Origin of the sequence: Lentzea aerocolonigenes (assembly GCF_000974445.1) — a bacterium.
In the GTDB taxonomy this organism is placed as follows: Bacteria; Actinomycetota; Actinomycetes; order Mycobacteriales; family Pseudonocardiaceae; genus Lentzea; species Lentzea aerocolonigenes.
On record NZ_BBOJ01000004.1, the window covers coordinates 451,035 to 498,017 of the forward strand.

Here is a 46,983-nt window from a genome sequence, read left to right on the forward strand (position 1 = left end):
TCACCGCGTTCCCGGACATGCACATCCGCACGACCAACCAGGTCTGTGCCGACGACCAGATGGCCTGCGAGCTCGAGTTCACCGGCACCAACACCGGCACGCTCGCGATGGGCGGGATGGAGATCCCCGCGACCGGCAAGGCCGTGACCAGCCGCGGGACCTACTTCATGAAGTGCGAGAACGGCAAGATCACCGAGTTCCACACCCACCCGGACGCCGCGGGCATGATGATGCAGCTCGGCTTGATGGGTGCCTCTGCCTAGAGCTGTTTCCGGAGCTCTCCGGAGGCGTCCGCGAGGAACACCGGAGCTGACGACGTGAGGTCGCGCACGGCGGCCAGCGACTCCGCGTCCGCATCGGAAGCCTCGGTGACGACGACCGCCGCCTCCAGGCCCTCAGCGCCGCTCGACACCGCGGCGGCGACGGCGGCCTGGAGCGCGGTGAGCTTCAGCGACGGCAACGCGACGGTGGACGCGTTGTACGTGCGCCCGTCGAGGTCGCGCACGGCCGCGCCCTCCGCGGCACCGTTGCGCGCGCGGACCGACCGCGCGAGCGTCACGAGCTTGGCGTCCTCGGGGTTCAGATCAGTCATCCTCTTCGCTCTCCTTCTGCACAGGGCGCACGAGCACGGTCGTCACGCGGATGCGGCCCCGTTCGTCCTTGCCGCCCTCCGCACGCATGCGCAGGCCCGCGATCTCGGCCTCGGTGCCGGGCAGCGGCACGCGCCCGAGCCGTTGCGCGAGCAGGCCGCCGACGGTCTCGACCTCGTGGTCGTCGAGCTCGGTGCCGAACAGCGCGTCGAGGTCGTCGACCGGCAACCGCGCGCTGACCCGCACCGCACCGTCCTCCAGGTGCTCGACGGGCGGGCGGTCGTCGGTGTCGGACTCGTCGGTGATCTCGCCGACGATCTCCTCGAGGATGTCCTCGATGGTCAGCAGGCCCGCGGTGCCGCCGTACTCGTCGACGACGATCGCCATGTGCTTGCGCGACACCTGCATCTCGCGCAGGAGGTCCGCGATCGGCTTCGAGTCCGGGATGAAGCTCGTCGGACGCATCAGCTCGGAGACGCTCTTCGGGTCCTCGCCCTCGGCGAGCGTGGCCCGCATGAGGTCCTTGAGGTTCACCACGCCGAGCACGTCGTCGACGCTCTCGCCGATCACCGGGACGCGGGTGTAGCCGGTGCGCAACGACAGCGCGAGCGCCTGCCGCAGCGACTTGGCCTGCTCGATCCACACGATCTCGGTGCGCGGCACCATGATCTCGCGCGCGATCGTGTCGCCCAGCTCGAACACCGAGTGGATCATCTCGCGCTCGCCCTCGTCGACGACGCCGCGTTCCTGCGCCATGTCGACCAGCTCGCGCAGCTCCACCTCGGAGCTGAACGGACCCTCGCGGAAGCCCTTGCCGGGCGTGATCGCGTTACCGATGAGGATCAGGAGCTTGCTGAGCGGCCCGAGGACGCGGCCGAGCTGCCGCACGATGCCCGCGGCCAGCAGGCTCACGCCGTACGGGTGCTGACGGCCGATGGTGCGCGGTCCGACGCCGACGAGCACGTACGACACGACGAGCATGCTCAGGCACGAGTACAGGACGGCGAGCCAGTCCTGGTCCACGTACTGCAGGTACACGCCCGTGACGAGCACCGTCGCCGACAGCTCGCAGAACAGGCGCAGCAGCAGCAACAGGTTGACGTGCCGCGGACGGTCGTTGAGGACCTGCAGCAGCTGCCCGGTGCCCCAACGCCCCTGCCGTTGCAGCGCCTCGACCCGTGCGCGTGACACGGTGCCGAGAGCGGCGTCCACACACGCGAAGACGCCGGCAGCGAGCACGAGCAGAACGGCCAGCACGATCACACTGGCTGGGTTCTCGCTCATGTGCGTCAGTCTTCTTCGGGATGCTGGGCAGGCTTCTGCTCGTCCAGGCCGACGGCGCCGAGCACCTTGTCGTCCGTGCTGCGCTGGAGCGCGGCCCGTTCGGCCTCGTCGCGCGCGTTGCGGAAGTCCGAGAGGATGCGGTTCTGCAGCGTGAACATCTCACGCTCCTCAGCGGGCTCGGCGTGGTCGTACCCGAGCAGGTGCAGCACGCCGTGCACGGTCAGCAGGTGCAGCTCGTCCAGCAGGCCGTGGCCCGCCTTCTTGGCCTGGTCCTTGGCGAACGCCGGGCACAGCACGATGTCCCCGAGCAGCGCGGGACCGAGCCCGGCGGCGTCGGGCCGGCGCGCCGAGTCCAGCTCGTCCATGGGGAAGGCCATGACGTCCGTGGGACCCGGCAGGTCCATCCAGCGCTCGTGCAGGTCGGCCATCACGTCCAGCTCGACGAGCAGGACGGACAGCTCGGCCAGCGGGCTCACACCCATGCGGTCCAGCGCGAAGCGGGCGGCGGAGACGATGGAACCCTCGTCGACTCCGACACCCGACTCGTTGGCGATCTCGATGCTCACGGCGCCTATCGTCCCCGGCGCTGGTTCCCCCGGCGTGCACCGGGTCCAGGGTGTCGCCCGTTCTGGTCGATGACCTCCTGCTCGACCTGCCACTTCTCGTAGGCGTCGACGATGTCGCCGACCAGGCGGTGGCGCACCACGTCCTGGCTGGTCAGCACCGAGAAGTGCACGTCGTCGACACCTTCGAGGATGTCCTTGACGACCTTCAGACCGCTGCGCTGGCCGCCGGGGAGGTCGACCTGGGTGATGTCACCGGTCACGACGATCTTGGAGCCGAAGCCCAGGCGGGTGAGGAACATCTTCATCTGCTCAGGCGTGGTGTTCTGCGCCTCGTCGAGGATGATGAACGCGTCGTTGAGCGTGTTGTGCGTGAGCAGGTAGTCCTCGGTGACGTACAGGGAGTCCTGCGCCGCCACCTGGATGCACACCGTCTCCGTCCGGCCCGCGGGCTCGATGCTGTCGATGAACCGCATCGGACGCCCGCCGCCGCCGGCCGCGTGGTACTTCTCCCGCTTGCGCCTGAGCCGGAACGGCTCGACGCCTTCGGGCAGCCTGATGTCGAGGATGAAGGCGTCGTGGCGGTAGCCGACCTCACGCCCCTTCGCCAGGCCCGGCTTGCGTCCCTCGGCAGGACGGCAGCGCCAGTAGGCGACGCCACCGAGCGAACGGACCAGCCCGACGACGTCGTCCCGCAAGCGTTCCGATGTCGTCGTGTACTGGATGCGGCAGGTGCGGCCGACCTGCGTGACCGGGCCGCCGTCCGTGTCGAGCAGACCCTGCAGCACGGCCAGGCGCACCGCCTCGCTGTTGTGCAGGTACAGCTCGGGCACGAACTTGGTGTGCGACCGCGTGCCGTGCAGACCCAGTTCCCGCATGACCCTGGTCACCGGGTTCTCGAGAGTCACCAGGTCCCCAGGCGCCTTCACGCGGTTCAGCGTGTAGTCGACACGGTTCTTCTTCATCACCGCGATCGGCTCGAGAGCGACCTGGAGAGCGAAGGCGAGAGCCGGGTCCGCAGTGGAGAACGACGGGGTCGTGCTGCCAGTGACACACCCGTCGCCGAGCAGGAGGCCCAGCGCGTACGGGTCCATCGGCACTTCGCGTTCCGGGAGGCACACCGGCGCGCTGAGGAGTGGAAGCTCGTAGCGACGTGCGTGAGCGGCACGAAGCTTGCCGATCATCTCCTTGGTCTCCAGCACGCGCCACGGCTTGTTCCGGCGCCGGTCCGATGCCGTGCGCACGGTCCAGAGGTGCTCTCCGCAGGCCAGAGTCGAGGAACCGTCCTGCGCGGTGACGCGGTAGACGTCCTTCTCGCCCTGCGGGTACACGCCGAGCACCGGGGTCGGCTCGCCGTTGGAACCGATGACGAGGTCACCGACCTGCAGCGATCCGATCGGCCGGTAGCCGTCCGGGGTGAGCACGGGGGTGAAGATCGGCTGAGCGCGGCCACGCATGTAAGCCAGTGGCGCGACCTCGATCGTCCCCGCCTGCGTCAGGCGCGGGATCGACTCCGGGTCGACCATGTCGTGCAGCGCGTCGTAGAGCGGGCGCAGGTACGGGTCGATCTTCTCGTAGAGCGTGCCGGGCAGGTAGCCGAGCCGCTCGCCCGCCTCGACGGCCGGGCGGGTGAGGATGATGCGGTTGACCTGCTTGGCCTGCAGTGCCTGAACGGCCTTGGCCATGGCGAGGTAGGTCTTGCCGGTGCCGGCGGGGCCGATGCCGAACACGACGGTGTTCTTGTCGATCGCGTCCACGTAGTGCTTCTGGTTCAGCGTCTTCGGCCGGATCGTGCGGCCGCGGCGGCTGATGATGTCCAGGCTGAGCACCTCGGCGGGCGACTCGTCGGTGTTCGAGCTCAGCATCGCTACCGTGCGGCGGACGGTGTTCTGGTCGACGGCCTGGCCGCGGGCGGCGAGGGTGACGAGCTCGGAGAAGACGCGTTCCGCGAAAGCCACGTCGGCGGGGTCGCCGGACAAGGTGATCTCGTTCCCGCGCACGTGGACGTCGGCGTCGAGCAGTTCCTCGGCGAGCCGGAGGTTCTCGTCGCGCGACCCCAGCAGGCTGAGCACCGCACCATCGGGCACGGCGAACCGGGACTGACCTTCCTTGTTGCTCTGCTGTGTTTCTTCGGCCACGTGGCCCCGGCCTGCTTCCTGTCGCTCGGATCTGGTGCCGTCGATGCTAGTCCGGCCGAAAATGAGTGGCTACCGGATTGCTCACGGTGTGTGCTCACGAACTGTGGAGATCCGCAGGCTTGGTGTCGACGACATACCCGAGTGCATGAAGCTCATCACGGACCGGAACTGGACGTGGCCTCCTGAGCAGTGGGAGCTCCTGCTTTCACTCGGTCCCGGCCTCGGCGCCTTCGACAACGGCACGATCCTGGGCACGGCGCTGTCGACGCCGTATCCCGAGGCGCAGGCGATCAGCGGCGTGCTGGTCGGCACCTGGGCCGAACGCCGAGGTGTCGCGACTGCGCTGATATCCAATATATTGGATATCAGAGAGTCGGCCGTCTCCGTGCTGTACGCGACGCCCATGGGCGAGTCGATGTACGCGAAGCTCGGCTTTCACCCGGTCGGGGCGACCAGTGAGTTCCACGGCGTGTTCACCGGAACACCCGCCAGCGTGACTCGTCCGGTCACCGCGGCCGACCTGCCCGCGATCCGGGCGCTGGACCACGAGGTCAGCGGCTATTCACGTGACGGGTTCTGGGACTTCGCGCCGTCCCAGTACTCGTTGCACACGGCGGAGTTCGAAGGCGGGCTCGGCCTGATCGGCACGCGCGAGCTCGCGAACGGTCCCGCGGTGGGCCCGATCATCGCACCCACCGCGGCCAACGCGTGCGCGATGATCTCCGACGTGGTCGCCGGACGGGGGCCGTTCCGCGTCGACACCGTCGACGCCGACGTCGCCGCCTTCCTGAAGGACAACGGGTTCGAGACGCGCTACGGCTGCGCGGTGATGGTGCACGGCGCGAAGACGTTGCCGGGTGATCGGTCGCGCTACTTCGCGCCCGCGTCGCTCGCGCTGGGATGAGATCTCATGTGATTTCTGGGGGAAACGTGGAACTGCGACGACTGACGTTCGACGACCTGCCCGCGTGCTCCGACCTGGCCGAGAGCCGGTCGTGGCCGCGCGAGGAGAAGAAGTGGGAGTTCCTGCTCGCGCACGGCGAGGGCTGGGGACTGTTCGACGAGCAAGGGCTCGTGGGCACGACGATCGTGACGCGCTACCCCGAGCTGGCCTCGGTCAGCATGGTGCTGGTGGCCGAACGCGCCGAACGCCGGGGCCACGCCCGTCGGCTCGTATCCCATGTACTGGATACGGGTGTGTCGACGTTGTTCGCCACGGAGATGGGCCGCCCGTTGTACGAGCAGCTGGGGTTCCGGGCCGTCGGCTTCACCGACATCCACGCCGGCAGGTTCACGGGTCCGGCATCCGATATATCGGATATCGCGACGGCTGCGGATCTCGACGACCTCGTCGCGCTCGACACCAAGGTCACCGGCATCACGCGGCCGTACCTGTGGGAGTCGTTGCTCGCGATGGGAACCGTGCGGATCTCCGACCACGGCGTCGCGGGCTCGTGGCAGGTCCGTGACGAACGGATGCTCATCGGCCCGGTCATCGCGGACACGCCCGCCGACGCGTGCGCGCTCATCGCCGACTGCGCGGCGGGCAACCCGAGCGTCCGGGTGGACGTGCACGACCCGGAACTGGTCGCGTTCGTCCGCGAGCACGGACTGGAGTCGTGGGGCCGGCCCACCTGGATGGTGCGCAACGCCGAGAAGCTGCCGGGCGACCGCACCCGTTACCGCGCTCCGCTGTTGCAGGCGCTGGGTTAGAGGCGCCGGCCGCCCAGCAGGTGCAGGTGAGCGTGGAAGACCTCCTGCCCGCTGTCCGGCCCGGTGTTGAACAGCAGCCGGTATCCGCTCTCCGAGACGTTCTCGGCCTCGGCGATCTCCCTCGCGGCGGCGAAGAGGTCGCCGAGCTGGGCGCCGTCGAGGTCGACGGCGTTGGGCACGTGCTCGCGCGGAATGACCAGCACGTGCACCGGCGCCTTGGGGTGGATGTCGCGGAACGCGAGGGTCGTCTTGGTCTCGTGCACGACCGTCGCGGGAATCTCACCGTCGACGATCTGGCAGAACAAACAGGACATGCCCCAAGCTAAGCGAAAAGCGCGTCCAGCTGCTCGTCGACGGCCTCGACCATGTCGTCGGCCGTGAGCTCGTCGGGCCCGAGCCCGTGGTGGATGTTGAGCCCGTCGACCAGCACGATGAGCCGCCGCGCCGCCTTCATCGGCACGACGCCCTCCCGCAGTTCCCCCGCCTCTTGCGCGGCAGCGAGAATGCGCGCCACCTCGCCGTACAGCTGACGCGTGCCGTAGCGCTCCAGCTCGTGCAACGACGGTTCGACCATCGCCCGCGGCAGGAAAGACAGCAGCACCGCGGCCTCGATCCGGCGTTCGTCGTCCAGCGCCAGCATCTCGTGCGCGATGGCCTTCACCAGTTCCCGGTTGCCGACCGGGGTGCCGATCTTCTCCAGTCGTGCGAGGAACCGCCGGTACGCGAGCTCCATCGCGAAGCCCAGCAACGCGTCCTGCGTGGGGAAGTAGTGGCGCAACGACCCGCTCGACCACCCGGACTCGGCCGCCACCGCGCGCACGGACGCGTGGTCGATCCCGTCGCGCTGCACGATGCGCCACACCGCTTCGGCGAGCTCGCGACGACGTTCCTCGTGGTCGACAACCTTCGGCACCGGCCCTTTCTAGCAGCCGCGCGCAAGCCGTCCGACAGCCGCGCGACACCTCTCCCACGACTCGGTGCCCGGCGTGATCACGTCCATGTGCCCGCCGCCTTCCACCACGACGAGTTCGGCCTGCGGCTCCACGGCGCAGAACTCGGTGCTCTGCTCGACCGGCACGTCCTCGTCCCGGTCCCCGTGCACGCAGATCACCGGCTTGCCGATCGGCACCAGGGCAGCAGGCGAGGCCTCCGCGAACTGCTCTTCGGTGCACAGCTCCAGCGCCCGGTGCGTGATGTGCTTCGTGAAGTCCAGCACCGCCGCCTGCGCCACGGCTCCCACCACGCGCGCACTGTGCTTGGCCGCCCACACTGCGAGGTGACCGCCGGCGCTGTGTCCCAGCGTCACCACGGGACCGATGTCGACGGCGTCGATGGCCGCGAGGACGTCTTCGCCTGTCTGCGGCCACCCGCCACCGCCGGTAACGCGCCGGTACTCGATGTTCCACACGGCGAATCCGTCAGCCACCAGCACATCCGCGAGTGGCCGGCCCAACTCGAGTCCGTACCGCTGGTGCCAAAAACCACCGTGAATGACAACAACAGCACCCTGAGTAGCCCCAGAGGGAAGGTAAAGCTCTCCGAACTGACTGGGGTGATCACCGTAAGCAATCCGCTGCACACGCAGAACCTACGTCACACAAAGAAACACCAGCACAACTAGAAGCAAGGAGAGAGCAGAGGAGGAGGAAGACATAGGCACACCCACGTCAGCCGACAACTCGAATAGGGCCTGCCGATGCCGAAGGCGAGGCGGCCGGGGGTCCGGGGCTTGCCCCCGGCGTGGGGTGTGGGGGCTCGGCCCCCACAAGACACCCCCTTTTGGGCACCGGCGAAGGCGCGCCAGCGCCGAAGACGGGTGCCCAAACCAAAAGGGGCGCCTCGCGGTCCGAAGCCTGGGGGTCGCTTCGCCGCGAGGCGCCGACGCCGGACCGAGGGGGGAGGTGTCCGGCGAGTCCTTTGGTCAGAAGAGCCTAATCGTCTACTCCGTTTACGGCTAGACCAATTGAGCCCCTCTGTAGCAAGGGTAACCCCAACTGCCTGGGATTCGCTACAACTTGCGTCAAGCCAATCCATCCGCCGTTCATCTTCCGAGTGACTGGGGTCACCACCGGGTGGTGAGTACCCCCAGCGCACCAAGAGCAACCGCGGCGGCGGTAGATGCACGCAGAACGGTTGGGCCCAATCGGACGATCCGGGCACCCGAAGATCGCAGAGCGTCGAGTTCGTCCGGCGAGATTCCGCCTTCTGGACCGACGACGAGCAGCACGTCCCCGGCAGTCGGCAGCTCGACGTCCGCGAGGCGTTCCGTCGCGCTTTCGTGCAACACGAGCGTCAGCGCCGACGACGACACGCGCTGGGCGAGCTGAGCGGTCGAGACCGGTTCGTCGACGAACGGCACGCGCGAGCGCCGGGCCTGCTTCGCCGCCTCGCGCACCGTGGATCGCCAGCGCCCCAACGCTTTCGCGCCGCGCGGGCCGTCCTCCCACTTGGTGATGCACCGGGCGGCGCGCCACGGCACCACGCCGTCCACACCGGCCTCGGTGGCGAGCTCGACCGCGAGCTCGCCGCGGTCGCCCTTCACCAGCGCCTGGGCGAGCACCACGCGGGGCGTCTGCTCGGGCTCCACCCAGCGTTCGACCGCCCGCAGCGACAGGGCGTCGCGTTCCACCGCCACGACGGCACAGCGCACCTGGGCGCCGGAACCGTCGGACAGCACGAGCTCCTCGCCCACGCGCAGCCGCTTCACCGTCGCGGCGTGGCGGCCTTCCGGTCCGTCCAGCACGAACTCCTCGCCCGGCGGCAACGCCGGGACGAGGAAGACCGGCAGGGTCACCGGTTGCCGCGCGAGGCGCGCAGACGTGAGAACAGTCCGCCGCCGCCCTTGCCGTTGTGGGACAACGAGGGCTCGCTCTCACCGCGCATCTCGGCCAGGTCGCGCAGCAACGCGGACTGGGCGGCGTCGAGCTTGGTGGGCACGACGACCTCGAGGTGCACGTGCAGGTCGCCGCGGCCGTCGACACGGCCGGTGGAGCGCAGCTTCGGCATGCCGCGGCCCGTCAGCACGAGCTGCGTGTTCGGCTGCGTGCCGGGGTCGATCTGCAGCTCTTCCTCGCCGTCGAGCGTCTTCAACGGCAGGGTCGCGCCCAGCGCGGCCGTGGTCATCGGGATCTGCACCACGCAGTGCAGGTCGGCGCCGTCGCGTTCGAAGATCTCGTGCGGGTGCTCCTCGACCTCGACGTAGAGGTCGCCGGCGGGGCCACCGCCGGGACCGACCTCGCCCTGGCCCGCGAGACGCACGCGCATGCCCTCGGCGACACCGGCGGGGATGTTCACGGAGATCGTGCGGCGCGACCGCGTGCGGCCGTCACCGGCGCACTGCTGGCACGGGTCGGGGATGACCTCGCCGAAGCCGCGGCACACCGGGCACGGGCGGGACGTCACGACCTGGCCCAGGAACGAGCGCTGCACGGACTGGACCTCGCCGCGGCCGTGGCACGTGTCGCACTGGACGGGCTTGGAGTTGTTCTGGGTGCCGGCGCCGTGGCAGCGGTCGCACAGGATCGCCGTGTCGACGGTCAGCTCACGGGTCGCACCCGCTGCGCACTCCTCCAGCGTCATGTCGAGCCGGATCAACGCGTCGGAGCCCGGCTGCACGCGGCTGCGCGGACCACGCCCGCCACCGGACGTGGCGCCGAAGAAGGCGTCCATGATGTCGCCGAGACCGAAGCCCGCGAACGGGTCACCGCCCGCGCGGCCACCGCCGCCGGAGTCGAGCGGGTCGCCGCCCAGGTCGACGACGCGGCGCTTCTCGGGGTTCGACAACACCTCGTAGGCGGCCGTCACCTCCTTGAAGCGGGCCTCCTCGTTGGGATTGACGTCCGGGTGCAGCTGCCTGGCGAGCTTGCGATAGGCGCGCTTGATCTCATCCTGTGTCGCGTTCTGCGCAACACCGAGGATGCCGTAGTAATCCCTGGCCACCTTGTTCGCTTTCGTGTTCATCTTTCAGAGCAAAAGTTCCTGGTTTCAACGACCGGTCAGGATCTCACCGACGTAGTTGGCGACCGCGCGGACGGCCGCCATGGTTCCGGGGTAGTCCATGCGCGTCGGTCCGACGACCCCGAGGCCCCCGAGCAGATTGTCACGGCTGCCGTAGCCGATCGACACCACGGACGTGCTGCGCATCTCAGCGGCCTCGTTCTCCTCACCGATGCGCACCAGCACGCGACCGGGGTCGCGGGAGGCGGCGAGCAGCTTGAGCACGACGACCTGTTCCTCCAACGCCTCCAGCACCTGCCGCAGCGAGCCCGGGAAGTCGGCGACGTTGCGCGTGAGGTTCGCGGTGCCGCCGAGCACGAGCCGTTCCTCGGGGTGCTCGACGAGCGTCTCGATGAGCACGGTAGCGACTCGAAGCATCGGATCGCGCAGGTTCGACGGAACCTCCTCCGGCAGCTCGGCGACCTTGGCCGAGGCGTCGGCCAGGCGCTGACCCGCCATCGCCTGGTTCAGCACGCCGCGCAGCTGGGCCGTGTGCTCCTCGCTGATCACGTCACCGAGCTCGACGATCCGCTGGTCGACGCGACCGGTGTCGGTGATCAGCACGAGCATCAGCCGCGACGGCGTGATCGGCAGCACCTCGAGGTGCCGCACGGCCGCGCGGGACAGGGTCGGCACCTGGATCACCGCGACCTGCCTGGTGAGCTGCGCGAGCAACCGCACACTGCGGCGCATCACGTCGTCGAGGTCGAGCGCCCCGTCGAGGAAGCTCCGGATGGCCCGTTTCTCGGCCTGCGAGAGCGGCTTGATCTCGCTGAGCTTGTCGACGAAGAGCCGGTAGCCCTTGTCCGTAGGCACGCGACCGGCGCTGGTGTGGGGCTGGGCGATGTAGCCCTCGTCCTCCAGAGCCGCCATGTCGTTGCGCACGGTCGCACTCGACACACCGAGGTTGTGCCGCTCGACCAGCGCCTTCGACCCGACGGGCTCCTGGTTGGACACGTAGTCGGCAACGATGGCGCGCAAGACCTCGAACCGACGCTCATCGGCGTTCACCGCTGCTCACCTCCGTGTCCGCTACTCCCGAGTTTACCCAGCCGGTTTCGTGCCCGGTGCCCGCTCCAGCAGGATGCGAGCCGCTGGTCAGCCGTTCGGCCCCGCGTTTTTGTCGGTGGAGGTCGCTAGGGTCCAAACGTGGACAACGTGAGGTGGCTCCGGCCACCCGGCGACGGGCCGTCACCGGAGCAGAAACCGTGCCTGGTGCACAGCGATGACGAGTGGTGGGAGGGCACGCTGGTCTGGGAGCCGGTGAGACGCCCGGACGGCCTGTGGTGGGCCACCGTCACGTACCGCAAGAACGGTGAGGTCGTCACCGAGGAGCGCAGCCAGCACGACGTGCGCGCCCGCTGATCACGGCAACAGCCGCCGCACCACCGCGTCCGCGAGCAACCGTCCCCGATCCGTGAGCACACAGCGGTCGTCCAACGGCTCCAGCAAGCCGTCGGCGACCGCCCGCTTCGCCTCCTCGCGCCCCGCCTCGTCCAGCACGTCCAGAGGCAGCCCCTCGGCGAGGCGCAGCTCCAGCAGCACGCGTTCCACCCGCCGGTCCTCCTCCGACAGCACCTCACGCCCAGCGGCCGGCGAGTGACCTTCCGCCAGCAGCGAGGAGTAGCGCGCCGGGTGCTTCACGTTCCAGAACCGCACGCCGCCGACGTGGCTGTGCGCGCCGGGCCCGAAGCCCCACCAGTCCGCGCCCTTCCAGTACAAAACGTTGTGCCGGCACTGCGCTTCAACTGACGTCGCCCAGTTCGACACCTCGTACCAGGAGAAACCGGCACCGGACAACGCCGAGTCGACCATCTCGTAGGACGACGCGAGCACGTCGTCGTCCGGCATCGGCAGGTCGCCGCGGCGGATGCGCCGGGCCAGGCCCGTGCCGTCCTCCACGATCAACGCGTAGGCGGACACGTGGTCGACGCCCGCTTCGAGCACGGCGTCCAGGGAGGCGGCCAGGTCCGAAGGGCGCTCCCCAGGGGTGCCGTAGATCAGGTCCAAGTTCACGTGCTCGAAGCCTGCCGCGCGGGCCTCGCGGGCGGCGTCCACCGGGCGGCCGGGCGTGTGCTTGCGGTCCAGCACAGCAAGAACGTGCCGGGCTGCAGATTGCATACCGAGCGACACCCTGGTGTAGCCGGCATCCCGTATACCGGCGAAGAACTCCGGGGACGTCGACTCCGGGTTCGACTCCGTCGTCACCTCGGCGCCGGGGGCTAGGCCGAACGACTGATATATCGCATCCAGTACATCAGTCAGGCCCGCGGCGCCCAGCAACGACGGCGTACCGCCTCCGACGAACACCGTGGAGGCGGGAACAGGGGTTCCGAGGACGGAGGCGGCCAGGTCCAGTTCGCGGCGCAGGCCCTCCAGCCACGACTCGGGCGACGCCGACGAACCCAGCTCACCGGGCGTGTAGGTGTTGAAGTCGCAGTAGCCGCACCTCGTCGCGCAGAACGGCACGTGCACGTAGATGCCGAACGGGCGGGATCCGAGGCCGGACAACGAAGAAGCGGGAAGCGAACCGTCGGCGGGCGCGGGCTCGCCTTCGGGCAGAGCGGAGGGCATGACGCTCAGTGTCCACCACGAGCCCCGAACGGCGGTGCCCAGCCAGGACGCATCTCTGTCTGTGACAGAAGTACTACGCTGCGAAACCGGCCAAGATTGTCAACTTCCCCAGCAAAATCCCAGCATGCGGTTGACGGTGGACCATGGCATGGACGGCAGGCACACTGAGGTCATGCCTTCGACTGGAGTCCGCCTCGTGGCCCGCCGCCACGTTGACTTCCGTCGTGTCTCCAGCGCGATGTGCCGTTGCACGGCATGACCTCGCGCTGATTTGTTCCCGTCGGCGCTTGGTGCGCTGACGAGACCCCCACCACAAGCACCTCTGGGCTCGCACGCGCACGAAGCGCCTCGAAAACCCGGAGGATGGCGATGGTCCCGCCGCAGACGTCACCGCGCGCCAAGCAGCGTCGCGGCGAGGGACAGTGGGCGCTCGGCTACCGAGAGCCGCTGAACCCCAACGAGCGGAGCAAGAAGGACGACAACCCGCTCAACGTCCGCGCCCGCATCGAGGGCATCTACGCCCACCGCGGTTTCGACTCGATCGACCCCGCCGACCTGCGCGGACGGTTCCGCTGGTACGGCCTGTACACGCAGCGCAAGCCCGGGATCGACGGCGGCCGCACGGCCACGCTCGAGCCCGAAGAGCTCGACGACGAGTACTTCATGATGCGCGTCCGCAGTGACGGCGGTGCGCTGTCCACGCAGCAGCTGAAGGTTCTCGGCGAGATTTCGCAGACCTACGCGCGCGACACCGCCGACATCACCGACCGCCAGAACATCCAGTACCACTGGATCCGGATCGAGGACGTTCCCACGATCTGGCAGAAGCTCGAAGCGGTCAGCCTCACGACGATGGAGGCGTGTGGCGACAGCCCGCGCGTCATCCTCGGCTCGCCGGTCGCGGGCATCGCCCAGGACGAGGTGATCAACGGGCAGCCGGCGATCGACACCATCCTCGAGCGCTACATCGGTGACCCGCGGTTCTCGAACCTGCCGCGCAAGTTCAAGACCGCCATCTCCGGCCTGCAGGACGTCGCGCACGAGATCCACGACGTCGCGTTCGTCGGCGTGAACCACCCCGAGCACGGCCCCGGCTTCGACCTCTGGGTCGGCGGCGGCCTGTCGACGAACCCCATGCTGGGCAAGCGACTCGGCGCCTGGGTGCCGCTGGACGAGGTGCCGGACGTGTGGGAAGCCGTCATCAGCGTCTTCCGCGACTACGGCTACCGCCGCCTGCGTCACCGCGCGCGCATCAAGTTCCTCGTCGCCGACTGGGGCCCGGAGAAGTTCCGCCAGGTGATGGAGGACGAGTACCTCAAGCGCAAGATGATCGACGGCCCGGCGCCGGAGGTCCTCGACCAGCAGCTCGACCACATCGGCGTGAACAAGCAGAAGGACGGCCTGTTCTACGTCGGTGCCGCGCCGGTCGCGGGCCGCGTGTCCGGCTCGATCCTGGTCGAGGTCGCGAAGATCGCCGAGCAGGCCGGGTCGCAGCGCGTCCGGTTCACGCCGCAGCAGAAGATCATCGTGCTGGACGTGCCGGAGGCCGAGGTCTCCACGCTGAAGAGCAACCTCGCCAAGCTGGGTCTGCAGGTCGAGCCGTCGCCGTGGCGCCGCGGGATCATGGCCTGCACCGGCATCGAGTTCTGCAAGCTCGCCATCGTCGAGACCAAGGCCCGCGCCAACGAGCTCGTCACGCAGCTCGAAGCCAACCTCAAGGACATCGTCGACGGCGTCACCGCGCCGATCACCGTGCACATCAACGGCTGCCCCAACTCCTGCGCCCGCATCCAGACCGCGGACATCGGGCTCAAGGGCCAGATCGTCACGGACGAGGAGGGCAACCAGGTCGAAGGCTTCCAGGTGCACCTCGGCGGCGGTCTCGGCCTCGACGCCGGGTTCGGCCGGAAGCTGCGCGGCCACAAGGTCACCGCGGCCGAGCTGCCCGAGTACGTCGAACGGGTCGTGCGGAACTTCGTCGCCCAGCGCGAGACCGACGAGCGCTTCGCCCAGTGGGTCGCCAGGGCGGAAGAGGGTTCGCTGCGATGAGCGAACGCGCGACGCCGTTCTACTGCCCCTACTGCGGCGACGAGGACCTCCGGCCGCAGGAGGAACCCAGCTACGCGTGGCTGTGCACCGGGTGCCGCCGCGTCTTCAAGGTCTCGTTCGTCGGGCTCAACCTGCCGCAGGAGGTGAAGAAGTGAGCGATCTCAAGGAAGACCTCAAGATCGTCGCCGAAGCCGCGCAAGAGGAGCTGGCGAACGCTTCCGCGATCGAGGCGCTGGAGTGGACCGCGCGGACGTTCGGTGACAACTACATCGTCGCCTCGAACATGCAGGACGCCGTGCTGATCGACCTCGCCGCGAAGGTGAAGCCGAACTTCGACGTGCTGTTCCTGCAGACCGGCTACCACTTCCCGGAGACCATCGGGGTGCGGGACGCGGTCGGGGTGGTCTACCCGGACGTGCGGATCGTGAACGCCGAGGCCGAGCAGTCGGTCGAGGACCAGGAACGCGAGTTCGGCCTGCTGTACCAGTCGGATCCGGCGAAGTGCTGCAACCTGCGCAAGGTCGTGCCGCTGCGCCGGGAGCTCGCGAAGTACGACGCGTGGGTCACCGGTGTGCGCCGCGTGGACGCGCCCACCCGCGCGAACACGCCGATCGTGCAGTGGGACGACCGCAACGGCCTGGTGAAGATCAACCCGATCGCGCCGTGGAGCGATGACGAGTTCAACGCCTACATCCGCGAGAAGGGCATCCTCGAGAACCTGTTGGTGCAGGAGGGATATCCCTCCATCGGCTGCCTGCCGTGCACGTCGAAGCCGCTGCCGGGGCAGGACGCCCGCAGCGGCCGTTGGGCGGGCCAGGCCAAGACGGAATGTGGGTTGCACGGATGACGCTCGCGCTGGACACCCTGGGACGCCTCGAATCGGAGGCGATCCACATCTTCCGCGAGGTCGCGGGCGAGTTCGACCGGCCGGTGATCCTCTTCTCCGGCGGCAAGGACTCGACGCTGCTGCTGCACCTCGCGATCAAGGCGTTCTACCCGGCGCCGGTGCCGTTCCCGCTGCTGCACGTCGACACCGGGCACAACTTCGACGAGGTCATCGAGTTCCGCGACCGCGTTGTCGCGCAGCACGGGCTGCGCCTGGAGGTCGCCAAGGTCCAGGACTGGATCGACGACGGCCGCCTCGAAGAACGCCCCGACGGCACGCGCAACCCGTTGCAGACCGTGCCGCTGCTGGACTCCATCACCCAGCACAAGTTCGACGCGGTCTTCGGCGGCGGACGCCGGGACGAGGAACGCGCCCGCGCCAAGGAGCGGATCTTCAGCCTGCGCACGGCGTTCGGCCAGTGGGACCCGAAGCGCCAGCGCCCCGAGCTGTGGAACCTCTACAACGGCCGGCACCGCGCCGGTGAGCACGTCCGCGTGTTCCCGCTGTCCAACTGGACCGAGCTCGACGTGTGGAACTACATCGAGCGCGAGGGCATCGAGCTGCCGGACATCTACTACTCGCACGAGCGCGAGGTGTTCCTGCGCGACGGCATGTGGCTCGCCGAAGGTCCGTGGGGCAAGGCGCGTGAAGGCGAAACGTTGCAGCGCAAGGTGGTTCGCTACCGCACGGTCGGCGACGGCTCCTGCACGGGCGCCGTCGAGTCCGACGCCGCCGACATCCACGCGGTGATCGCCGAGGTCGCCGCGTCACGACTGACCGAGCGCGGCGCCACGCGTGCCGACGACCGGCTGTCCGAGGCCGCCATGGAAGACCGCAAGCGGGAGGGTTACTTCTAAATGAGCGACCTGTTGAGGCTGGCCACCGCGGGCAGCGTGGACGACGGAAAGTCCACGCTCGTCGGCAGGCTGCTCTACGACACCAAGTCCGTGCTCGCGGACACGCTCGACGCCGTGCACCGCGCGAGCGCCGACCGGGGTCTCGCGACGCCGGACCTGTCGCTGCTGGTCGACGGCCTGCGCTCGGAACGCGAGCAGGGCATCACGATCGACGTGGCGTACCGGTACTTCGCGACGCCCAAGCGCAGCTTCGTCCTCGCGGACACCCCCGGCCACGTGCAGTACACCCGCAACACCGTCACCGGTGCCTCCACCGCGCAGCTCGCGGTCCTGCTCGTCGACGCGCGCAAGGGCGTCATCGAGCAGACCCGCCGCCACGCCGCGGTTCTCGCGCTGCTCGGGGTGCCGAGGCTCGTCCTCGCGGTCAACAAGATCGACCTCGTGGACTACGACGAGGTGACGTTCTCCCGCATCGCCAAGGAGTTCACGGCTCACGCCACCGCACTCGGCTACACCGAGGACGCGGTGGTCGAGATCCCGGTGTCCGCGCTGGCCGGCGACAACGTCGTGGAGAAGTCCGCGAACACGCCGTGGTACTCCGGCCCGACCCTGCTGGAGCACCTCGAGAACGTGCCGGTCGAGCCGGACCCGCACGACGCGCCGTTCCGGTTCCCCGTGCAGTACGTGATCCGCCCGCGCACGGCCGAGCACCTCGACTACCGCGGTTACGCCGGTCTGGTCGCGGCGGGCACGGTCAAGCCGGGTGACGAGATCGTCGTGCTGCCCTCGGGCCGCCGCTCGACCGTGACGAAGATCGACACGGCGGACGGCGAACTGCCGGAGGCGGCGGCGGGTCAGTCCGTCACGCTGTTGCTGGCCGACGACATCGACATCTCGCGCGGCGACCTGATCTCGGTGGCGGGCAACGAGCCCAAGGTCACCGACGAGCTGGACGCCACGCTCTGCTGGCTCGCGGAGAAGCCACTGCGCGCCGGCGCCCGAGTTCTCGTCAAGCACGGCACGCGCACCGTGCAGGCGATGGTCACCGAGCTGCGCGACCGCTTCGACGAGCAGACGCTGTCCAGTGTGGACAGTCCGGCGTCGTTGGAGCTCAACGAGATCGGTCGCGTGGCCCTGCGCCTCGCAGAGGAAGTACCGCTGGACGACTACAGCTTCAGCAGGCGAACCGGGTCGTTCCTGGTGATCGACGCGAGCGATGGTTCCACGCTCGCGGCTGGGCTGGTCGGAGCTCCGCTGCCGCTGCTCGAGGACGGCGTGGAGAGCTGTACCGGGGGTAGCGCCGCTACCCCGGACGACCACGCCCTCGTCTCCCCCGGTCCCTGAAAGGCCACACAGCCGTGAACCTCAAGCCCGCCGTTGCCATCGCACTCATCGCACTGACAGCTCTCTCCGGTTGCAGCCGCCGCGCCACCGAAGACGCTCCTGCCGCCCAGTCGAAGGGTGCCGCGACCGAGGTCCGCCTCGGGTACTTCCCGAACGTGACCCACGCCGCCGCGCTGATCGGCGTCGAGAAGGGCTTGTTCGCCAAGGAGCTCGGCAACACCAAGCTCACGACGCAGACGTTCAACGCGGGCCCCGACGAGGTGAACGCGCTGCTGGGCGAGTCGCTCGACATCGCCTACATCGGTTCCGGACCGGCCATCAACGCCTACTCGAAGTCCAAGGGCGAAGCCGTCAAGCTCATCGCCGGTGCCACGTCCGGTGGCGCGCAGCTGGTCGTGAAGCCCGAGATCAACTCGGTCGAGGACCTCAAGGGCAAGACGGTCGCCACCCCGCAGCTGGCGAACACGCAGGACGTGGCGCTGAAGAAGTACCTGGCGGAGAAGAACCTGACCGGCCAGGTCACCGTCCAGAACGTGGAGAACGCGCAGTCGCTCGACCTGTTCAAGAAGGGCGACATCCAGGGCGCGTGGGCTCCGGAGCCGTGGTCGTCACGCCTGGTGGCCGAGGCAGGCGCGAAGGTGCTGCTGGACGAGAAGACCCTGTGGGAGGGCGGGCAGTTCCCGACCACGGTGGTGATCGTGCGGACGAAGTTCCTGCAGGAGCACCCGGAGACGGTCGAGGCCGTGCTCAAGGGCCACGTCGCGGCGATCGACTGGGCGAAGGCGAACAAGGACGAGGCCAAGACCACCGTCAACGCGGCGCTCGAGAAGCTCACGTCGAAGAAGCTCGGTGACAAGATCCTCGCCTCCGCGTGGGACCACATCGAGCTCACGACCGACGCGCAGGCCAAGACCTTCCCGCAGCTCGCGAAGGACGCGGTGACCGCGGGTGTGGCCAAGGAGGCCGCGAACGTCGCCGGGTACGCCGACTTCACGTTGCTGAACAAGGTTCTTCTGGCACAGGGCAAGCCGCAGGTGCAAGCAGCCGGTCTGGACAAGAAGTAACTCTTCGAGGGGACACACGGACATGACCGCCACGCTCGAGACCACTGTTCTGTCTACTGTGGATACTGCCGTTGAACTGGCCGGCGTCCGCAAGGTGTTCGGCCACGGCAGCTCGGCCGTGGTGGCCCTCGACGGGGTTGACCTGAAGGTCAAGCCCGGCGAGTTCGTGTGCCTGCTCGGCGCTTCGGGCTGCGGCAAGAGCACGCTGCTGAACATCGTCGCCGGACTGGACGGCGCGACGTCGGGCTCGTTGCAGCTCAACACGTCCCGTCCGGCCGTGATGTTCCAGGAGCCCGCGCTCATGCCGTGGCTCACCGCCGCCCGCAACGTCGAGCTGGCGTTGCGCTTCGCGGGCGTCGGCCGGTTGGCGCGCAAGCGTCGTGCGCTGGAGCTGCTGGAACTGGTGCGGCTCGGCGACGTCGCGGACAAGCGTCCGCACGAGCTTTCCGGTGGTATGCGTCAGCGCGTGGCTCTGGCCCGTGCGCTGGCGTCCACCACCGTGTCCGCCGACGGCGCTCCCGCTCTGCTGCTGATGGACGAGCCGTTCGCGGCGTTGGACGCCATCACGCGTGACGTGCTGCAGAGCGAACTCCTGCGCGTGTGGGAGACCACGAACACCGCGATCATCTTCGTGACGCACGACGTGCGCGAGGCCGTCCGTCTCGGCCAGCGCGTCGTGCTGCTGTCCTCGCGCCCCGGCCGTGTCGTGCGCGAGTGGGACGTCACCGACTCTTCGGACACGGTTCTCGACGAGATCAACACCCACCTGCGAGAGGTCATCAGTGGCCACGCCTCCTGACACGCTCGACAAGGTCGGCGCCGGCCTCGACGCGCTCGATGTGCCGGTGGAGGCGCACAAGCCGCCGTTGTGGCGCCGGTTCCTGAAGACGGGCGTGCCGCCGATCATCGCGTTCGCCCTGCTCCTGGGTGTGTGGCAAGCGTTGTGGGCGTCGGCTCTGCTGCCGGAGTTCCAGCTGCCCGCCCCGGTCAACGTGTGGAACGAGCTCGTGCGCAGCATCGGCACGGGCGAGGCGTTCAGCATCCTGTGGACCTCGTTGCACCGCGCGGTGTTCGGGTTCATCGCGGCGGTGCTGATTGCGACGCCGCTGGGTCTGCTGGTCGCCAAGGTGCGGGTGGTGCGCGCGGCGATCGGGTCGTTGCTGACGGGTCTGCAGTCACTTCCTTCGGTGGCCTGGGTTCCGGCGGCGATCCTGTGGTTCGGCGTGACGCCGTCGACGATCTACTTCGTCGTGCTCATGGGCTCGGTGCCGTCGATCGCCAACGGCCTGGTGGCGGGCATCGACCAGATCCCGCCGCTGCTCCCCCGCGTCGGACGTGCGCTGGGCGCGGGCCGGCTGGCCTCGGCGCGGCACATCCTGCTGCCCGCCGCACTACCCGGCTACCTGGCGGGCCTGAAGCAGGGCTGGGCGTTCTCGTGGCGGTCGCTGATGGCCGCGGAGATCATCGCGACCTCGCCGCAGCTCGGCACCGGGCTCGGCCAGTACCTGCACAACGGGTCGTCGTTGAACGACATCAACATGGTGATCGCGGCGATCTTCCTGATCCTGTTGGTGGGCATCGGGATCGAGCTGATGCTGTTCCGCCCGCTGGAGCGCGCCGTCCTGCGGGCTCGTGGACTGACGGGTGCGCTGTGACATCTTTTGGGACCCCGTTGATCGCGGTCGCGCACGGCAGCCGTGACCCGCGCTCGGCCGCGTCGATCCACGCACTGCTGGACGTCGTGCGGTCGTTGCGACCGGAGCTGGACGTCCGCGGCTGCTTCCTCGACCTGTGCGCGCCCCGGCTGAGCGACGTGCTGCGCGGACCGTCGGTGGTCGTACCCCTGTTGCTGGGCAAGGCTTACCACGCACGAGTCGACGTACCGGCCGCCGTCGCCGAGTCCCGCGTTCCCGCTGTCGTCACCGACGTCCTGGGGCCGGATCCGCGCCTCGAGTCGGCCGCGTTGCGCCGGCTGTCCGAGGCGGGCGTCGACTTCGGCGACTCCTCGCTCGGCGTGGTGCTCGCCGGTGCCGGGTCCTCGCACGCTCCCGCGAACGAGGCCGTGGCGCAGGTCGCCCGGCGGTGGGCTCGCGAGTCGGGCTGGGCGGGGGTCGAGGCGGCGTTCGCGTCGATCGCCTCGCCGACCGTGCCCGAGGCGATCGAACGGTTGAAGGCTCGCGGTGCCGCGCGGATCGCTGTCGCGTCGTGGTTCCTGGCGCCGGGACTGCTGCCGGACAAGGTCGCCTCGCTCGCCGGCGACGCCGTCATCGCCCAGCCGTTGGGTGACGACGTCGAGGTCGCGCAGCTCGTGCTGGACCGGTACGACCAGGCATTGGCGCGCCAGACCGTCGCCGCTTAGGCGGGGTCGTCCGACTGCACCCATTCCGGTAGCGGGCCGAGGTCGAACGGCCGGGCCACGGTCCGCCGGGCGATCCGCCACTCGCCGTCGTCGAGGCGGTACCGGTCGAGGTACGTGCCTCCGCCGGTGATCCACCCGGTCTCGATCCGAACGTGAACGATCACGTCGCTGCGCCCGGTCGCGGCCCCGTCCGCGCCGAGGTCGACGACGTGGTTGACGGTGCCGTGCTGCATGAGCGGGAACGCCTGCCACTGCCGTTGCACCGCCGCGCAGATCGCGTCGATCCCGACGTACACGTGGTCAGGATCGGTGCCGGTCTCCCACACCGCGTCCGCGGTCCAGACCGTTCGCCACAGGCCGAGATCACGGTGGTCGGCCGCGATGCAGTACCGGTGCGCGAGCGTGCGCAGAGCCAGTTCCGCCTCCAGCCGCTCGATCCGGGCGATGAGATCACGTTGGTCGCTCATGACCACCACTGTCGGCCACCGCCACAAGATCGAGTGCGCAGCGCCGTTCAGGCGATGTGAACTGTGAACTGTTGACGTGAAACCTACTCATGAGTAGTCAAGGGACTACGCCGCGTGCCGGAAGTGCCCCTCGTCCACTCAACGGGGAGAGGTCATGAAGCTAGCCGGAATCGCATCCCTCGCACTGGTACCGATGCTGATGTTCGCCACCAACGCGTCAGCAGCCCCGCAGACCATCACCTACAAGCTCAGGGCGAGCGCCGCCGGGCAGTCGTCGGACTTCACGCTCGACCAGGGTGTCGACGCGAGTGCGCCCGCGAGCGTCGCGCCGAACGGCACGCTCAAGGTCACCATCGACCCCGCGCCCAACAAGATCCCGTCCGAGGCCGGTGGCCGCCAGGTCCGGGAGATCAAGGGGCTCGCGCTGAGGCTGCCGGTGCCCGCCAACTCGAAGTTCCAGTCCGCGTCGCTGGCGGGCGGTGCCGGGCTGGGCGGCACGCCGTCGATCGCCTTGCAGGGCAACGACGTCGTGCTGAGCGTGCCCGGCCCGATCAAGGGCGGTGCCGACTTCGAGCTGCCGACGGTCACGATCAACCTGCAGGCCGGCGGTACCGGCACGATCACCACGAAGCTCGGTGGCACGAGCTACGACGCCCCCGGCCTCACGTTCACCGCGGTCGTCACGGTGATCGGGTTCCCGATCAACGCCGCCGCGAAGGGCTACCCCGACCCGAGCCCCGTCCTCACGACGACGACCATCGGCTAGAAAGCGTGATGCCCCAACCCCTGCCGGGCATCACGTGACAGCCGCGACGAGTTTGGTCATGGTCTCGAGCGTCGTGCGCAGGTCTTCCACCGAGACCTGCGCACCGACGCGGTTCGCCCACTCGTGCTGGATGTCGCGCAACCGGTCGATCGCCGCGTAACCGTCGGCGGTGGGCCGGAGCAGCTTCGCGCGGGCGTGGGCCGGGTTCGGCAGGTACTCCGCCAAACCCTTGTCCACCAACAGGTCCGCGATCCGCTGCACCGACTGCCGCGTCAGCCCGATCTCCCGCGCGATCCCGGACACCGACATCGGCTCGCGCAGCACCGGACCCAGCACCTGCCACCACGCCGCGGTCAGGCCGACAGGCTTCGTCATCACCTCGGCCGCGTCGAGAAACGCTCCGTACAACCGGAAAGTCCTCATCACGACGTCGGTGAGGACGTCGCCCGCCTCAGTCCTGGACACTCGCCACCAGCTTCCCGAACGCCTCCACCGTGTCGTCGCGGTTGAACTCGTACCAGGCCCGCAACGTCTCCGGCGTGAACGTCTCCAGCTCCGCCAGCACCTCCCGCGCGAACTCGAGCGCGCTCGCCCCGCCGGCCGTGATCACACCCTGGTCGCGCACGACGCGTTCGTCGCGGTAGAGCGCCGCGCCACCGTAGGAACCAAGTCCCTCGAGGAAGTTCGACGTGTGCGCCACGTCGTCGAGCAGCCCCTCGGCCGCCAGCGCGACCGTCGCGCCGCAGATCGCCGCGACCGGCTTGCCCGCCTCGCGGAACCGTCGCGCGAGCTTGCCGAACGCGGCCAGCTCACCGCTTTCCCACCCGTTGCCGCCCGGCAGCACGAGCATCGCGGCGTCGTCGAGCGACACGTCCCCGATCGCGATGTCCGGCAGCATCCGCACACCGCCGAGCGTGCGGATCGGGTCCGTCGTGAGCCCGACCGTCCTGATCTCGTAGCGGCCCGGCCGCTGCTGGAACTGCTGGAGGCTCACCTGAGCCGCCACGTGGCCGTACTCCCAGTCGGCGAGCTCGTCGGCCAGAACCAGGTACACCGTGTTCATCCCCATGACAGCATCCTGTCAAATACGACAGCATGCTGTCAATGCCTCGCCAGCTAAGGTCTGCCCCATGGCAGACGAGCTGGTCCACTACGAGGTGCAGCGTGGCATCGCGACGATCACGCTGGACTCTCCCCACAACCGCAACGCCCTGTCCGCGCAGCTGCGCCGGGAGCTCAAGGAGCACCTGACCCGAGCAGCAAGCGACGACCAGGTGCGCGTGGTCGTGCTCACCCACACGGGCACCGTGTTCTGTTCCGGTATGGACCTCAAGGAGGCCGCCGGCGCGAGCGCGGGTGACCAGGGGGTCAACGAGTTCCCGGCGATCCTCGAGCAGATCTGGACCAGCCCCAAGCCGGTCGTCGCCGCGCTCAAGGGACCGGCCCGCGCCGGCGGGGTCGGCATCGTCGCGGCCTGCGACATCGCCGTCGCCGCCAACGAGGCCACGTTCGCGTTCAGCGAGGTCAGGATCGGCGTGGTCCCGGCCGTCATCTCGGTGACCGTGCTGCCGCGACTGCTCCCCCGCCAGGCCCACGAGCTGTTCCTCACCGGCGAGGCGTTCGACGCCCAGCGCGCCCAGGACATCGGCCTGCTCAACTCCGCCGTGCCGGTGGACGGCGTCGACGCCGAGGTCCGCCGCTACACCGACATGCTCGCGCTCGGCGCACCCGACGCGCTGGCCGCCACCAAGCAGATGCTCCAGCAGGAGCGGTCCACGAACCTCGGCGAGGTCTTCGCGGACATGCTGAAGCTGTCGGCGCAGCACTTCGGCGGGCCGGAGGGCCAGGAGGGCATCACGGCGTTCAAGGAGAAGCGCAAGCCCTCCTGGGTGCCTGCCGAGGACTAGAACCAGCCGGTGCACTCGATCACGCCCTGCGACGAACCGCAGGCGCGCATGACCTTGCCGTCGTTCTTGAACGGTTCGGTGTACTTCGCGGTGCCCGAGTCGATCCTGGTGTACCCGAGGAACCCCTCGTGCGAGTTGGCCGAGGGGTCCTTGCGGTCCGTCCAGATCTCCTCGCCGGGCGTGCCGTAGGAGATGCGGCCCCACGCGCACTTGGACTTGTTCGACGCGCGCAGCTCGATCACGCGGCCGTTCTGCATGGTCACCGGGTTGTCGCCGTCGATCGTCTCGAACGGCGTGAAAGGCCCCTCCTGCGAGCAGTCGGGGTCACCGGCGAACGAGACCGCCGGACAAAGCGCACCTACAACCACCACGACGCCGAGCGCACAGCTCAAGCGGCGGAATTGCGTTCCCATGGAGCTGCACTGTCCACTCCGGACAGGAAAACCGCAGTCCGAGTCACCGTTCCGTGCGAATCACCCGGATTTTTCTGTCACCTGATTCAGCGGTCCGTTTCGCAGCGTCACGCAGCACGTCCGCCACCGACGAGTCCAGGTCCGCGGGCACGACCAGCACGTACTCACCCTCGGGCAACCAGGAGAGATCGGTCAGGCTGTCGTACAACGCGTCCAGGTTCTGCCCGAACCACCCGGGAAAGTCCAGTGCCTGCGCAATGGCCGCGATGGCAGCCTTCTTCTCAGAAACGAGAATGTGTCGTTTCATTTGTTCACGTCCACCACGACGAACGTCGAATAGTGGTCGCCGGTGTAGAAGACTTCCTTTTCCGACCCGGTCACGATGCGCCGCGCACCGCGGTCCGGACTGCCGGGCGTCGGCACCGTGTACTCCTTGTAGTACCCGGACTTCTGCTGCGGCAGCCGCTTCTCCCGGTTCTCGAACGTCACGCCGTCGTTGCGCGGGTACGGGAACGGGCCCTTCGCCTCGATCAGCTTCCACGTCTTCGCGGCCTCGGCGGGCAGCTTCGACAGCGCCTGCACGTCCAGCCCGGACGAGGCGCCGGGAACCGCGACCGACGTGCTGGTCTGCGAGGAGCTGGGGGCCGGGCCGGACGTGTTGTCCTTGACGAACCACCCGACGACGACCAGCGCTACGAGCCCGACCAGTGCGACGGTCAGGCGACGACCAGGACTCACGCGGCGACCTTCTCCGGTTCGGGCTCCGGTTCCGGCGCCGTGTCAGCACCCGACGCCGGGTTCTTCGCACCCCAGTCCGCCACGCGGTCGATGAGCCGCGCCACGCCCAGGCAGAGCGGCAGCACCACGATCATCACCACGGGGAACTGCACGGCGACGGGCAGCTGCACGACCCACAGCTCGACCCCGTCCCACCACTGCACCAGCCAGTCCACCCGCCCCACCCTAGTCTCGTGACCGGTGTCACGGCATTTGCCCACGATCCAGGTGGGTATGTTGCGAACCATGTTCGCCGTTTACGCAGCAGAACCCAGTCCCGAGAACCCGCTGGCCTCGCTTCGCGTCGGCGAGCGCCCCGAACCCGAGGTTCCCGCCGGGTGGGTGCGCGTCGCGGTCAAGGCCGCCAGCCTCAACATGCACGACCTGTGGACGTTGCGCGGCGTCGGCATCAAGCCCGAGCAGTTCCCGATGATCCTGGGCTGCGACGGCGCCGGCACCCTCGACGACGGCACCGAGGTGGTGCTGCACTCCGTCATCGGCGACCCGGACTGGGCCGGTGAGGAGACGCTCGACCCGAAGCGCACGCTGCTCACCGAGAAGCACCAGGGCACGTTCGCCGACTACGTCACGGTCCCCGCCCGCAACGCGCTGCCCAAGCCCGCCGGCCTCTCGTTCGCCGAGGCGGCCTGCATGGGCACGGCGTGGCTGACCGCGTACCGGATGCTGTTCGTGAAGTCCGGTCTGCGCCCCGGCCAGACGATGCTCGTGCAGGGCGCGTCCGGTGGTGTGTCGACCGCGCTGATCCAGCTCGGCCGTGCCGCCGGTTTCCGGGTGTGGGTCACCGGCCGTTCCGAGGAGAAGCGCGCGCTGGCGACGAGTCTCGGCGCCCACGACGTGTTCGAGTCCGGCGCGCGCCTGCCCGAACGGGTCGACGCGGTGTTCGAGACCGTCGGCAAGGCCACCTGGTCGCACTCGATGAAGGCGCTCAAGCCCGGCGGCATCGTCGTGATCTCCGGCGCGACGTCCGGTGACGCCACGGCGGCCGAGCTGCAGCGGCTGTTCTTCCTGCAGCTGCGCGTGGTCGGCTCGACCATGGGCACGCGCGAGGAGCTGGGCGACCTGATGCGGTTCTGCGCGCTCAACGACCTCAGGCCGCAGATCGGCGCCGAGCTGAAGTTCGAGGACGCCGAGCAGGGCTTGAAGGCGATGCTGGACGGCGAGACCGCCGGCAAGATCGTGTTCACCCGGCCGTAGAAGGGTGCAAAACGCCCTGCTGGTCGTGACCAGAACGATCGGCCCGATCGCCGAGGCCGCGGAGCTCACCTCAAGGAGAAGCAGCCCACTCGGTGACGATGTGCTCGAGGGTGGGGAGCGGCACCGCGCCGCTTCCCACCACCAGGTCGTGGAACGCGCGCACGTCGAACCGCTCGCCCATCTTCGCCTCGGCCTCGGCGCGCACCCGCTGAATCTCCAGGCGCCCCACCATGTACGCCAAAGCCTGACCCGGCGTCTCGATGTACCGGTCGATCTCGGAGTTGATCTCGGGCACCGGCATGACGGTGTTCTCGCGCAGGTAGTCCACTGCCTGCTGCCGCGTCCAGCCGAACGCGTGGATCCCCGTGTCGACCACCAGCCGCCCGGCGCGCATCGCGTCGAGTCCGAGCATGCCGAGGCGTTGCTCGTCCGACGAGTACAGGCCCATCTCGTCGGCGAGCCGTTCGGTGTAGAGACCCCAGCCCTCCAAGTAGGCCTCGATGAACGCGAACCGGCGCATGTTGTGCATGTCGGTCTCGGCCGCGATCGACAGCTGGTAGTGGTGGCCCGGCACGGCCTCGTGGAAGGCCGTCACCTCGGACAGCGTGCGGCTGCGTTCGGTGGCGCCCAACGGGTTCAGCCAGTAGGTGCCGGGCCGGGAGCCGTCCAGCGGCGCGGGCTGGTAGAACGCGATGGGCGCCGTCGCCCGTTCCGCGGAGTCCACGGGACGTACCTGGCAGCCGACCCTCGGCATGCGGCCGAACCAGTTCGGCGCCTCGGCCTCGGCCCGCGCGATAGCCTCCTCGGCGCTCGCGATCATCTCGGCCTCGTTGTCCCACAACAGTTCCGTGCGCAGCCGGTGGAAGATCTCCGGCACGTCGCTGGTGCCCCACAACCGGGAACCGATCTCGGCGTACTCCTCGCGCAGCGACGCGATCAGGTCGAGACCGAGCCGGTGCAGCTCGTCCGGGGTGCGGGAGGTGGTGGTGTAGTTGCGGGCGAGGTTCGCGTAGTTGCGCTCGCCGTCCGGCAGCCAGCAGATGCCGGGCTTGTCGTCGCCGCGGCCGTCCTCGATCGAGTTCAGCACGTCGCGGAACCCGGCGACGGCCGTGCGGATCTCGGCGGAGTGGTCGCCTTCCCACTCCTGCACCGGGGAGGCCAGGAAGCTCTCCACGCGCTCGACGCCGGACCGCAGGTGCCGCCGCAGCGGCCTGCGGTCGGAGTCGCGGACCCGCTGGCCCGCCTGGTCGACGTACCGCGCGAACTTGTCGACGCGCTGGGAGACGTCCAGCTGCGACGCGAACATGAGCAGGCCGTTCACCGGCGCGCCCAGCCCGTTCGAGACGGTGTGCTCGACCAGCCGGGCGTCGATGCGGTCGACGATCGTCTGGCCCTGGTGCCTGATGACGCCGAGGGTCACGGGGTCCTCGTCGCTCGTCTCGGCCCGGCGCAGGATGTCGGCGACGCGGTCCCGCAGCGCGTGTTCGCCCTCGACGCTCAGGTCGTCGATCTTGTCGTCCCAGCCCGGCACGCCGAACATCGCGGCCCTGAACGGTTTGTAGTCCATGGCTGCCTGGAACATCTCATCAGCGAGCGACATCAGATCCTCTCCGACCAAGCGGTGACAAGGTTGCCGAGCGTGGACAACGGCACGGCGCCGTTCTCCAGCACCAGGTCGTGGAACGCCCTGATGTCGAACTTCGAGCCCATCGCCGCCCTGGCCTCCGCGCGCAGACGCAGGATCTCCAGGCGTCCCACCATGTACGCCAAAGCCTGCCCCGGCGCCTCGATGTACCGGTCGACCTCCGCGTTGATCTCCGGCTCGGACATGACGGTGTTCTCGCGCAGGTAGTCGACGGCCTTCTGACGTGACCAGCCGAACGCGTGCAGGCCCGTGTCGACCACGAGCCGCCCGGCGCGCATCGCGTCGAGCCCGAGCATCCCGAGCCGTGCCTCGTCCGACGAGTACAGGCCCATCTCGTCGGCGAGCCGCTCGGTGTAGAGGCCCCAGCCCTCCAGGTAGGAGTCGATGGACGCGAACTTGCGCAGGTTCGACAGCTCTGTCCCGGCGGCGATCGACTCCTGGAGGTGGTGGCCGGGCACCGCCTCGTGGAACGCCACGACCTCGGACAGCGTGCGGCTGCGTTCGATGGCGCCCAACGGGTTCAGGAAGTAGATGCCGGGACGGGACCCGTCGAGCGAGGCCTCCAGGTAGTACGCGAGCGGGGCGGACTCGCGGTCGATCTCCGGCACGAACCGGACCTCGCACCGCGCGTTCGGCATGCGGCCGAACCAGTTCGGTGCCTCGGCCTCGGCCCGTTCGATCGCCTCGACCGCGCTGCTGAGCATGTCGTCCTCGTTGGCCCACAACAGGTCCGTGCGCAGCCGCTGGAAGATCTCCGGCACGTCCGAGGTGCCCCAGACGCGCGAGCCGATCTCCGCGTACTCCTCGCGCAGCCGCGCCATCAGGTCGAGGCCCAGCTCGTGCAGCTCGGCCGGGGTGTAGGAGGCGGTCGTGTAGTCGCGGACCAGCTTGGCGTAGTTCGCCTCGCCCTCGGGCAGCCAGCACAGGCCCGCCTGCTCGTCGTCACGGCCGGGCAGTCCGAGCAGGACCTCCCGGAACCGGGCGAACGCCGGGCGCAGGTCCGCGTCACCCTCCCACTCCTGCTTCGGGGAGGCGAGGAACCGTTCGACGTGAGCCGCACCGTTCACCGCGTGCCTGCGCAACGGCCTGCGGTCGGTGCCCAGCAGGCGTTCCTCCGCCTGCTGGAGGAACCGCGGCACGAGGGGCAGCCGCTGGGAGAAGTCCGCCTGGGTCGCCACCGTGAGCAGTTCGGCGACCGGAGCGCTCAGCGAGGCGGCCACCGTGTGTTCGACGAGCCTGGCGTCGATCTGCGTGATGATCGAGGTCGCCTGGTGCCGGATCACGTCCCGCGCCACGGGATCCTCGTCACTGGAGTCGACGCGCCCGAGGATGTCGGTCAGCCTGGCGCGCAACGCCTGCTCGCCGTCGACACTGAGGTCGGCCAGCCGGTCGTCCCAGCCGGGCACGCCGACGACCGTGGCGAAGACCGGGTTCCAGTCCATCATCGCCTGGAACGTCTCGTCGGACAACGACATCAGAGCCTCCCCGACCACGCGGTGACCAGCTCGTCCAAAGTGGACAAGGGCACCGGGCCGCTGCCCACCACGAGGTCGTGGAAGGCTTTGACGTCGAACCGACCGGCCGTCCTGGACTCGGCCTCGGCTCGCAACCGCTGGATCTCGATGCGCCCCACCATGTACGCCAGCGCCTGGCCCGGCACCTCGATGTACCGGTCGATCTCGGACTGGATCTCCGGCTCCGGCATCACCGTGTTCTCGCGCAGGTAGTCCACGGCCTTCTGCCGCGACCAGCCGAACGCGTGCAGGCCCGTGTCGACCACCAGCCGTCCGGCGCGCATCGCGTCCGCCGACAGCATGCCGAGTCGCTGCTCGTCCGACGAGTACAGCCCCATCTCGTCCGCCAGGCGTTCGGAGTAGAGGCCCCAGCCTTCGAGGTAGGCCTCGATCGACGCGTACTTGCGGATGTTGGGCAGCTCGGTCTCGGCGGCGAGCGTCGTCTGGTAGTGGTGGCCCGGCACACCTTCGTGGAACGCGGTCGTCTCGGACTGGGTGCGGCTGCGTTCGGTGACACCCAACGGGTTCACCCAGTAGACGCCGGGACGGCTGCCGTCCAGTGGTGCCTGCATGTAGTACGCGATCGGCGCGGTCCCGCGTTCCGCCTCGTCGACGAGCTTGACCTCGCAGCCGACCTTCGGCATGCGGCCGAACCACTTCGGCGCCTCCGCCTCGGCCCGAGCAATGGCCTCCGCGGCGCTCGCGACCATGTCCTCTTCGTTGTCCCACAACAGTTCCGTGCGCAACCGGTGGAAGATCGCCGGCACGTCGGCCGTGCCCCACAGCCGCGAACCGATCTCGGCGTACTCCTCGCGCAACGCGGCGATCAGGTCGAGGCCCAGCTGGTGCAGCTCGGCGGGGGTGCGCGAGGTGGTCGTGTAGTCGCGGACCAGCTCGAGGTAGTTCTGTTCGCCGTCGGGCAGCCAGCACAGGCCCGCGTGGTCGTCGTCGCGGAGGTCGTCGAGGTTGAGCAGGGTTTCGCGGTAGCCGGCGATCGACGTGCGGATGTCGCTGGAACTGTCGCCTTCCCACTCCTGCGCGGGGGACGCCAGGAAGCCTTCGAGCCGTGCCGTGGTGCTCCGGACGTGCCGGCGCAACGGCCTGCGGTCGGAGTCGCGCACCCGTGCGGCCACCTGGCCGACGAACCGCGGCACCTGCTCGACCCGCTGGGACATGTCCACCTGCGGAGCCACTGCCAGCAGCTTGTTGAGCGGTGCGGCCAGCCCCTCCGCCACGGTGTGCTCGACCAGCCGTGCGTCGATCTGGTTGGTGATCGCCTGGGCCTGGTGCCTGATCACCGCGAGCGTGACGGGGTCCTCGTCGCTCGTCTCCGCACGGCGCAGGACGTCGGTGAGACGCTCACGGATCGCCTGGTCGCCGTCGAGGCTGAGGTCTTCGAGCCGATCGTCCCAGCCCGGCACACCGACCAGGGAGGCGAACAGCGGCTCCCGGTCCATGGCCACGGCGAACATGTCATCTGCGAGCGAGGTCACGCTCTCCTTCTTAGCCGCGACGGAAGCGCGACGCCAAGGAATTGACCACTTCGACGAGCTCGGTGTTGATCTTTCGCACGATCTCGGCCGCCGGTCCGGCCGTCGCGAGCGGGTAGGTCGTGCCCGCCCACAGCGACATGACCTCCAGGTCACCGGTCGCGCGCACCGGCTTGGTGAGGTGGTGGACGTTCGGGTACGCGGCGGGCGCGTGCGGGCTGTTCTCGATCAGGAACCGGTTGACCAGGCCTCGCGCCGGCCGTCCGCTGAACGCCCTGGTGAGCGCCGTGCGGCGGCCCCCTTCAGCGAGTGCTTCCCGGTGGGCGGCGGCGGTTCCGGCCTCGGGACAGCCGAGGAACGCGGTGCCGAGCTGCGCCGCGACCGCACCCGCGGCCAGCACGGCGGCGACGTCGGCACCGGTGACCAGGCCACCGGTCGCGATCACCGGGAGGTCGACGGCGCTGAGCACGAGCCGGATCGCGGCGAGCGTGCCGTAGAGCTCACCACCGCCGGGCGAGATGCCGTCGTCGGTGAACGTGCCGCGGTGCGCTCCGGCGTCCGCGCCCTGCACGCACAGGACGTCCGCGCCGATCTGCTTGGCCTGCCGCGCCTCGCTCGGTGTGGTGACCGTCACGACGATCGTGCTGCCGGTCGCCTTGAGGCGCTGCACGTCGTCGGCGTCGGGCAGGCCGAACGTGAACGACACGACCGGAACCCGCAGCGCCAGCACCAGTTCGAGCTTCGCCGCGTAGTTGTCGTCGTCCCAGCGCGGTTCACCCGGCACCGCACCGACCTTGTCGGCGTAGGCCGTGACTCGCTGCACGTAGGAGGAGATGTCCGCCGTCGGCCGTGTGCCGGGCACGAACAGGTTGACCCCGAACGGCTTGCTCGTGAGCTCGCTGGTCCGCTGGATCTTCTCCGCGAGCTGCTCGACGGTGATGTAACCCGCCGCGAGGAACCCGAACCCGCCTGCTTCGCTCACCGCGGCGACCAGCTCGGGGGTGGAGGCACCACCTGCCATGGGCGCGGCGATGACGGGCACGGCCAGCGTGTGGAACATGAGCACAACCTAGTTGGACGAGGCAGCCGATGCCCGCCGAAACACGTGTGTCCTTGATGACGCAACGAAGGTGCTACGCCGAACGGCGTCGTCGCCACGTCCACAGTGGACGCGGCGACGACGGGCCCGTCATCTAGGGCAGGGAGTCCAGATGAGGGGCAACCGTGTTGGCGAACTGCCAGTTGTTCGAGGCGTCCCAGTTGATCGACCAGGTCATCGCACCGCGGATCGACGGCCAGGTCGTGCTCGGCTTGAACGTTCCGCAGTTCGTGCCGCGGGCGAGGCAGCTGAGCGCGTTGTTGACGTTCGACGGCGACTGGTAGCCACCGCCGGCCCCCGACGGTGACGCGGGCAGGCCGAGGCCGACCTGGTCGGGACGCAGACCGTTCTGCAGCTGGATGCACGCGAGCGCGGTCAGGAAGTTGACCGTGCCCTGGCTGTAGACCTGCTGGTCGCAGCCGAGCATCGAGCCGGAGTTGTAGTACTGCATGTTGACGATGGTCAGGATGTCCTTCACGGCCAGCGCGAGCTTGAAGTACTCAGCGCCGGTGCTCTGCATGTCGATCGTCTGCGGCGCCATGGTGATGACGGTGCCGCCACCGGCGTGGATGCCGCGCAGCGCCTGGGCCATGTAGGTGGAGTTGACGCCGTTCTCGAGGTCGATGTCGACGCCGTTGAAGCCGTAGTTGGCGATCAGCGACTTGACGCTGTTGGCGAAGTTGGTCGCCGAGGTGTTGTCGTTGACGCTGATGGTGCCGTTCTGGCCGCCGACGCTGATGATCACCTTCTGGCCGCGGCTCTGCAGGGTCCTGACATCGGCCTTGAACTGCGCGTCGGTGTAGCCGCCGAGCTGGCTGCTCAGACCGGAGTCGAGGTTGAACGCGACCTGTCCCGGCACGCCCGTCGCGTCGGCGAACGAGACCGCGACGATGTCGTAGGTGGTGGGGACGTCCGCCAGCTTGAGCGCGCGCGCTCCGTTGTAGAAGTTCTGCCAGTAGCCCGTCAGGACGTGCTTGGGAAGTCCGGTGTTCGGCGGGTTGCTGGTCGTGGTGGTGGTAGTGGTCGTGGTCGTCGTGGTGGTGGTTGTCGTGCTCGTAGTCGTAGGTGGTGTGCCAGGACCGTCGAGGTTGACGTCGTCGGCGTAGTAGGCGGGCTGGCCGTACCAGCCGTGCAGGTAGATCGTGACGCTGGTGGCGCTGCCGCTCGTGAAGTCGACGGTGAGCTGCTGGAAACCGCTCGTGCCCGGCGTCCAGGTGCTCTTCTCCACGCCGCCGGTGACGCCGAGGTAGACGTAGCTGCCCTGCACCCACGCGGTCAGCTTGTAGGCCGTGTTCGGTTGCACCGTCACGGTTTGCTGGCACCGCGCGTTGCTCTGCCCGGCGGGCGCGCCCTGCAGCGCGTAGTTGCCGGTGCGCTTGGTGCTCGTGGTGACGCTCGTGCCCTCGGTGCAGGTCCAGCCGCTCAGGTTGCCGGCCTCGAAACCGCTGTTGGCGGCGAGGTTCGCGGCGACGGCGCTGCCGTTGATCACCAACACCAGACCGGCACAGGCGAACAGCGCGGACAGCAGCGCTATCGCTGCTCGTCTGGTCTTGGACATGGTCCACCTCCACACATCATGCGGCGGCCATGTTGTGAGTTGGACTAAAAATGGACTAGACCACTACGCCCGGTCAAGCGTTGCACTGGTCATCGGAGGTATTTAAGGTGAGGGTGCCGCCGCCTGTTGCCGAGGAGTGACATGCGCGTACTGGCTGTTCTGGCTTTGTTGTTGGGGTTGACCACACCAGCTACCGCTTCGCCCGGCTGGGTCGCCGCCTGGGGCTCGGCGATGCAGACACCGGTTTCATCGGATGTCAGCGGCACGTCCTACACGGTCCGGAACGTCGTCCGGCTGACCGCGGGCGGCTCGACGGTGCGGGTGAGGCTGTCGAACGTCTTCAGCTCCGGCGACCTGACCGTCGGCAAGGTGTCGGTGGCACCGGCCGGAACCGGTGCCGCGCTGGGAACGCAGGCCCGGCGGGTGACGTTCCGCGGCCGCGAGTCCGTCGTCGTACCGCGAGGCGGTGAGGTGCTCTCCGACCCCGTGGCGCTGCGCACGGTCGCGGACTCCTCCGTGGCCGTCTCGATCTGGGCGTCGTCGGCACCCGCCGTCGCGACGTACCACCGGAGTGCGTTGTCCACCAACTACGTGGCACAAGGCGACCACGCACGAGACCTCGACGGTGCGGCGTTCACGCAGAAGGTCTCGTCCTGGTACTACCTGTCCGAGGTGGCCGTGACATCACCGGTGCGCGGATCCGTGGTGGCACTGGGCGACTCGATCACCGACGGCTCCGGCTCCACCGGCGGTGCGCATCGGCGGTGGACCGACGTGCTCGCCTCACGGACCGCGCTCGGCGTCGTGAACTCCGGGATCTCCGGCAACCAGTTCCTCCGCGACGACACCTACGGCGTGTCCGGGATCTCGCGCACGCCCCGCGACGTGCTGGCGAGGTCCGGCGTGCGGACGTTGATCGTGCTGGAGGGGATCAACGACATCAAGGCCAAGCCGGACGCCACGTTCGAAGAGCTGCGCGACGGCTACCTCCGAGTCATCTCTCTCGCGCACTCTCACGGCGTACGAGTACTCGGCGGAACCATCACGCCGATGGGCGGCTACGCGAACTACACCGACGCGCGCGAGGCCGTGCGTTCGGCGGTGAACTCCTGGATCCGTTCATCGGGCGCGTTCGACGGTGTCGTGGACTTCGATGCTGCCGTGCGAGACCCTGCGCGCCCGACCTGGTTGCGCGAAGAGTTCGCACGGCCAGACCGCTTGCATCTGACCGATGCGGGCTATTCGGCCATGGGCCAAGCGGTGGACGTGTCGCTGCTTTAGCTTGATGCGCGTGTTCACCCTCGAAGACGCCATCACGATCGCCACCGCGGCCCACGACGGCCAGGTCGACAAGTCGGGCCGGCCGTACATCGGACATCCGTTGCGGGTCATGGCGTCCGTGACGGGTGAACACGCGCAGATGGTCGCCGTGCTGCACGACGTCATCGAGGACACGACGGTGACGGCCTCGGATCTGCTCGCACGTGGATGTCCTGCCGTTGTTGTTGACGCGGTCGTGGCCCTGTCACACCTGCCGGGCGAACCGCAGGAGGACTACCTGCGCCGGGTGGCCGCGGACCCGCTGGCGGTGACCGTGAAGCGCGCGGACATCGCGGACAACCTGTCGCCGACGCGGCTGGCCCGTCTGGACGCCGCCACGCAAGATCGCTTGAAGATCAAGTACGCGCGGGCGCTGGGGTTGCTCGACGAGTTCGTGAGTTAACTAACCTTCTTCATCGGTACAGGTCGCCTGAACAGGGTGTATTATCGAACCGTAACCAAGATTGGAAGGACGAAATGACCCGCCACGACCTGTCCGTGAAGTCCCTGCGCTCGAGCCTGGCCTCCCGCCGCGACGCTCGCCTTCAGCGCCGGAGCCTGGAGCGGCAGTTGGCCAGCTACACCACCGAGAGCGACCGGCTCGAACTGGACGCCATCATGTCGCGCCACAGCGCCGACGAGACGAGCGAGCTCCGTTCGATCATCAACCGGCAGGCGATGGACCGCCTGATGCGCACCGCCTGACGAGGTATCCCTGGGCCACCCCCGGCAACGTTGCCGCGGGTGGCCTTCGCGTTTCCCGGCAACCGTGAACGGGTGCCCCGTGCGGCACGACGGCGATAACGTCCGGCCATGCGTCGCATCCTTGCCACGGCGTTGGCCGTGCTCGCGCTGGTGCCGGTATCCGCGGCGAAGGCCGACCGGGTGGTCACGGACTACCAGGACCCGCTCCAGGCGATTCCCGCGGTGAGCCGGCCGCCGACGAAGTCCTGCACGGTCACGGCGATGCGACACACGTTCGCGAACTCGTACGGGCAGCCGTTCGTCGGCACGCTCGCGCCACCGCCGGAGTGCGCCGGACCGTGGACGAAGGTCGTGCTGGACTGGACGGGGCGCAGCAAGGGGCGTCAGTTCGACCGGCTCGCCGGGTTGTGGATCGGCGGGGCGGAAGTGCTGCGGACCTCGACCCCGGAGCCGGATCCGTCGGGCATCGTGTGGCACTTCGACCGGGACATCACGGCTTTCGCACCGCTGCTGACCAAGGCGCAGCCGTTCGTGGTGGATCTCGGCAACGTCGTGAACGACACCTACACCGGGCTGTTCGACATCGAGGTCACCGTCACCTACTACCAGGCGACGAAGAAGTACCCGGCTCCCGCTCAGGCCGACGTCGTGCTGCCCCTCTCCGCCGATGCCACCCGGCCCGGCTGGCAGTTCCTCAAGGACGGCAAGAACTTCACGAAGCAGCTCACCGTTCCGCCGAACACCGCGAAGCTGACCGCCGAGATCTACGCGCGGGGTGGCGGCTGCGAGGAGTTCTGGTGGTCGAACGTGCCGAGCGACCTCGCCGCCCGGTTCCCGGACGCCGGACTGTGCGGTGGCGGAAGCTATCGCGAGGTCGAGGTGCGCGTCGACGGACGGCCCGCCGGCGTGGTCGCCCCGTACTCGGTGATCTACACCGGTGGGGTGGCGCCGATGCTGTGGCGGCCGATCTCGGCCATCGACGCGATCGACACGCTGCCGTACACGATCGACCTGAGCCCGTTCATCGGCACGTTGACCGACGGGAAGGCGCACACGATCGATCTCGTACCGCCGCGCGGGATCGTCGACGACTGGACGCTGGGCGGAAACCTGTTCGCCACCACGGATCCGCGCGTTCAGCGGGTGACCGGGACGTTGACCGCCGCGGACGTACCCGCCGCTTCGGTGCGGACATCCACGACCGGCACCGACCTGGACGTGACGATCAGGACGCAGGTGCGGCGGGCCTGGCGGACCAGCGGAGTGATCAGGACCTCCCACGGCACGCAGCAGGTCTTCTCCCAGGGCGCCTGGACGTTCGACAACACCACCTCGCTCGCCGAGAAGGCGACCAAGCAGAAGACCGCGCAGAGGGTGACCGGCGCCTACACGTCGAAGGGCAGGCTCGACGGGTTCGACTTCCCGCTCGACGTGGACGTCACCCAGAACATCGTGAACGACAACAACTACCGCATCGACGCGGAGGTCCACATGGGACGTCGTTTGTGGACGGTCGGCGACCGGGCGAGGTTCAGCGACGACACCCTCGACACGCAGGGCGGCTTCGGGCGGACCAACGGGGTGCTCACCTACGCGGACGGGTCGTCCAGCGAGCGCTGGCGCGGCACGGTGGACGGCCGCTTCCACCAGCGCACGCTGAAGACCGAGCACGGGTACGTGGTCGCTCAGTAAAGACGTTTGATGGTCAAGACGTTGTCTTTGCGCGACTCTTCCTGACCGTCCGGCCCGACCAGGGGCCGCTCGACCACCTCATCCGTGATGACGATCCAGTTGTCCTTGAGCCCGAGGTGGTCGAGCACGTCCTTGGTCGTCGGGAAGTAGTAGTGCTGGTGCTCGGACCACGACGGCGCGCCCGCGTGCCCGCCGACGATCAGGTACCCGCCCGGTGCCACCGCCTCCGAGGCCCTCTTCAGAATGCTGTTCCGCTCGCCGTCCTCCTCGACGGGCGAGTGCAGGAACTGCGCGCTCACCAGGTCGTAAAGACCTTCCGGGAACGTCACCTTGAGGTCGTGCCGCTCCACCGCGATCTCGACGCCCGCGTCGTACGCGTGCTTCAGGGCGCGGTCCAGCGCGACCTGGGACACGTCGACACCGAGAACCCGCCACCCTCTCTTCGCGAGCCACACGGCGTCGCCGCCCTCGGCGCACCCGATGTCCAGCGCGCTGCCCGGCGTCAGCCGCTCGGCCTCCCGCACCAGCAACGGGTTCGGCCTGCCGGACCAGACCTGGTCCCGCTCCGAGTAGAAGGACTCCCAGAACTCCTGCGCTGTCGTCATGCTCCCAAGGTGCTCCCAGCGGCCCGAAAACAGCAACTTACGTTGCCGTCTTGGCAACACCCGGGCCCGGCAGCAGATCGACGTCGCCCCCGCGCATCGGCTCACCGCAGCGGTCGCACCGCAGCTCGACGTCGGCGATCTGCCCGCACGCGTGGTGCCGGTAGAGCACCGGGGGCCCTGCCGATCCCGCGAGCCACCGGTCGCCCCACGACTTCATGACCATCAACAGGTCGACCAGTTCCAGCCCCTTCGGCGTCAACAGGTACTCGTAACGCGGCCGCGCGTCATACGGACGACGCTCCAGCACACCCTGCTCCACCAGGTGGTTCAGCCGCTCGGTCAGCACCTTGCGCGAGATCCCGAGGTCGGCCTGGAGCTGCTCGAACCGGCTCATCCCGACCCACACGTCCCGCAGGATCAGCGGCGACCAGGGCTCCCCGATGACGTCGAGCGTGCGCGCGATCGAGCACGCCATCCCGCTGAAGCTCGTCCGTTGCATGCGACCACTCTAGCAACTCGGGGTTCCCTTAAGGAACTCAACTCTGCTACGGTCTTGGAGTCTCTTGAAGGAACTCAAAGGAGCCTCGGATGAGCAAGATCCTGTGCGCCCTCTCCGTCTCGGTCGACGGCTACATCACCGGCCGTGATCCCCGCCCCGGTCACGGGCTCGGCGACGGCGGCATGCTCTTCGACTGGTACTTCGACGGCGACACCCCGAGCCAGGAGTTCGACGGGTTCAAGCTGAGCGAGGACAGCGCGAAGGTCTTCGACTTCCACGCAGGCCGCGTGGGCGCGGTCGTCGCCGGCCGCAACACCTACGAGGACTCCGACCGGTTCGGCGGCGGCAGCCCACATCCGAACGCGGCGCTCGTCCTGCTCAGCCACCGCCCGGCCGAGGTCACCGAACGGCAGACGCTCGCCACCACCATCGAGGACGCGGTCGCTCGGGCGCGGGAACTGGCTGACGGCAAGGACATCGGCCTCATGGGCGGCGGCGTGCTGAACGCGGCCCTGCAGGCGGGACTGGTCGACGAGATCGTGCTGCACCAGGTGCCCGTCCTGCTCGGCGGCGGCCGCCCGTTCTTCCAGGAGCTGCCGACACACGTGCGGCTGAACCTCGTCGACGTCGTGGCAGCTCCCGGCGTGACGCACCTCCGTTACGAGGTGCAGCGATGAACCCGGACGTCCGCGAGGTCCTCGACGGCACCCCGATCGCCCACCTCGCCACGCTCTTGCCCGACGGCGCACCGCACTCCGTGCCGCTGTGGATCGGCACGCACGGCGACCACGTCGTGATCCTCACCGGACCGAACTCGCAGAAGGCCCGCAACCTGCGCCGCGACCCGCGGGTGGCGATCTCGCTGACGCCGCCGGACAATCCGTTCCAGCCGGTGATCCTGCGCGGCCGGGTCGTCGAGTGGCTGGCAGGCGACGAGGCGTGGGAGATCGTCGACCGGATCGCCCGGAAGTACATCGGCGGGCCGTACTCGCGCGACGAGGAACGGGTCATCGCGTTGATCGAGCTGAACGCGTAGCAGCTCAGAACAGGGTCGGCGGCTCGATCGGCTCAGGCTCGGGCAGTGCCTCGAGGCCGGGCACGAGCGCCCGCACGTCGTCGTGGAACCGGCGGGCCAGCTCAGGCGCGATGTCGTTGTTGGGGGTGTGCACGAACACCGTCGGAGAGCGCCCCTCGCGCAGCCAGTCGGCGACGACCTCGGTCCACGGCCGCCACCCCTCGACCGTGTCCTCGACCGAGTCCCGGCCCAGGTAGCGGACGATCGGCTGGCCGGTCAGCGCCCGCGTCCGCCGCGGCAACCGGGGTTTGCGGTCCCAGGCCTCCTGCTCGGCCTCGCTGGTCGGCGGGCTGCGGAAGAAGGCCGTGGTGTCGAACGGCACCCACTCGGCGTCCACGCCGGCGAGCGCCCCCTCCAGCAGCGACGTCGCACCGGCGTCGGTGAAGAACACCGGGTGACGCACCTCCACGGCGCGTTGGAGGCCGGCGGGCAGCCTGCGCAGGAAGCGGCTCAGGGCGTCGACCTCCGTCGGGCCGAACGAGCCCGGCAGCTGGGTCCACAGGACCGCGCGTTCGCCGAGAGGTTCGATCGCGTCCAGGAACGCCCGCATCGGAGCCTCGACGCCGGCCAGCCGGCGCTCGTGCGTGACGACCTTGGGTAGCTTGACCACGAACCGGAAGCCGGGATCGGTCTGCCGTGCCCAGGTCTCGACCGTCTTCCGAGCGGGCGTCGCGTAGAACGTGGTGTTGCCCTCGACGGCGTTGCACCAGCCGGCGTAGGCCCGCAGTCGCTCCCCGGCGGGGTGCGAGTGCGGCATGTACCGCCCGAGCCACGCTTTGTGGTTCCACATCGCGCAGCCGACATGAAGACGTGCCACTACACCTGCTTCTCGCCCTGGGGCTCCTTGGTGGACAGTGCTACTTCAGGGTGCCCAGCAGTTCCGCGGGCGAGAACCGCACAGGGAACGGCTCCGTGGCTTCGAACACCTCGTCGGCCTTGACCACGACCGTCTGCTCGTACAAGCCGTCGGCGCCGAACTCGAACACGGTCAGCGTCGGCACGTCCGGATCGACAACCCAGTAGCTCGGCACACCGAGCCGCTCGTAGACCGCCTTCTTGGTGTTGAGGTCGTGGAGCGCGCTGCTCGGCGACAGGATCTCGACCGCGAGCAGCGGTGCCATCGGCAACAACTTGTCCGTGAGATCGCTGTCCCTGCAGACCAGCACGTCTGGCTGCACCTCCAGGGTGTGCGATGGCCGCACAGCGAATGGTGCGGCCAGCACGTGCAGATCGTCTGGACACACAGCGTCCAGCCTGCTCGTCAGCTTCACCGAGATCTTCTGGTGTCGAAACCCAGGCATGGGGCTCACCAGGAGCGTCCCGTCGATGAGTTCGTAACGGTGGCCGTCATCGGGCATGCCCTCCAGGTCCTCGACCGTAAAGGGACGTCCGTTCACGCCAATCGCCATGACTGTCATGGCCCCCTCCTCTCGGTGCTCCTGCCAACCGTCTCAGAGGGGTCTGACAGTTTTGACCCAAATCGGGACCTCACCGGTCGCGCCACCCGATCGTGTGACGCGGCCGAACGCGTGAGCTACTTCTTGCCCTTCGGCTCCTCAGTGGACAGTGCGGCGACGAAGGCCTCCTGCGGCACCTCCACGCGCCCCACCATCTTCATGCGCTTCTTGCCTTCCTTCTGCTTCTCCAGCAGCTTGCGCTTGCGGGTGATGTCACCGCCGTAGCACTTGGCCAGAACGTCCTTGCGGATCGCGCGAATCGTCTCGCGCGCGATCACGCGGGAGCCGATCGCGGCCTGGATCGGCACCTCGAACTGCTGCCGAGGGATCAGCTCGCGCAGCTTCGTGGCCATGCGCGTGCCGTAGCCGTACGCGTGGTCCTTGTGCACGATCGCGGAGAACGCGTCGACGGCCTCGCCCTGCAGCAGGATGTCGACCTTGACCAGGTCCGCCTCGGCCTCGCCGGCCTCTTCGTAGTCCAGCGACGCGTAACCGCGGGTGCGGGACTTCAGCGAGTCGAAGAAGTCGAAGATGATCTCGCCCAGCGGCATCGTGTAGCGCAGCTCGACGCGGTCCTCGGACAGGTAGTCCATGCCGCCGAGCTGACCGCGCTTGGCCTGGCAGAGCTCCATGATCGCGCCGATGTAGTCCGACGGCGCGATGATCGTGCACTTGGTGACGGGCTCGTACACCTCGGCGCGCTTGCCCTCCGGCCAGTCGGACGGGTTCGTCACGACGTGCTCGGTGCCGTCTTCCATGATCACGCGGTAGACGACGTTCGGGGCCGTGGAGATGAGGTCGAGACCGTACTCGCGCTCGAGCCGGTCGCGGGTGATCTCCAGGTGCAGCAGGCCGAGGAAGCCGCAGCGGAAACCGAAGCCGAGAGCGGCGGAGGTCTCCGGCTCGAACGTCAGCGCGGCGTCGTTGAGCTGGAGCTTCTCCAGCGCCTCGCGCAGCTCCGGGTAGTCGGAGCCGTCGACCGGGTACAGGCCGGAGTAGACCATCGGGCGGGGCTCGCGGTAGCCGGCGAGCGGCTCGGAGGCGCCCTTCTTCTCGGACGTGACGGTGTCGCCGACCTTGGACTGGCGCACGTCCTTCACGCCGGTGATCAGGTAGCCCACCTCGCCGACGCCGAGGCCGCGGGACGGCTTGGGCTCGGGCGAGACGATGCCGACCTCGAGGATCTCGTGGGTGGCACCCGTCGACATCATCTTGATGCGCTCGCGCGGCGTGATCTTGCCGTCGACGACCCTGATGTACGTCACGACGCCGCGGTAGGTGTCGTAGACCGAGTCGAAGATCATCGCGCGGGCCGGGGAGTCCGCCTCGCCGACCGGGGCCGGGACCTTCTTGACGACCTCGTCCAGCAGCTCGCCGACGCCGAGACCGGTCTTCGCCGAGACGCGCAGCACTTCCTCCGGCTCGCAGCCGATGATGTGCGCGATCTCCTTCGCGTACTTGTCCGGGTCCGCGGCGGGCAGGTCGATCTTGTTCAGCACCGGGATGATGGTGAGTTCGTTCTCCATCGCCAGGTACAGGTTCGCGAGCGTCTGCGCCTCGATGCCCTGCGCGGCGTCGACCAGCAGCACGGCGCCCTCACAGGCCTCCAGCGCGCGGGACACCTCGTAGGTGAAGTCGACGTGGCCAGGCGTGTCGATCATGTGCAGGACGTGGTCCTGCCCGTCGACCTGCCACGGGAGGCGCACGTTCTGCGCCTTGATGGTGATGCCGCGCTCCCGCTCGATGTCCATCCGGTCGAGGTACTGAGCGCGCATCGCCCGCGCCTCGACCACGCCGGTGATCTGCAGCATCCGGTCGGCCAGCGTGGACTTGCCGTGGTCGATGTGAGCGATGATGCAGAAGTTCCGGATCAGCTCCGGCGGCGTGAAGGTCGTGTCGGCGAACGTGGTCAAGGTGGTCCTCAGCAGGAAATCGGACGGGTGTCCCCTTATGGTCCCATAGTGGCCGGAGTGCCCTGCACCACTGGCTGGTCGAGGCCCCGCCGGGGCGCTCCCGGCTTCGCGTCACTCCGACGGCTCAGCGCATTCGGAACCCGCATGGACCGGTCGGGGCTTTCGGCTCTGTGCGCGTAATGCGCTCCTCCCCCAGGATTTTTCCGGGTCCGCATCAGAGGAAGGATCGCGGGCGGGGGAGGTCGTGCGATGCCGCGCGAAAACGTTCTGGTCGAAGAAGTCAGCGAGTTGACGCTCGTGGCCGCCGCGGAAACGCGCTATCACACCGTGGTGTTCGCCGGCGGCAGCAGTGCCCGGCTCGATCTGGAGGATTCCCGGGCGACCGGTTGGCTGGCCGCGCTGGAGCAGATGCGCGCGGCCGGCCTCGCCGCCTACGTGGAGGTCGATCCCGCCACCGGGGTGATCGTCGACGTGCTGTGCCCGCTCCCGGTCGTGGTCGGTGAGCTGCGGGAAAGCGACGACGGGGTCGACGTCGAACTGGTCGTCTCGCACGCGCGGCACCGGCTGTCGCGCACGAATCGTGAGTTCGGCGAGCTGCTGGCCGCGCTGCGCCGGGCGCAGGAGAACCAGGAACCGGTGCTCGTCACGGAAACCCTCGACGAGCACGAGATCATCGATGTCCGGCCCGACCCAAAAGTGCGCGCGGAAAGCGCGGGAACCGGTGAGAGCGAAGTTCTCGGCACACCGGTGACGCTCGCCAAGGCGAACGAGATGTTCACCCTCGTCAACAACCGCACGGCGTGTTCCGCGAACCCGATCGCACCGGGAATTCCTTTCACCTATCCCGACGACGGCTGCTGGGGCCGGGCGCACGAGATGTGCCGGTTGATGATCGGCGCCGGGGTGCAGCCGGACAAGGTGTGGATCTACGGCAACCTGCACGTGGTCAGCTTCAACAAGCCCGACTGCAACGTGTACTGGCGCTGGCACGTGGCACCGACGCTCACGCTCACGACCGGTGAGACGTACGTCGTCGACCCGGCGCTCTTCCCGAACCCCGTGCCGCGCGCGACCTGGGCGTCGGTGCAGGGCGACCCCGCCGCGACCCTGGTGCCGACCGGCGCGGACGTGTTCCACCGGTCGGCTGGCGGCGGCCTGACGTTCGACCCGACCTACAGCCAAACGAACACGGTGCTCGCGACGTGGCGCACCCAGCTGCAGCTCAGGGCGGCCGGCCCGAGCGGCCCGCCGCCGTACGCCAACTGCCTGGCCCTGCCGCCGCGCACGCAGTGGTTCGGCACCATCGCGGGCAACACGAGCCACCGGTGGTTCACCTTCGGCTGGCCGGCGAACTGGCACGTGGTGTGGACGATCATGCCGACGCTGATCTGCCCCGGCACGCCCACGCTCTCGTGGTCGGTCGCGGTCGAACGGGCCAGTGCCACTCAGGCCACCTACTGGATCACCGTGACCAACTCCAGCCCGCACACGGTCCGCTTCGAGGGCCGCTACGACGTTCTCAGCACCTGATCGGGGAACCGCCATGTGGACCGGAACGCAGTTCAGCGCAAGCCTCGCACCCAACACCTCGCACCGGTGGTTCACCTGGGGATGGCCGGTCGGGTGGCACGTCGTCTGGTACGTCATGCCCACGTCCGCGGTGTCCGGGGCACCGCAGCTGGACTGGGACGTCGCCGTCGAGCGGGCGAGCTCAACCCAGTGCACGTACTGGATCACGGTCAAGAACCTGACCGCCGCCACCGTCACCTTCGAGAGCCGGTTCGCCGTCCTTTCCTGAGAGGGAACCACCATGCGCATCGTGATCGAGATCGACGTCGACGAGCAGGACGTCGTGATCAGGGTCAACCGGGAGGGCAGGACAGCGGTGGTCGAGCCGCTCGCCGAGGACGGCGGCACGACGGACGCCGGCCCCGCCCCGCAGATCAACGACGAGTGACGCCTGCTCGTCTAAGGTGCGCTCGTGCTGATGAACGGTGAAGACCCCCGCCCCGCGCACGGTGCGGTGCGCGAGATCTACGACGCGGCGCAGGCCGCCAAGCTCGACTACTCGCCCCAGATGGACGGCGACGCCGACCCCGGCGAGGTCGTGTGGGCCTGGGTGCCGTTCGAGGAGGACGCCTCCCGCGGCAAGGACCGCCCGCTGCTGGTCGTGGGCCACGCGAACGGCGACCTGATCGCGCTGATGCTCTCCTCGAAGGAGCCGCGCGAGGACTACCTGGAGCTGGGCGCGGGCGCCTGGGACCGCGAGGGCCGGCCGTCCTACCTGCGCCTCGACCGCGTGTTCGCCCTCGACTCGGACGACGACATCCGGCGCGAGGGTGCCGTGCTGGCACCCGCCGCCTTCGGCCAGGTCGTGGACGCCCTACGCGAACGTCACGGCTGGCGCTGAACGAACGCACGCCACGCGGGTGCGCTGAACATCAGCGTGCCCGCGTCGGCGTTCTTGGAGTCACGAACCAGCACATCGGCAGCGAACGACACCTCGACACAATCACCACCCTCGGTTGCGCCGCTGTAGCTGCTCTTACGCCAGGTGCGGTCCTGAGACATCGAGATCCCCTCGCGGTTGGCCGACGTACTCCGCCAGCTTGCTCCGCGATTGTCCCGCATCCAAGGCGACCTGTTCCAGGTAGTCGAACAGAAGCCTGGTCCTGGCGATCGCACCTGGATCTTGCACGAACACGTTCACCAGATCGGCCTCGCAGTAGGCCACCGACTTCGCCGTCTCGTACTCCCACAGGACGCAACCAAGCGAGGGAATCACGACCTCCGCGGGCACCACCCGGATGGAGTCCGCGTCGAACAAGAGGCGGGCGTACTGGTCGGCCATGACCCCGTGATCCCCGACTCGCTGCCGCAGCGCCAAGTGAGGTCGACTCGGAGCGCCCTGTCAGCATTGCTGCTGGTGGGTTTCTCCGAGCCGCCTCCCGAACCCGGCGTGCCCATTACTGAGCACCGGGCTCTCCATGATTCCCGTGTGGACGATCGGGTCGCCTCATCCGATGGCCGCCCAGGGCGTAGGAATACGGGCTCCTCGATACCGGTAGCGAGTAGTGGACACCCGGCCCGGTTCGAACAGCCGTCCCCGCGCTGTGATCGGCCACCATCCGCCGCCGCAATAACGTCGGCGGAGCTGCTTCCACGTGATCCGGCGGTGTTTGCGTCGGATCCATCCAATGACCTGCCGCCAGGTGAGATGACTCAGCCAGTGGAAGGTCGAACTCGACACCCCCGGCTGGAAGTAGGCGCACCAACCCCGCAGAGCCGGGTTGAGCCGACTCAGCAAGACCGGAAGCGGCCGGTTGATGTCCTGTCGACACAACTTCTTCACCTTGCCCATGATCGCCTTGAGCGATTGCCGGGACGGATAGGTGTAGATGTAGCGCCGATCGCTGCCCTTCTGCCGATGACGCTGGATACGCCACCCC

Annotated in this window: 56 protein-coding genes and 3 pseudogenes (1 of these 59 cut by a window edge); 26 read left to right on the top strand and 33 right to left on the bottom strand. The window is 68.7% G+C overall.

The window, feature by feature from the left end:
- On the top strand, positions 1 to 263 hold the 3' portion of the coding sequence (locus AOM45_RS10495) for an ester cyclase (protein ID WP_030472096.1). Its footprint begins 172 nt before the window's first position; the window shows 263 of its 435 coding nt (coding positions 173-435); its start codon lies off the left edge, out of view; the stop codon is at positions 261 to 263.
- On the opposite strand, the gene AOM45_RS10500 is transcribed toward AOM45_RS10495, so the two are convergent.
- The 6 genes and pseudogenes from AOM45_RS10500 to AOM45_RS52755 all read right to left on the bottom strand — a co-directional run.
- Positions 260 to 592, bottom strand: a complete 333-nt coding sequence (locus tag AOM45_RS10500) for a cytidine deaminase-like protein (protein WP_030472095.1) — start codon at positions 590 to 592, stop codon at positions 260 to 262. The two genes, AOM45_RS10495 and AOM45_RS10500, sit on opposite strands and share 4 nt — an antisense overlap.
- Entirely contained in the window at positions 585 to 1,874 is a 1,290-nt protein-coding gene (locus AOM45_RS10505; RefSeq protein ID WP_035912998.1) for a hemolysin family protein, read from the bottom strand. Before AOM45_RS10505 ends, AOM45_RS10500 begins: the two co-directional genes overlap by 8 nt.
- A 5-nt stretch (positions 1,875 to 1,879) precedes the next feature.
- Positions 1,880 to 2,440 carry an rRNA maturation RNase YbeY gene (gene ybeY / locus AOM45_RS10510; protein ID WP_030472093.1) on the bottom strand — a complete coding sequence of 187 codons (561 nt, stop codon included), beginning with the start codon at positions 2,438 to 2,440 and terminating at the stop codon, positions 1,880 to 1,882.
- Positions 2,441 to 2,445: 5 nt separating this feature from the next.
- Positions 2,446 to 2,802, bottom strand: a pseudogene (locus tag AOM45_RS52745) (PhoH family protein); the annotation flags it as partial.
- 282 nt (positions 2,803 to 3,084) lie between these two features.
- A pseudogene (locus tag AOM45_RS53765) lies at positions 3,085 to 3,894 on the bottom strand (LAGLIDADG family homing endonuclease); the annotation flags it as partial.
- A pseudogene (locus AOM45_RS52755) lies at positions 3,883 to 4,575 on the bottom strand (PhoH family protein); the annotation flags it as partial. The pseudogenes AOM45_RS53765 and AOM45_RS52755, both read right to left, overlap by 12 nt.
- Positions 4,576 to 4,720: 145 nt before the next feature.
- Here AOM45_RS52755 and AOM45_RS10520 point away from each other — a divergent pair.
- Positions 4,721 to 5,479 carry a GNAT family N-acetyltransferase gene (locus AOM45_RS10520; protein WP_059362323.1) on the top strand — a complete coding sequence of 253 codons (759 nt, stop codon included), beginning with the start codon at positions 4,721 to 4,723 and terminating at the stop codon, positions 5,477 to 5,479.
- Positions 5,480 to 5,505: 26 nt separating this feature from the next.
- Positions 5,506 to 6,288 carry a GNAT family N-acetyltransferase gene (locus AOM45_RS10525; protein WP_051784457.1) on the top strand — a complete coding sequence of 261 codons (783 nt, stop codon included), beginning with the start codon at positions 5,506 to 5,508 and terminating at the stop codon, positions 6,286 to 6,288.
- Here AOM45_RS10525 and AOM45_RS10530 read toward each other — a convergent pair.
- The 6 genes from AOM45_RS10530 to hrcA form a co-directional block, all read right to left on the bottom strand.
- Positions 6,285 to 6,602, bottom strand: coding sequence for a histidine triad nucleotide-binding protein (locus AOM45_RS10530; protein ID WP_030472089.1), 318 nt, complete (start codon positions 6,600 to 6,602; stop codon positions 6,285 to 6,287). The genes AOM45_RS10525 and AOM45_RS10530 overlap by 4 nt on opposite strands.
- A gap of 8 nt (positions 6,603 to 6,610) precedes the next feature.
- Positions 6,611 to 7,201, bottom strand: a complete 591-nt coding sequence (locus tag AOM45_RS10535; RefSeq protein WP_030472088.1) for a TetR/AcrR family transcriptional regulator — start codon at positions 7,199 to 7,201, stop codon at positions 6,611 to 6,613.
- Positions 7,202 to 7,210: 9 nt separating this feature from the next.
- The gene (locus AOM45_RS10540) at positions 7,211 to 7,867 is read right to left on the bottom strand and encodes an alpha/beta hydrolase (RefSeq protein ID WP_035912991.1); all 657 of its coding nucleotides are present in this window, start codon (positions 7,865 to 7,867) and stop codon (positions 7,211 to 7,213) included.
- A 483-nt stretch (positions 7,868 to 8,350) separates the two neighbouring features.
- Positions 8,351 to 9,082, bottom strand: coding sequence for a 16S rRNA (uracil(1498)-N(3))-methyltransferase (locus AOM45_RS10545; protein WP_030472086.1), 732 nt, complete (start codon positions 9,080 to 9,082; stop codon positions 8,351 to 8,353).
- Positions 9,079 to 10,227, bottom strand: coding sequence for a molecular chaperone DnaJ (gene dnaJ, locus AOM45_RS10550; protein ID WP_030472085.1), 1,149 nt, complete (start codon positions 10,225 to 10,227; stop codon positions 9,079 to 9,081). The genes AOM45_RS10545 and dnaJ overlap by 4 nt, the downstream gene beginning before the upstream one ends.
- A gap of 45 nt (positions 10,228 to 10,272) precedes the next feature.
- On the bottom strand, positions 10,273 to 11,295 hold the full coding sequence (hrcA, locus tag AOM45_RS10555; protein WP_030472084.1) for a heat-inducible transcriptional repressor HrcA: 1,023 nt from the start codon (positions 11,293 to 11,295) through the stop codon (positions 10,273 to 10,275).
- Positions 11,296 to 11,433: 138 nt separating this feature from the next.
- On the opposite strand from hrcA, the gene AOM45_RS10560 reads away from it, so the two are divergent.
- Positions 11,434 to 11,649 carry a hypothetical protein gene (locus tag AOM45_RS10560; protein ID WP_030472083.1) on the top strand — a complete coding sequence of 72 codons (216 nt, stop codon included), beginning with the start codon at positions 11,434 to 11,436 and terminating at the stop codon, positions 11,647 to 11,649.
- Here AOM45_RS10560 and hemW read toward each other — a convergent pair whose 3' ends face one another.
- The gene (gene hemW / locus AOM45_RS10565; RefSeq protein WP_030472082.1) at positions 11,650 to 12,858 is read right to left on the bottom strand and encodes a radical SAM family heme chaperone HemW; all 1,209 of its coding nucleotides are present in this window, start codon (positions 12,856 to 12,858) and stop codon (positions 11,650 to 11,652) included.
- A 369-nt stretch (positions 12,859 to 13,227) separates the two neighbouring features.
- On the opposite strand from hemW, the gene AOM45_RS10570 reads away from it, so the two are divergent.
- The 9 genes from AOM45_RS10570 to AOM45_RS10610 are packed head-to-tail and all read left to right on the top strand — an operon-like array spanning position 13,228 to position 21,417.
- Positions 13,228 to 14,907, top strand: a complete 1,680-nt coding sequence (locus tag AOM45_RS10570) for a nitrite/sulfite reductase (protein ID WP_030472081.1) — start codon at positions 13,228 to 13,230, stop codon at positions 14,905 to 14,907.
- Positions 14,904 to 15,062: a hypothetical protein gene (locus AOM45_RS10575; RefSeq protein ID WP_030472080.1), complete on the top strand. Its 159-nt coding sequence runs from the start codon at positions 14,904 to 14,906 to the stop codon at positions 15,060 to 15,062. The genes AOM45_RS10570 and AOM45_RS10575 overlap by 4 nt, the downstream gene beginning before the upstream one ends.
- On the top strand, positions 15,059 to 15,754 hold the full coding sequence (locus tag AOM45_RS10580) for a phosphoadenylyl-sulfate reductase (protein ID WP_030472079.1): 696 nt from the start codon (positions 15,059 to 15,061) through the stop codon (positions 15,752 to 15,754). The genes AOM45_RS10575 and AOM45_RS10580 overlap by 4 nt, the downstream gene beginning before the upstream one ends.
- Positions 15,751 to 16,650: a sulfate adenylyltransferase subunit CysD gene (gene cysD / locus AOM45_RS10585; protein ID WP_174517895.1), complete on the top strand. Its 900-nt coding sequence runs from the start codon at positions 15,751 to 15,753 to the stop codon at positions 16,648 to 16,650. Before AOM45_RS10580 ends, cysD begins: the two co-directional genes overlap by 4 nt.
- The gene (locus AOM45_RS10590) at positions 16,651 to 17,994 is read left to right on the top strand and encodes a sulfate adenylyltransferase subunit 1 (RefSeq protein WP_030472077.1); all 1,344 of its coding nucleotides are present in this window, start codon (positions 16,651 to 16,653) and stop codon (positions 17,992 to 17,994) included. It begins immediately after the preceding gene.
- A 14-nt stretch (positions 17,995 to 18,008) separates the two neighbouring features.
- The gene (locus AOM45_RS10595) at positions 18,009 to 19,058 is read left to right on the top strand and encodes an ABC transporter substrate-binding protein (protein WP_030472076.1); all 1,050 of its coding nucleotides are present in this window, start codon (positions 18,009 to 18,011) and stop codon (positions 19,056 to 19,058) included.
- 22 nt (positions 19,059 to 19,080) lie between these two features.
- Complete coding sequence (locus AOM45_RS10600; RefSeq protein WP_030472075.1) at positions 19,081 to 19,857, top strand: ABC transporter ATP-binding protein; 777 nt, start codon at positions 19,081 to 19,083, stop codon at positions 19,855 to 19,857.
- Positions 19,841 to 20,713 carry an ABC transporter permease gene (locus tag AOM45_RS10605; protein ID WP_030472074.1) on the top strand — a complete coding sequence of 291 codons (873 nt, stop codon included), beginning with the start codon at positions 19,841 to 19,843 and terminating at the stop codon, positions 20,711 to 20,713. Before AOM45_RS10600 ends, AOM45_RS10605 begins: the two co-directional genes overlap by 17 nt.
- On the top strand, positions 20,710 to 21,417 hold the full coding sequence (locus AOM45_RS10610; RefSeq protein WP_030472073.1) for a sirohydrochlorin chelatase: 708 nt from the start codon (positions 20,710 to 20,712) through the stop codon (positions 21,415 to 21,417). Before AOM45_RS10605 ends, AOM45_RS10610 begins: the two co-directional genes overlap by 4 nt.
- On the opposite strand, the gene AOM45_RS10615 is transcribed toward AOM45_RS10610, so the two are convergent.
- Positions 21,414 to 21,884: a nuclear transport factor 2 family protein gene (locus tag AOM45_RS10615; RefSeq protein WP_156094268.1), complete on the bottom strand. Its 471-nt coding sequence runs from the start codon at positions 21,882 to 21,884 to the stop codon at positions 21,414 to 21,416. The genes AOM45_RS10610 and AOM45_RS10615 overlap by 4 nt on opposite strands.
- A 154-nt stretch (positions 21,885 to 22,038) precedes the next feature.
- On the opposite strand from AOM45_RS10615, the gene AOM45_RS10620 reads away from it, so the two are divergent.
- Positions 22,039 to 22,650 carry a hypothetical protein gene (locus AOM45_RS10620; RefSeq protein ID WP_030472071.1) on the top strand — a complete coding sequence of 204 codons (612 nt, stop codon included), beginning with the start codon at positions 22,039 to 22,041 and terminating at the stop codon, positions 22,648 to 22,650.
- A gap of 30 nt (positions 22,651 to 22,680) precedes the next feature.
- On the opposite strand, the gene AOM45_RS10625 is transcribed toward AOM45_RS10620, so the two are convergent.
- Positions 22,681 to 23,115 (bottom strand): MarR family winged helix-turn-helix transcriptional regulator, encoded by a 435-nt coding sequence (locus AOM45_RS10625; protein WP_030472070.1) that lies wholly within the window; start codon positions 23,113 to 23,115, stop codon positions 22,681 to 22,683.
- Positions 23,102 to 23,719, bottom strand: a complete 618-nt coding sequence (locus tag AOM45_RS10630; protein ID WP_201779927.1) for a DJ-1/PfpI family protein — start codon at positions 23,717 to 23,719, stop codon at positions 23,102 to 23,104. The genes AOM45_RS10625 and AOM45_RS10630 overlap by 14 nt, the downstream gene beginning before the upstream one ends.
- Positions 23,720 to 23,780: 61 nt before the next feature.
- Between AOM45_RS10630 and AOM45_RS10635 the strand changes: the two genes are divergently transcribed.
- Positions 23,781 to 24,557: an enoyl-CoA hydratase family protein gene (locus AOM45_RS10635; RefSeq protein ID WP_030472068.1), complete on the top strand. Its 777-nt coding sequence runs from the start codon at positions 23,781 to 23,783 to the stop codon at positions 24,555 to 24,557.
- On the opposite strand, the gene AOM45_RS10640 is transcribed toward AOM45_RS10635, so the two are convergent.
- The 4 genes from AOM45_RS10640 to AOM45_RS10655 are packed head-to-tail and all read right to left on the bottom strand — an operon-like array spanning position 24,554 to position 25,923.
- Positions 24,554 to 24,970, bottom strand: coding sequence for a DUF2690 domain-containing protein (locus AOM45_RS10640; RefSeq protein WP_156094267.1), 417 nt, complete (start codon positions 24,968 to 24,970; stop codon positions 24,554 to 24,556). The genes AOM45_RS10635 and AOM45_RS10640 overlap by 4 nt on opposite strands.
- Positions 24,971 to 25,013: 43 nt before the next feature.
- A complete protein-coding gene (locus AOM45_RS10645; protein WP_051784455.1) occupies positions 25,014 to 25,277 on the bottom strand; it encodes a barstar family protein in 264 nt (87 codons plus the stop codon).
- Positions 25,274 to 25,708: a guanyl-specific ribonuclease gene (locus tag AOM45_RS10650; RefSeq protein WP_030472065.1), complete on the bottom strand. Its 435-nt coding sequence runs from the start codon at positions 25,706 to 25,708 to the stop codon at positions 25,274 to 25,276. Before AOM45_RS10650 ends, AOM45_RS10645 begins: the two co-directional genes overlap by 4 nt.
- Complete coding sequence (locus AOM45_RS10655; protein WP_035912982.1) at positions 25,705 to 25,923, bottom strand: hypothetical protein; 219 nt, start codon at positions 25,921 to 25,923, stop codon at positions 25,705 to 25,707. The genes AOM45_RS10650 and AOM45_RS10655 overlap by 4 nt, the downstream gene beginning before the upstream one ends.
- A gap of 70 nt (positions 25,924 to 25,993) precedes the next feature.
- Here AOM45_RS10655 and AOM45_RS10660 point away from each other — a divergent pair, with 70 nt between their 5' ends.
- Positions 25,994 to 26,962, top strand: coding sequence for a quinone oxidoreductase family protein (locus AOM45_RS10660; RefSeq protein WP_030472063.1), 969 nt, complete (start codon positions 25,994 to 25,996; stop codon positions 26,960 to 26,962).
- A gap of 70 nt (positions 26,963 to 27,032) precedes the next feature.
- On the opposite strand, the gene AOM45_RS10665 is transcribed toward AOM45_RS10660, so the two are convergent.
- The 5 genes from AOM45_RS10665 to AOM45_RS10685 all read right to left on the bottom strand — a co-directional run bounded on the left by AOM45_RS10665 (position 27,033) and on the right by AOM45_RS10685 (position 34,268).
- The gene (locus AOM45_RS10665) at positions 27,033 to 28,562 is read right to left on the bottom strand and encodes a DUF885 domain-containing protein (RefSeq protein WP_030472062.1); all 1,530 of its coding nucleotides are present in this window, start codon (positions 28,560 to 28,562) and stop codon (positions 27,033 to 27,035) included.
- Positions 28,562 to 30,082, bottom strand: coding sequence for a DUF885 domain-containing protein (locus tag AOM45_RS10670; RefSeq protein WP_030472061.1), 1,521 nt, complete (start codon positions 30,080 to 30,082; stop codon positions 28,562 to 28,564). The genes AOM45_RS10665 and AOM45_RS10670 overlap by 1 nt, the downstream gene beginning before the upstream one ends.
- Entirely contained in the window at positions 30,082 to 31,614 is a 1,533-nt protein-coding gene (locus tag AOM45_RS10675) for a DUF885 domain-containing protein (RefSeq protein WP_030472060.1), read from the bottom strand. Before AOM45_RS10675 ends, AOM45_RS10670 begins: the two co-directional genes overlap by 1 nt.
- Before the next feature lie 10 nt (positions 31,615 to 31,624).
- Positions 31,625 to 32,671: an NAD(P)H-dependent flavin oxidoreductase gene (locus AOM45_RS10680; RefSeq protein WP_030472059.1), complete on the bottom strand. Its 1,047-nt coding sequence runs from the start codon at positions 32,669 to 32,671 to the stop codon at positions 31,625 to 31,627.
- A 133-nt stretch (positions 32,672 to 32,804) separates the two neighbouring features.
- Complete coding sequence (locus AOM45_RS10685; RefSeq protein WP_030472058.1) at positions 32,805 to 34,268, bottom strand: chitinase; 1,464 nt, start codon at positions 34,266 to 34,268, stop codon at positions 32,805 to 32,807.
- A 141-nt stretch (positions 34,269 to 34,409) separates the two neighbouring features.
- On the opposite strand from AOM45_RS10685, the gene AOM45_RS10690 reads away from it, so the two are divergent.
- The 4 genes from AOM45_RS10690 to AOM45_RS10705 all read left to right on the top strand — a co-directional run bounded on the left by AOM45_RS10690 (position 34,410) and on the right by AOM45_RS10705 (position 37,985).
- Positions 34,410 to 35,549 (top strand): SGNH/GDSL hydrolase family protein, encoded by a 1,140-nt coding sequence (locus tag AOM45_RS10690; protein WP_030472057.1) that lies wholly within the window; start codon positions 34,410 to 34,412, stop codon positions 35,547 to 35,549.
- Positions 35,550 to 35,559: 10 nt separating this feature from the next.
- Positions 35,560 to 35,991, top strand: a complete 432-nt coding sequence (locus AOM45_RS10695) for a phosphohydrolase (protein ID WP_236703285.1) — start codon at positions 35,560 to 35,562, stop codon at positions 35,989 to 35,991.
- Positions 35,992 to 36,065: 74 nt separating this feature from the next.
- The gene (locus AOM45_RS10700; protein WP_030472055.1) at positions 36,066 to 36,293 is read left to right on the top strand and encodes a hypothetical protein; all 228 of its coding nucleotides are present in this window, start codon (positions 36,066 to 36,068) and stop codon (positions 36,291 to 36,293) included.
- Between the two features lie 108 nt (positions 36,294 to 36,401).
- Positions 36,402 to 37,985 (top strand): peptide-N4-asparagine amidase, encoded by a 1,584-nt coding sequence (locus AOM45_RS10705; RefSeq protein WP_051784453.1) that lies wholly within the window; start codon positions 36,402 to 36,404, stop codon positions 37,983 to 37,985.
- Here the strand turns inward: AOM45_RS10705 and AOM45_RS10710 are convergent.
- Entirely contained in the window at positions 37,979 to 38,590 is a 612-nt protein-coding gene (locus AOM45_RS10710; protein ID WP_030472053.1) for a class I SAM-dependent methyltransferase, read from the bottom strand. The two genes, AOM45_RS10705 and AOM45_RS10710, sit on opposite strands and share 7 nt — an antisense overlap.
- Before the next feature lie 37 nt (positions 38,591 to 38,627).
- Positions 38,628 to 39,089, bottom strand: coding sequence for a winged helix-turn-helix transcriptional regulator (locus AOM45_RS10715; protein WP_030472052.1), 462 nt, complete (start codon positions 39,087 to 39,089; stop codon positions 38,628 to 38,630).
- An 89-nt stretch (positions 39,090 to 39,178) separates the two neighbouring features.
- Between AOM45_RS10715 and AOM45_RS10720 the strand changes: the two genes are divergently transcribed.
- Complete coding sequence (locus tag AOM45_RS10720) at positions 39,179 to 39,766, top strand: dihydrofolate reductase family protein (RefSeq protein WP_030472051.1); 588 nt, start codon at positions 39,179 to 39,181, stop codon at positions 39,764 to 39,766.
- The gene (locus AOM45_RS10725; protein ID WP_030472050.1) at positions 39,763 to 40,125 is read left to right on the top strand and encodes a PPOX class F420-dependent oxidoreductase; all 363 of its coding nucleotides are present in this window, start codon (positions 39,763 to 39,765) and stop codon (positions 40,123 to 40,125) included. The genes AOM45_RS10720 and AOM45_RS10725 overlap by 4 nt, the downstream gene beginning before the upstream one ends.
- A gap of 4 nt (positions 40,126 to 40,129) precedes the next feature.
- Here AOM45_RS10725 and AOM45_RS10730 read toward each other — a convergent pair whose 3' ends face one another.
- The 3 genes from AOM45_RS10730 to lepA form a co-directional block, all read right to left on the bottom strand.
- Entirely contained in the window at positions 40,130 to 40,981 is an 852-nt protein-coding gene (locus AOM45_RS10730; RefSeq protein ID WP_500789294.1) for a DUF72 domain-containing protein, read from the bottom strand.
- A 40-nt stretch (positions 40,982 to 41,021) separates the two neighbouring features.
- Positions 41,022 to 41,582 carry a Uma2 family endonuclease gene (locus tag AOM45_RS10735; protein WP_030472048.1) on the bottom strand — a complete coding sequence of 187 codons (561 nt, stop codon included), beginning with the start codon at positions 41,580 to 41,582 and terminating at the stop codon, positions 41,022 to 41,024.
- A gap of 116 nt (positions 41,583 to 41,698) precedes the next feature.
- Positions 41,699 to 43,534, bottom strand: coding sequence for a translation elongation factor 4 (lepA, locus tag AOM45_RS10740; RefSeq protein ID WP_030472047.1), 1,836 nt, complete (start codon positions 43,532 to 43,534; stop codon positions 41,699 to 41,701).
- Between the two features lie 249 nt (positions 43,535 to 43,783).
- Here lepA and AOM45_RS51710 point away from each other — a divergent pair, with 249 nt between their 5' ends.
- Genes AOM45_RS51710 through AOM45_RS10755 form a run of 4 tightly spaced genes read left to right on the top strand, consistent with a single transcriptional unit; the run spans position 43,784 to position 45,944 of the window.
- On the top strand, positions 43,784 to 45,064 hold the full coding sequence (locus tag AOM45_RS51710; protein WP_162185739.1) for a protein-glutamine glutaminase family protein: 1,281 nt from the start codon (positions 43,784 to 43,786) through the stop codon (positions 45,062 to 45,064).
- 13 nt (positions 45,065 to 45,077) lie between these two features.
- Complete coding sequence (locus AOM45_RS10750; RefSeq protein WP_030472045.1) at positions 45,078 to 45,332, top strand: hypothetical protein; 255 nt, start codon at positions 45,078 to 45,080, stop codon at positions 45,330 to 45,332.
- Between the two features lie 12 nt (positions 45,333 to 45,344).
- A complete protein-coding gene (locus AOM45_RS50710; protein ID WP_156094266.1) occupies positions 45,345 to 45,491 on the top strand; it encodes a hypothetical protein in 147 nt (48 codons plus the stop codon).
- 30 nt (positions 45,492 to 45,521) lie between these two features.
- On the top strand, positions 45,522 to 45,944 hold the full coding sequence (locus AOM45_RS10755; RefSeq protein WP_030472044.1) for a type II toxin-antitoxin system PemK/MazF family toxin: 423 nt from the start codon (positions 45,522 to 45,524) through the stop codon (positions 45,942 to 45,944).
- Here AOM45_RS10755 and AOM45_RS53770 read toward each other — a convergent pair.
- The 3 genes from AOM45_RS53770 to AOM45_RS49345 form a co-directional block, all read right to left on the bottom strand.
- A complete protein-coding gene (locus tag AOM45_RS53770) occupies positions 45,929 to 46,036 on the bottom strand; it encodes a DUF397 domain-containing protein (RefSeq protein WP_346004605.1) in 108 nt (35 codons plus the stop codon). The genes AOM45_RS10755 and AOM45_RS53770 overlap by 16 nt on opposite strands.
- A 43-nt stretch (positions 46,037 to 46,079) precedes the next feature.
- The gene (locus AOM45_RS50715) at positions 46,080 to 46,421 is read right to left on the bottom strand and encodes a Scr1 family TA system antitoxin-like transcriptional regulator (RefSeq protein WP_030472043.1); all 342 of its coding nucleotides are present in this window, start codon (positions 46,419 to 46,421) and stop codon (positions 46,080 to 46,082) included.
- A gap of 129 nt (positions 46,422 to 46,550) precedes the next feature.
- The coding region (locus AOM45_RS49345; protein ID WP_304607980.1) for a group II intron maturase-specific domain-containing protein at positions 46,551 to 46,983 on the bottom strand (433 nt) is incomplete at its 5' end.

What these genes read in the sequence shown, in the direction of transcription:
- AOM45_RS10750 (WP_030472045.1), top strand. Translation starts at nt 45,078, where the DNA reads ATGTGGACCGGAACGCAGTTCAGCGCAAGCCTCGCACCCAACACCTCG.
- AOM45_RS10725 (WP_030472050.1), top strand. Translation starts at nt 39,763, where the DNA reads ATGAACCCGGACGTCCGCGAGGTCCTCGACGGCACCCCGATCGCCCAC.
- AOM45_RS10635 (WP_030472068.1), top strand. Translation starts at nt 23,781, where the DNA reads ATGGCAGACGAGCTGGTCCACTACGAGGTGCAGCGTGGCATCGCGACG.
- AOM45_RS10590 (WP_030472077.1), top strand. Translation starts at nt 16,651, where the DNA reads ATGAGCGACCTGTTGAGGCTGGCCACCGCGGGCAGCGTGGACGACGGA.
- AOM45_RS10645 (WP_051784455.1), bottom strand. Translation starts at nt 25,277, where the DNA reads ATGAAACGACACATTCTCGTTTCTGAGAAGAAGGCTGCCATCGCGGCC.
- AOM45_RS10620 (WP_030472071.1), top strand. Translation starts at nt 22,039, where the DNA reads ATGAAGCTAGCCGGAATCGCATCCCTCGCACTGGTACCGATGCTGATG.
- AOM45_RS10640 (WP_156094267.1), bottom strand. Translation starts at nt 24,970, where the DNA reads ATGGGAACGCAATTCCGCCGCTTGAGCTGTGCGCTCGGCGTCGTGGTG.
- AOM45_RS50710 (WP_156094266.1), top strand. Translation starts at nt 45,345, where the DNA reads ATGCGCATCGTGATCGAGATCGACGTCGACGAGCAGGACGTCGTGATC.
- AOM45_RS10680 (WP_030472059.1), bottom strand. Translation starts at nt 32,671, where the DNA reads ATGTTCCACACGCTGGCCGTGCCCGTCATCGCCGCGCCCATGGCAGGT.
- AOM45_RS10660 (WP_030472063.1), top strand. Translation starts at nt 25,994, where the DNA reads ATGTTCGCCGTTTACGCAGCAGAACCCAGTCCCGAGAACCCGCTGGCC.
- AOM45_RS10715 (WP_030472052.1), bottom strand. Translation starts at nt 39,089, where the DNA reads ATGCAACGGACGAGCTTCAGCGGGATGGCGTGCTCGATCGCGCGCACG.
- AOM45_RS10520 (WP_059362323.1), top strand. Translation starts at nt 4,721, where the DNA reads ATGAAGCTCATCACGGACCGGAACTGGACGTGGCCTCCTGAGCAGTGG.
- AOM45_RS10500 (WP_030472095.1), bottom strand. Translation starts at nt 592, where the DNA reads ATGACTGATCTGAACCCCGAGGACGCCAAGCTCGTGACGCTCGCGCGG.
- AOM45_RS10720 (WP_030472051.1), top strand. Translation starts at nt 39,179, where the DNA reads ATGAGCAAGATCCTGTGCGCCCTCTCCGTCTCGGTCGACGGCTACATC.
- AOM45_RS10705 (WP_051784453.1), top strand. Translation starts at nt 36,402, where the DNA reads ATGCGTCGCATCCTTGCCACGGCGTTGGCCGTGCTCGCGCTGGTGCCG.
- AOM45_RS10575 (WP_030472080.1), top strand. Translation starts at nt 14,904, where the DNA reads ATGAGCGAACGCGCGACGCCGTTCTACTGCCCCTACTGCGGCGACGAG.
- AOM45_RS10600 (WP_030472075.1), top strand. Translation starts at nt 19,081, where the DNA reads ATGACCGCCACGCTCGAGACCACTGTTCTGTCTACTGTGGATACTGCC.
- AOM45_RS10630 (WP_201779927.1), bottom strand. Translation starts at nt 23,719, where the DNA reads ATGGGGATGAACACGGTGTACCTGGTTCTGGCCGACGAGCTCGCCGAC.
- hemW (WP_030472082.1), bottom strand. Translation starts at nt 12,858, where the DNA reads ATGCCCTCCGCTCTGCCCGAAGGCGAGCCCGCGCCCGCCGACGGTTCG.
- AOM45_RS10530 (WP_030472089.1), bottom strand. Translation starts at nt 6,602, where the DNA reads ATGTCCTGTTTGTTCTGCCAGATCGTCGACGGTGAGATTCCCGCGACG.
- AOM45_RS10710 (WP_030472053.1), bottom strand. Translation starts at nt 38,590, where the DNA reads ATGACGACAGCGCAGGAGTTCTGGGAGTCCTTCTACTCGGAGCGGGAC.
- AOM45_RS10685 (WP_030472058.1), bottom strand. Translation starts at nt 34,268, where the DNA reads ATGTCCAAGACCAGACGAGCAGCGATAGCGCTGCTGTCCGCGCTGTTC.
- AOM45_RS10570 (WP_030472081.1), top strand. Translation starts at nt 13,228, where the DNA reads ATGGTCCCGCCGCAGACGTCACCGCGCGCCAAGCAGCGTCGCGGCGAG.
- AOM45_RS10690 (WP_030472057.1), top strand. Translation starts at nt 34,410, where the DNA reads ATGCGCGTACTGGCTGTTCTGGCTTTGTTGTTGGGGTTGACCACACCA.
- AOM45_RS10665 (WP_030472062.1), bottom strand. Translation starts at nt 28,562, where the DNA reads ATGTCGCTCGCTGATGAGATGTTCCAGGCAGCCATGGACTACAAACCG.
- AOM45_RS10735 (WP_030472048.1), bottom strand. Translation starts at nt 41,582, where the DNA reads ATGACAGTCATGGCGATTGGCGTGAACGGACGTCCCTTTACGGTCGAG.
- AOM45_RS51710 (WP_162185739.1), top strand. Translation starts at nt 43,784, where the DNA reads ATGCCGCGCGAAAACGTTCTGGTCGAAGAAGTCAGCGAGTTGACGCTC.
- AOM45_RS10670 (WP_030472061.1), bottom strand. Translation starts at nt 30,082, where the DNA reads ATGTCGTTGTCCGACGAGACGTTCCAGGCGATGATGGACTGGAACCCG.
- AOM45_RS10700 (WP_030472055.1), top strand. Translation starts at nt 36,066, where the DNA reads ATGACCCGCCACGACCTGTCCGTGAAGTCCCTGCGCTCGAGCCTGGCC.
- cysD (WP_174517895.1), top strand. Translation starts at nt 15,751, where the DNA reads ATGACGCTCGCGCTGGACACCCTGGGACGCCTCGAATCGGAGGCGATC.
- AOM45_RS10755 (WP_030472044.1), top strand. Translation starts at nt 45,522, where the DNA reads ATGAACGGTGAAGACCCCCGCCCCGCGCACGGTGCGGTGCGCGAGATC.
- AOM45_RS10505 (WP_035912998.1), bottom strand. Translation starts at nt 1,874, where the DNA reads ATGAGCGAGAACCCAGCCAGTGTGATCGTGCTGGCCGTTCTGCTCGTG.
- AOM45_RS10615 (WP_156094268.1), bottom strand. Translation starts at nt 21,884, where the DNA reads ATGAGCGACCAACGTGATCTCATCGCCCGGATCGAGCGGCTGGAGGCG.